The organism is Streptomyces sp. MMG1533 (assembly GCF_001279775.1).
Classification (GTDB): Bacteria; Actinomycetota; Actinomycetes; order Streptomycetales; family Streptomycetaceae; genus Streptomyces.
Genome location: NZ_LGDG01000015.1, coordinates 55,936 through 113,606, shown reverse-complemented (window position 1 = coordinate 113,606; position 57,671 = coordinate 55,936). Strand labels below are relative to the sequence as shown.

Sequence of the window (57,671 nt, the reverse complement as noted above, 5' to 3'; positions counted from 1 at the left end):
CCGCCCTCCACTCCGGCCACCCGGAGGGCGCGCGCCCGGCGTGTCATCCCCGCGCCAGTTTGTCGACGGCCGCCGCCAGCCGGGCCTCGCGGTTCTCCGGCGTACGGGCGCGCAGAACCGGGAGCATGGCGAGGTACCGGTCCGTCCTGCCGAGGCTCTCGAAGGCCGCCCTGGCGCGGGGGTTCCGGGCCAGGGCTGCGGCGAGGTCGTCGGGGACGGCGGCCTCGCGTTGCGACTCGTACGCCGCGGCCCATCTGCCGTCGGCCTTCGCCAAGTCCACCTCCGCGAGCCCGGCGGGGCGCATGCGGCCGGCCGCCGTCAACTGCTCCACGCGCCGTACGTTGGCCATCGACCAGAGGCTGCCGGGGCGGCGCGGGGTGATCCGTTGCAGGTAGTGCGTGGCGTCGAGGCCCTTGCGCCGACCGGTGATCCAGCCGTGGCAGAGCGCTACGTCGTTGACTTCGGCGGCCGTGACGGAGAGCAGGCCCGAGGACTTCTTGGCGACCTCGACCCAGAGGCCGGGGTGCGGAGCGGCGTGGGCGGTGAGCCAGGTGTCCAGGTGGGACGCGGTTTCGAAGGGGCGGGACTCCGGCTCGTCGGAAGAGGGCATGGGGACACCCTAGACAGGGTCACTCGCGTACCTCGGACAGCGAACGGAAGCTGCGGACCCGGTCCGGTCGCGAGGTCCCGGCGACCGCGCGCAGGTGCCAACGGGCCGCGGGCATCCGGGCGTTCCGGTCCGGGGAGTCGTCGGGCACGGCGACGATGTCGTCCTCGTAGACCTCCGTGAAGACGTATCCCGCACCCGGGTCTCCGAGCACCGGGCAGTACCGGACCGCGATCCGCAGGCACTCGGGATGGATAGCGGCGGAGGACACCACCGGCGATCCGTCCTTCGGCTCCTGAAGCGCCACCCAGGCCGTGACGTCCAGGTCGTTTCCGCACACCTGGCAGCCCCAGAGACGGCGGCACAGCTCGGCCTTCGCCCGCTCGATCTCGCGGAAGAGCGGTACACCGTCGCCCATGGGCGTGACCCAGGGGAAGGGCAGCCCGGCCACCACGGGGCGCGGCAGGCCGGCCGGGTTCTGGAAGTCCTCGCCCTTGTAGCGCGGCGGATGGACGTAGACGACGTCCTTCATCCGCTGGCCGTCGTCGCGGTCCCGCAGGTAGACCACTCTCTGCATGTCCTCATCCCTCCGTGTCTCTCCGTGTCCCTCCGCTCGGCGTCCCTGCGTTCAGCGGGCGACGGTGCCTTCCTTCAGCCGCTCGATCATGCGCTCGGTCGTGGCGAGGGGAGCCTCGTCGGCCCGGGTGTCCGCCGGGGCGACTCCGGGCCGGTCGTTCCAGGTCCCGTGGCCGGCGAACGGGATGGTCTCGCCGGGCGAGTAGCGCGGCAGGGGGCGGTAGTTGTTCACGCCGTCGACGGGTTCGCCGCGGACCAGTACGGGGTCCAGGTAGAGCCCCTGGCTCTCGATCCGGGTGGAGGTGGCGATGTAGCCGATGTCGAGCCCGCAGCGCCGCTTCGGCGAGGTGTTGGCCTCGGAGCAGTGCAGCAGGTGCGGGTGGTGGACGGAGACGTCGCCGGGGTTGAGTTCGATGTCCACGACGCCCCGCTCCTCGGCCCACTCGCGCACCAGTCCCCCGTCGGCCTCCGAGAAGAGCATGTTGGGCCGGTCCGTGCGCAGGTTCGGCGGGTACAGCGGCAGTTTGTGGCTGCCGGGGATCATGCGCAGGCAGCCGTTCTCGGTGGTGCTCTCGTCGACGGCCAGCCACACCGTCAGCGCGTTCATCGGCGCCAGCTTCCAGTACGCACCGTCCTGGTGCCACAGCACGGGCTGGCCGTCGTAGGGCGGCTTGCAGATGTAGTGCGCCGTGAAGCAGGCGAGGTCCGGGCCGAGGAAGTACTCGCCGATGTCCACCAGCCGCGGATCCGATATGAGCCGCACCCAGAAGGCGTCGTTGCGGATGAGGGGGTGGTGGAAGTGCTCCGGCCGCAGCTGCGGGTACCTGGCGGTGAGCCACTCGACATGGGCGCGCGCCTCTTCGAGCAGGTCTTCGGGGATGACGTTGCGGATGATGGCGAAGCCGTGCTCCTCGTACTCGGCAGCGGCCTGCTCCAGTGCGGTCATGCGCGTCTGAGGTGCGGACATGTTCGTCTCCAGGTGAACTGTGCGGTGATTCGGCAGGTGACGTGGCTTCGGACGTGCGGTCAGACCTCCCACTCGGCGGGGAGCCTCCGGTAGCCGCGCAGCGGGGAGAGCAGCAGCAGGGCGAGCGGAACGCCCATGGCCAGCGCTCCCGCCCACAGGGCCGTACCGGTGGACCAGCGGTCGGCGACCACACCGCCGACGAGTGCGCCCAGGGGCGTGGCGCCCTGGACGACGACGCTGTAGGCGGCGGTGACCCTCCCCATGTACTCGTTCGGTGTCACCCGGGCGCGCAGTCCCGCCGTGGACACCGACCGGCCGACGATGGCGAAGCCGATGAGGACCTGCGCCAGGGCGACGAGCGGCACCGCGGCGCCCCGGAAGACTCCGGCGAGCGGTGCCGCCAGTACGGCGAACGGGGCCAGCGCGGAGAAGACGAGGGTCATCCGGATCTCCCCGTACCGGCGCCGCAGCCTGGGGGCCAGCAGGGAGGCCGTGAGTCCGGCGAGGGCACCGAGGGTGGACAGCAGACCGAACATCCAGGGGGTGATGCCGATCTCCCTGAGCAGGAAGACCGGCAGCATCGCCAGGATGATGCCCGCGCCGATGTTGTTCAGGGCGGCCTGGTTGAGCAGCAGGCGCAGCAGCGGCTGCTTGAAGAGGATGCCGATGCCGTCGGCGATCTCGCGTCGGAACTTCCGTTCGGGCACGGCCTTGCCGCGGGCCACGTCCCCGTCCGGGCGGATGCGGCGCAGCAGCAGGACCGACGTGAGATGGCAGAGGGTGGCGAAACAGTAGAGGACGGGGGCGGCGACGCCCTGGGTCAGGACGCCGGCGACGCCGGGGGAGATCGCCTGGATGGTGGTCTCGGACGTCTGCAGCCGGGCGTTGCCGTCCGCCACGCGCCGTCTGGGCAGCAGGTACGGCAGCACACTGCTGTGGGCCACGTCGAAGAAGACGCCCGCCAGGCTCACCAGCAGGGCCACGACGACCAGTTGGGCCACGGTGAGGACGCCCAGGAAGTAGGCGACGGGAATGCTGCCGAAGGCGACGGCGTAGACGACGTCCGCCCAGACCAGCACGGGCTTCTTGCGCCAGCGGTCGATCCAGACGCCGGCCGGGAGACCCACGGTCAGGAATCCGGCGCGGCTGCAGACGAAGATCAGGCTCATCACCAGGGGCGGTGCGTGCAGCAGCAGGAGGGCGGTGACGGGCAGGGCGAACCCGGCTACCTCGGAGGCCGCGTACCGGAACCCGTTGGCGGCCCACAGCCGCCGGAAGTCGGGGACCTTGAGGACCTCGGTGGTGTCGTCGTCGACGGCGTGGACGGAGGGGAGTGTCACGGTGGTGCCTTCCGTCAGCGGATGACCGTCAGGCCGGGGGTCTCACCGAGCGAGGGCCGGGCCGCCAGCTCCGCGAGGGCCTTCCGGTCGACCTTGCCGTTCGAGTTGCGGGGCAGCCCGTCCGCGACCAGCACGAGGTGCTGCGGGACCATGTAGTGCGGCAGCCGGGTGCGCAACAGCTCGGGCAGCGGCTTGACGTCGTCGGGACTGTCCGCGGTCACGAAGGCCGTGATCAGGTTGGAGAAGACGGCGTCCGGTGTCGCCACGGCGACACACTCGTGGACCGCGTCGAGGGCGCGCAGGTGCCGCTCGATCTCGCCGAGTTCGACCCGGAAACCGCGCGACTTGATCTGGGCGTCCTCGCGACCGACGAACTCCAGGTCGCCGGCCGGGTTCTCCCGGACCAGGTCGCCGCTGGCGTACCACGACCGCCCGTCGGGGGTGCGGACGAAGGCGCGGGCCGTCTGCTCGGGGTCGAGGTAGCCCTCCATCAGCATGGTGCCGCGCACCAGGAGTTGGCCGGTGCGGCCGGGCTCCGCCGGCTCCAGCTTCTCGTCCACCACGGTGATCTCGGCGCCGGGCAGCACGCGGCCGATGGGGATGACGGCGTCCGCGGGCTGCGGGCCGCGGATCTCGTGGAACGTGCAGACGTTGCTCTCGGTCGGTCCGTACACGTTGAGCAGGCGCACTGCGGGCAGGGCCGCGAACAGGGTGTTCACGTCGCCCGGTTGCAGCACCTCGCCGCCGACGACGGCCGCGCGCAGCGCCCGCAGTTCCGGCAGCAGGTCCTTGCCCCGGCGGGTGAGCCATACCAGGGTCGAGGTCACGGCGTACCAGACGGTGCCGCCGACCCGGCGGCAGAAGTCGACGTAGGCGGCGGGGAAGGGCGCCGCCGACGCCGGCATCAGGGCGACGGCGGCGCCCACCCGGGCGGCGCCGAAGAGGTGCAGCGTCGTGGGGTCGAAGTGCAGCGGCGCGGAGTTGATGACGACGTCGTACTCCGTGAGCCCGAGCTCCCGGACCGACCAGTCGACGAAGGCCGAGGCGCTCGCGTGGGTGTGCACCACGCCCTTGGGCAGGCCGGTACTGCCGGAGGTGTGGAGGACGTACGCGAGGTCCGCCAGGGGCTCGCGGGGCGCGGCGTCGGGGATCGCGCACCACAACGGGCCGGCCGCCTCGAATCCCGTGGGCACGGGCTGCCACCCGAGCCCGGGGGCGACGGTGCGCCACTGCTCGCGGGCGGCGGTGTCGGCCACCAGGGCCCGCGGGCGGCAGCGGCCGGCGATGAGCTCGGCGCGGGCGATGGGCCCGTCCGGGTCGACCGGGACATAGCCGGCACCCGACCGGAGGATTCCGTGGACGGCCGCCACCGCGAGGGACGACTTCGCCCCGTGCCAGACGACACCGTCTCCGGGCCCGACGCCCAGTCCGCACAGGGCCTCGGCGACGTGCTCGGCGATGCCGTCCAGTTCGGCGTACGTGAACGTGACGGTGCCGTCTATGACGGCGGGGCGGTCGCCGTGGCGGGCGGCGGTGGCCCTCAGGTCGTCCGCGAGCAGGTGTCCGGCAGCCATCAGCATCCCTTGGTCTTCAGGAACGCGCGGATGGCGAGCGGGCTCTCGAAGTTGGCCGGGAGGATCTCCGCGTCCCGGATGGTGACCGGGAACTCCTTCTCCAGCAACGAGACCAGGCTCAGCAGCGACAGGGAGTCGACGATCCGGTGGGCGATGAGCGGGGTGTCGTCAAAGACCTCGGCGCCCGGCGCCACCTCCCGGACCGCGGCGACCACGGCCCTGAGCACGGAGTCCTCTGCCATCACAAACCCAGCCCTTCAGCGATGATCTTCATCTGCATGTCGGATGTGCCGGAGTAGTACCGGCTGGCCACCGCGTCGGCCAGCAACGCCGTCGCGCCCGTCTCCGGCAGCAGCGCGTATCCGCCGTAGAGATCGGGCAGTTCCTGGCAGAACCGGTTGAACTCCGTGCTGACGTGCAGTTTCGTCAGGGACGACCGGCCGTGGTCGAGGGAGTTCCGGTCGGCCGCGCGCGCGGTGGCGTACAGCAGTTCCCGGGCGCTGGTCAGGCTCAGATGCATCCGCACCAGGCGCCGGCGGATCGTGTCGTACGAGCTGAGGGGCTGCCCGAACTGGCTGCGTGACCGGGTGTGGTCGAGCGCCCGGCCGAGTGCCCTGGCCATCAGCCCCAGCGTGGGCGCCAGGATGAAGGCCCGCTCGTGGCGCATCGCGTGCATGAGGACGGCGAATCCGCCGCCGGTGCCGCCGAGCCGGTCCGCGTCGTCGACCACGCAGTCGTCCAGGAGCAGTGAGCCGAGCTGCGCGCCCTCCAGGCCGGTCTTCTCGATCACCTTGCCGGGCCGCAGTCCCGGGGTGCCCCGGGGGACCAGAAAGGCGGTGAGGCCGGAGAGGGCGCTGCCCTCGGCGGTGCGGGCGAGGATCAGGAAGACGTCGGCGGACGGGCCGTTGGTGACGAAGGTCTTGGAGCCGTCCAGACGCCACCGGCCCTCGCCGTCCCGCTCCGCGCGGGTGCGCAGGGACAGCAGGTCCGAGCCCGAGTCGTACTCGGTTGCGGCGAAGGCGCCGACGGCCGTCCCCGAGGTGAGCGGCGTCAGGTACCTGGCGTGCTGGGCCTCGCTGCCGAACTCGAGGATCGGTTCCTGGCACGCCCACATCTGGGCGGCCATGGAGAAGGGCAGACCGCTCAGCCCGCTCTCCTCGGCGAACGCCTCCAGGGCCAGGCAGGCGGCCTCGTAGCCGGCGCCGGCGCCGCCCGCGGTCTCCGGAACGGCCAGGGACAACAGTCCCTGGGCGCCCGCCTCGCGCCAGGCGGTCGACTCGTCCGGGCACTTGCCGGCCCAGGCCCGCAGCCCGGCCAGCCAGTCCGCGAACTCCGCGCCATGTGCGGCTGCTTGATGAGTCGTCATGTCCGTACGCCGCCCTCCTGGACGGGCCACTTGAAGGCCCGGTGGGATTCGGAGAGACCGAACTCCACGAAGCTGGAGGGCCGTTGGCCCAGTGGGGCCAGGGCCAGCAGCTCCGCCTCGGTGCCGACGGCGCGGCTCGCGGCCAGCCAGTCGAAGATGTCCTCGGCGATTCCCGCGCCCCGCAGGCTCGGCCGGAGCTTGATCTCGTGGAGCATCAGCCGGCCCCGGCCTCCGGGCCGCAGCCGGCCGAGGGCGGTGACCGCGAAGGCGGCGACGACCCGGCCGTCCCACTCGGCGACGTAGTGCGTGGTGCCGGGTGCGGTACGCCGGTCCGCCAGCCGGGCGGCGAACTCCTGGACGTCGCCGAATCCGTAGAGCTCCCGGATGCCCGCGGCGTCGTCGACCGCGGCCGGGCGGATCGTCCGCCGTGGTCGCGAACTAGCCACCGGCCACCGCCGACATGATCATCACGGTGCTGCGCGGCGCCACCGCGACGTCCGGCGAGCCCAGGTCGCGGATGTTGTCCTCGCCGACGTAGACGCTGACGAAGGGAAGAAGCGCCCCGGAGCTGTCCGCCACGCGCAGACGCAGCGCCGGATGACGCTCGTACACCTCGTCGATGACCTCCTGGAAGGTGCCGGCGGGCACATGGAACCTGGTCTCGCCGTCGGCGAACCGGGCGAGCGGTGTCGAGAGGATGACCTCTACGTCGGACACTGCGTACTCCTCACGCTGATCCGGTGCTGTCGTCATTCGGAGGTGCTCACAGCCGTGGCGGATTGCCGGTCCCGATAGGTCTCCCAGCGGTGGATCGCTGCCTGGAGCTGGGAGTCGTAGTCGGCGTCCTTGATGAACCCGTGGCCCCGGCCGTCCCGGAGCATGGCGGCCCGGGCGCTCTCGTGGCCCCCCAGGCCCCGCATGATCGGGCGCAGGTGCTCCAGCGCGAAGTAGGAGTCCTTCTCCGACATCAGCGCGTGCAGACAGCGGCCGCTGCCGGGTGCCGCCCAGTCCTCGATGATGTCGGTCATGGTCTCGGGTGCGGCCATGCCGGGCAGCCCGGTGAACGGCGCGGCCTCGCGTTCCCACTGCGGCAGGACGGTGGGGTCGTTGTGCGGCGAGACGACGAAGGCGAGGTCGTCCCCGCCGGCCCGCATGCAGTGCTTGAGCGCGGCGTAACCGCCGGAAGACAGGCCGTGCCAGACGGTGCCCCTGAGCCCGTGCCGCTCCAGCAGGGCGGCGCGCAGCTCGTACATCCTCGGTACGAACTCCTCCTCGCCCAGCAGGAACCAGCCGCAGCACGAGTCGGGGGTGAAGCGGTGGATGGGGTCGGAGAAGGACAGGCACACGGACTCGGCCGCCTGTTTCCACTGCTTGCGCGCGAAGACCGGCGGCACGTGCTTCTCGATGCGGCTGAAGCCGTGGAAGAGGATGTGCAGATAGGGGCTGGTGACGGCCTCGGGCTCGGTCACCTCGTACTCGAGGACATAGCCTTCCGAGTGCGGGAAACTGCCCCGTCGGATCTTCACTGGTGAACCTCGCATCACTGGTCGGGCGCGGCAAGGGCGGTGGCGTTCAAGGGGAGAGCGTGCGTCCCTCCGCGTAGCGGAGCCCGGGGCAGACCACCCGCACGACGCTGAACGGCTCGGACGGTTCGGACAGCCGGACCACGAGCGGGGCATGGCCGGTGGCGTCCGCCACCCTCCGTACGACAGCGGCCAGTTCCTGCTCCATGTCCTCGTGGTCGCCACCGTGGCCACGCAGGGCGTCGGCGATGTCCGCCCCGTCGGCGTGCGGGTGGAAGCCGGGATCCGTACTGGCGTCCCTGGCGGTGTCCTGGTCCGAAGGGATGTCGTCCCGGGTCGCGCTGATCTCGGTCAGCCGGCTCTGCACGGCTTCGGCCAGCGCACGGGACAGGGCGACGTCCGGGTCCGTGTGGGTGCCCGAACCGGCGCACACGATGGGGAAGAGCGGGGACCAGACGAACGCGGCGAACGTCGGTGTCCGGAACCGGTTCGGAATGCAGGTGATCTCGAACTGGACGCCCGCGTCCGCGAGTTGGCGGACCAGGGCGCGCAGGTGTCCGTCCCGGAGCGTCGCCGGGTTCACCCGGATGCGCCCCGGGCCGGTGCGGGACGGGTGGGCCGCCAGCACATCGCGTTCGACCGCCTCGTAGATCCCGTGGAGGCATGCCTCGGTGAAGGTGTTGCCGGAGGCGAGCCCGGTGCTGCTGGTCCGGAAGAGTCGGGGACGCCAGAAGTGCTCTCCGCTGTAGGAGAGCCGGACGAGGTCGAGCGGAACCGGCACGGGCCGGTCGTCGACGAGTGACCGTGCCCCCACCCACGGCAGCTGGAGCTCCTTGATCCAGTCGTCCGTCGTACGGAGGTTCAGATCGGTCAGGGCGTACGGCAGGTCGAGGTCGCCGGCCGCCGCGACGAAGCCCTCGGCCGGCGGCCGTTCGGCGTGCCACAGCTCGACGGACTCCATCACCGCGGAGAGCTTCGCGAGGATCGGCGAGGCGCCCTTGCCCTGCGAGACGGCGAGGGTCTCGGAGTCGGGCCGTACGGCCAGGAACACCGGGATGCCGATGTTGTCCAGCCGGGTGACCTCGGCGACCCGGGTGATGCCGTAGCGGCGCAGCCGGGGCTCCAGCCGTGCCCAGGTGGTCTCCGGGGGCACCGCGCGGTGCGTGCCCGGCAGCCGGACCTTAGACATGGCCGCGCCCCCCGCTCGTGTGCGCCTCCTGGAGGCCGGACAGGTAACCGATGGCGAAGGGGCGCAGCGCCCGGGCTGCCTGGTGCAGCGAGGGGAGCCCCCGCCTGCCGCACTCCGCGGTCAGTTCCTCGCCGGCCCCGACGCCCCAGATCCGCGCGAGCAGCCGGGTGCAGACGGCTTCCCCGATCTGACCGAGGCTGCGGCCCGGGTGGGCGTCCAGGTGCCGCCGGGTCCGTGCCAGCCAGTCGGCGACCCGGTCGCGGTCCTGTGCGGACTCGCGCCGCAGCAGCAGTCCGGCCGCGCGCGGATCGGCCAGGTCGGGAAGCGGGCACAGCACGGCGGTGACCCGGCTCCGCAGCCGGGGGTCGTCGAGCCACTGGGCGGCCGCGGGGCCGAGGTGCCGCAGTACGTGCCCGCGGAACCCGTCCGGGGCCGCCGGACGGACCGGGTCCGACGAGCCGTGCAGGTAGTCCCACCAGACGTCGGGGAATCCCGGGTCGAAGATCTGCTGGTAGGCGAGCCGGTGGTGCAGGTCGGGAGCCGCGGTCGCGAACCTGTTGCGCCAGCGGCGGTGGTACTCGGTGCGCCAGTCCCGGTCGCCGGGAGCCGCCGGGGACTGCGCGGCGGGCGCGGCGGTGCCTGGTCGCCCGGCCCGTGCACCGTCGCGTCGCCCGGTCCGTGCACCTTCGTGCCGCTCTTCCCGTGAACCGTCGTGTCGCTTTTCCCGTGCCCCGGTGTCGAGTTGCCCGGCGAGGGCGAGGGCTTCGAGGGCGTCGGTCTGCTTCTGGTCGAGGGCGCCGGGGTCGGCGGCGACCTGCTCGCCGTACCAGTCGGCGAAGGCGGACTCGCCGCACTCCCTGGCGACGGCGAGAACACGTTCCGAGGTGCGCAGCGGGTAGTACTCGCGCTCCAGCCGGGCCATCAGGGTCCGGCTCGCCTCCTGCCGCAGGACTCCCGCGTCGCAGGCGGCCAGGACGGCCCCGTAGGCGTTGACCAGAGGGACGTTGATGCCGGCCGGTGAGCCGGTCTCGCTGTGCGCGACGCTCACCGCGTCGTCCCCGTCGAAGACGCCCGTGCGGTACCAGTGGTAGACGCGGCCGACGCCGATCATGCCGAACCGGTCGAGTTCGGCGGCGCGCAGGGCGCCGATGCTGGCCGCTCCGAGGACCGTGATCCCCCGCTCCAGGGCGTCGAGGATCTCCTTGTGCCGCAGGGCCAGGCGATGGTGGTAGATCCCGTCCACGATGACGGCGACGTCCCCTGCGCGGAGCGCGCCCGGGAAGAGGTCGCCGTGCCGGACAGGGCTGTGCAGAACGAATTCCGGGTGTTTCTTTCTTACGAGAGGTTCAGGGCACGACGGCCCGACATACACATGAACCGCCATGCCCTTCCCCCTGTTCAACGGCGTGCCGGTCGAACCAATTCAGCCGGTTCAATCAACACGAACCGGGTGATGCGATGCGTCAGTCGCGGACTTCGCTGTCGGTGATGATCAGCGGGCTGTCCGCGAACAGACCCTCGAAGTCCTCACCGGTGAGCTCCTCGACGTCACTGGCCGTCTCGACAATGACCTCAGCCATGGATTTCTCCCAATCGCTATTTGAGGGAAGTGCCAGCACCTCTTGGCGCCGACTGCACGCTACATCCGCTCCCGCTCGCCCCAGGGAGGGGCATTAACCAACGTTGAAAGTCCTTTACCTGGGAAGAGAATATCGACCAGCTTCCCTTGGGTCGGAATTTGCCATTCCGCGGTCAACCAAGAGCGTCAACCATCCGGCAGTTCCAACAAAACTGCAGGTCAGAGACGTTACCGGCGGGTTCCTTCGGGCCTTCCGACACATATGCCGAAGATGCCTGCCCACCACTGGCGAGGCGCTCTTGACGCCTTGCAAAGCCGTGTGCAGGATCCCGAAGGAGGGCATCGAAGTCATGACACGTAATCCACGGGGGAACCGGAATGACTTTCCAGACCACGCCCATGACCCTGGTCGTGGCCGGTCTTCTCTTTCACCAGGTCAACAGACACTGGGAGTACGGCTTCTCGGGCATCGGGCACCATTTCGCCCCGGTATTCGGTATACGACTGCCCCGCCCAGCGGTGATTTTCGGCCAAGTGGCGGCTCTTCCCCTGGCCCTGCTGACGTCCGTCACCGTCACCTCCCTCGCCGGACGCGCCACAGCCGTCGCCCTTGCGTTTTACTGGATGCTTTCGACACACCGGCGGCTTTCGGACCATTCCTGGCTCGGCGCGGTGGTGGCGGCGGTAATGGCGTTCACCCCGGTGGGCCTCCACCCTTTTGTCGCACGGGATTTCCTCGCCGGCGTCTATCTGACCGCGGCGGCACTGAAGGTCAATGACGAGTACCTGTTCACCGAGCGGAGTGCGGGACGGCTCGTCACCGCGCACTACTTCCGCCTGCTCAAGGTGCCGATCCACCCCGGGCTGCTGCGGACCGTGCCGGCGGCGGTGATCGTCGCCGAGTTCACCGCCGGCGTCCTGCTCATCGTGCCCGGCGGGGAGCGTTGGAGCCTGTGGCTCGCGATCCTGATGCATCTGGCCTTCGGAGTCTCGGGAAACTTCCCCTTCTCGGTGGTGGCCATGACGCTGTGGGTCACGGCGTTCTCCCCCGCCGGCCGGATCGAGCTCTCCGGCAACCCGTCGGCCGTCTGGCTCGCGGCACTGCTCACCGGGCTGCCGGCCCTGGCCACCGGACGGACGGCCACCGGCCGCCGGTCCCGCAGCTGGCTGGTCAAGGACGCCTACCAGGGCGCGGTCTACGGTGCCCTGTGCGCGGTCGCCGTGCTGTCCCGGAGCCACGGCCCGGCCCCTGCCGACGGGCAGGTCACACTCGTCCACGCCATGGTCGCCCTGGCGTTCACGGTGAACTTCCTCCTGGTCGTGACCGGGATGAAGCTCGAATGGGCCTTCGCCATGTTCACCAGCCTCCGTCCCTTCGGCCGCTCCTGGCTGGAACGTCACCGACTGCGGGACTGGCCGCGCTACTACGCGCTGACCCTCCCCGCGCGGATCCCGAAGTCACTGCTGCGCGAGATCGATCCCGGGTTCGTCTACCTGGCGACCCGGGCGGAGAACGTCGTCCACGAGGGCGTGGTCTACCACTTGGAGGCCGCGGCGAGGAAACACGGCGTCTCCTTCGCTCCGAAGGCGATGACGGTCGACCCTCTCGTCCGCGAACTGGTCCCCGCCCCCGCGGACCCGCCCGCGCCCGCACCACGACGCCGCCTCCTCTCCTATCCGGCCATCGCACCGAGGAGCCTGGACCGGCACTATCTCGTCTGAGGACGATCTCGTCCGAGGACGGCGATCGCTGCGTCGGCGCCCTCACCCTCTCCCCCGCCGCCTGGACCTCATTTATCGGTCGCGTCGTCGGCTGACGCCGCGTAGCCTGCCTCCGTGTCCAGCCCCGAAGCCTCCAGACTCCGGCCACCGGCTCTCCGGTGGCTGTTCGTGATGTCGGGCTGATGTCGGGCTGACGCCGCCACCGGACCGCCGGGTCGTCGTGTCGTGTACGACTTCTTCGACTTCGGGGTGCGGAGTTCCTTCATGCCGTTTGCTCTTTTTCTGCTGGGCGTTGCCGTGTTCGCCCAGGGGACGTCCGAGTTCATGCTGTCCGGGCTGGTGCCGGACATCGCCCGGGATCTGGGCGTGTCCGTTCCTGCCGCGGGGGCGCTGACCTCTGCCTTTGCCGTGGGGATGGTGGTCGGGGCGCCCCTGCTGCCCGGGCTCGCCCGGCGCTGGTCACGGCGGGGTGCGCTGCTCGGGTTTCTCGTCGTCTTTCTCGGCGTGCATGTCGTCGGTGCGGTGACCGACAGTTTCGGGGTGCTGCTCGCCACGCGGGTCGTGGGCGCGCTGGCCAACGCCGGGTTTCTGGCGGTGGCCCTGGTGACCGCCGTCGGGATGGTCGCGCCGGACGCCAAGGGGCGGGCCGCTTCCATGCTGTTGGGCGGGGTCACGCTCGCCTGCGTGGTCGGGGTGCCCGCGGGGGCGCTGCTCGGTCAACTCTGGGGCTGGCGTTCGGCGTTCTGGGCGGTGGCCGTGGTGTCCCTGACAGCCGTGCCGGCCGTGGCTCGCTCGGTACCGGCCGGGGCCGACAACTCCGCCCGCCCTGCGCTGCGGTGCGAGGTGCGGGCCCTGCGCAGCCCCCGTCTGCTGGTTGTCCTGCTGCTCGGCGCGCTGGTGAACGGGGCCACCTTCTGCACCTTCACCTATCTCGCCCCCCTCACCACCGACGTCACCGGGCTGGGCGGCGGTTGGGTGCCGGTCGTGCTCGCCCTGTTCGGGCTCGGCGCGTTCGTCGGGGTCCGGCTCGGGGGGCGGTTCGCCGACCGGCGGCCCGGGTTGCCGGTGGGGGCCGGTGGTCTCGCGCTGTGCGCCGGGTGGATCGGATTCGCGTTCTGGGCCGGCGAGCCGGCCGTCGCGCTCGGGCTCGTCCTCGTGCAGGGCGCGCTGTCCTTCGGCGTCGGATCCACACTGATCTCCCAGGTGCTCTACGCGGCGCCCGGCGCCCCCACCCTGGCCGGCGGCTTCGCGACGGCGGCCTTCAACGTGGGTGCCGCGTGCGGCCCTTGGCTCGGCGGTACGGCGATCGATGCCGGGTTCGGCTACCGGTCGCCCCTGTGGGTCAGCGCCGCCCTCGTCGCCCTGGCCCTGGTCATGGCGGGCGGTGCCCGAGTGGGGTCCCGGACGAAACGGGGTGCGCAGGAGGGTCGTACCTCCGCATCATGGTCCGCATGACTGTCGCTCCCCGATCGCGCCCCGAGTGGGTCACCGTCGCCTCGTACGAGAACGCCGCGGGGCGTCCGCACCCCGCTGCCGCGCTCCGCGCCTGACTGCGGGACCGCGGGATCGACTGGATGCCGTTCGTGGTGGACGAGCTGCGGTTCGATCTGAAGTGCGGGCGGGGTGCCGACGGGCGGTGGTGGGGGTGGATCAGCGTCGACGTGGAGGCCGAGGCGCTTCGACGGCTCGGCCTCCATCCGAGTCAGGCGTCCTCGGTCGTCGACGGACCCTCGCCGCCCGGGTGGTGGCACGCGGCCGGTGAGCGCTACGCGCGTGGCCGAATCGCACCCCTTGTGCCGGCGCTCACAGCGTTCTCATAATCCAGCAACAGATTTGACCTGCCCATGCCAGCAAATGGGCGATTCTTTGTTGCCGATGATGACATGCGCACGTCAATTCTGCGTTTCGTTGCGTGTCGCACGGTCCCCAGGTCCACCCCCCACGGAAGGCATCACGTTGAAGAGACTTCTCACGGCACTCAAGAGATGCGCGGCCGTCGGTGCCGCCGCCCTCGCGATCGCCAGCCTTCAGCCCGTCTCGGCGGCCAACGCCGCCCCCGCCCCCGTCGTCGGCGGAACCCGCGCCGCGCAGGGCGAGTTCCCGTTCATGGTCCGGCTCTCGATGGGCTGCGGCGGTGCGCTCTACACCCAGCAGATCGTGCTCACCGCCGCGCACTGCGTGGGCGCGACCGGCAACAACACCAGCATCACCGCCACCGCCGGCGTCGTGGACCTCCAGTCCACCACCGGCCGGGTCCAGGTCAAGTCCACCAAGGTGTACCGGGCCCCCGGCTACAACGGCACCGGCAAGGACTGGGCGCTCATCAAGCTCGCCACGCCCATCAACCTGCCGACGCTGAAGATCGCCACGACGACCGCGTACAACACCGGCACCTTCACGGTCGCCGGCTGGGGCTCCGCCAGCGAGGGCGGCGCCCAGCAGCGCTACATGCTGAAGGCCAACGTGCCGTTCGTCAGTGACGCCACGTGTCGTTCCTACAGCGGCTACAGCGGCCTCGTCGCCGCCGAGGAGATCTGCGCCGGCTACGCCTCCGGCGGCGTCGACACCTGCCAGGGCGACTCCGGCGGCCCGATGTTCCGCCGCGACAGCGCCAACGCGTGGATCCAGGTCGGCATCGTCAGCTGGGGCATAGGCTGCGCCCGGCCCAACGCGCCGGGCGTCTACAGCGAGGTCTCCACCTTCGCCTCCGCGATCGCCTCGGCCGCGTCCACACTGTGACGCGCATCTGACCCCGTAAGACCTTCACGGGCCCGGCGCTGTCCCGCGCCGGGCCCGTGCCCGTGCCCGCTGTCCCGCGCCGTGCCCGTGCCCGTGCCCGTGACCACAAGCGCGGGGCGTACGTCAGAACCCGCCGCCGAAGTCCCCGCCGCCCCCGCCGAAGTCGCCTCCGCCGTAGTCCCCACCGCCGAAGCCGCCGCTGAAGTCGTCGCTGTTGAAGTCCGCGCCGGAGGTGTCGCCGCCCTCGTAGCCGCCGCCGAAGTCGCCGTAACCGGAGCCGTAGTCGGACGCGTAGGCCGGGCCCGCCATCATGCTGCCGAGCATCGTGCCGATGAGGAGGCCGGGCAGGATGCCGCCGCCGAAGTAGCCGCCGGCCCAGGGACCGTAGGCGGGGCCCGCGTCCCAGTACGGGCGGCGGCCCCGTTCGGTGTCGACCTCGCGGATCACCGGGTCGCGGCCGTCGGCCAGGCGGGTGCGGTCCGCCGCGCAGACCGGGACCTCGCGCGGGGCGCCGTCCACCGGCGTCCAGGTCTCGTCGGCGACCGACGGGCCGTGGCGCGGGTCGAAGAAGCAGGGTGCACGGCGTTCGGGAAGCGGACTGCCCGCGCGGCGGGCGGCAAGTACGGCGAGCGAGAAGCGGCCGTCCTCGATGGACTGGGTGACGGCCCGGACGTCCTCGGGCTTCCCCGCCTGAGCCATGTACGTCTTCGCCTTCTCGTAGGCGTCCAGCGCGTGCTCGTAGTCCTCGCGCATGGCGTCGTCCGCGCCCGGCTCCCCGGGGTGGAAGTCGAGACGGTCCAGTTCCTCGCCGAAGGCGGTGATGTCCTCGTCGACCACGACCCGCAGCTTCTCCAGCGCGGCCCGCTGCTCCTGCTCGTGCCGGCGCCGGTTGCGCCGCACGAGCGCGTACGCCCCACCGCCACCGGCCACCAGGACCGCGCCGGCGGTGATCAGCCCGGCGGTGGACACACCGCCGCCGCTGTCGGAGGAGCCCCAGGAGGAGGGGGCCGAGCCGCCCATGTTGGCCAGGGCCCGGTCCGTGAAGTCGTCCAGCTGGGTCTTGGCGTCCTTCTCGGCCTCGACGCTGCTGACGAGGTTCTGCACGGCGGCGGGCGACAGGACCGAGGAGTCGGCCCGGGCGTCGAAGCGGTCGCCGAGGCGGATCGCGTACAGGCCCGTGATCCCGGTCGCCGTGCGCAGGTCGGTGAAGAGCTTGTCCGTCGGCTGATCGGCCGGCAGCACCGCCACGAACAGGGCCTTGTCCGCGTCCTTGATCTGCTCGGCCAGCGCGTCGGCGTCGGCGGACGACAGCAGGTCGGAGGCGGCCGGGTCGACGTAGACCGGGTCCTCGCGCAGGGCCTCGGCGATCGTCGAGACGCCGGTGGCCGCGGAGGCGCTCGGGACGCCCGCCGTCAGGACGGTCAGAGCCGTCAGGACGGCGAGCGCCAGTGCGGTCAGCAGTCCGGCGAAGCTTCGGGTCGTTAGTGCGACCTTCATACTTCGAAGCTACCCGAAAGCCAACAAAAAAGGGTCATTCAGACGATCGGGAACGCGGCCGCTCAGGCCGCCGCCCGATACGCCGCCGTCAGCTTCTCCACCGCCTCTGCGTACCGCCCGGTCAGCAACAGATGGTCCGCGTCGGCGAAGGGCTTCGCGACCGCCGCCGTGATGCCCTGGCCCGCCTTCTGCTGGACGATCAGCCGCGCCTTGCCGACGAGCACGCGGCCCGCCTCGTCGGCACCGGACCCCTCGGCGGCCCTGGCCGCGATGCCGAGTGCCTTCAGGGCGCTCGCGCCGCCCTCCGGCACCCTGCTCAGCGTCGTCAGGCCCCAGCCGTACGGGTACTGCGGGTCGTACGCCGTGTCGCCGACGTTGATCGGCAGCTGCGCCTGAGACTTCGGCCAGGTCACCGGCAGCTGTCCGGTGAAGGGCCGCCTGCCGTACAGGACGTCGGCCACGCCGTCGCCCTCCGTGCCCGGCAGCCAGGAGGCGACCAGTGCGTCGATGTCACCGAGCCGGTCGCCGATGATCTGGGGGCGCCCGGAGACGATCAGCACCGCGCACCTCATCGCGGCGCACACCTTGTCGACGGCCGCCCGGTCGGCGGCGGACAGCCGGAGATCATGGCCGTTGCCGACGTCGCCCATGCCCTCGGCGTACGGCGTCTCGCCGACGACGACCACACCGACGTCGTGGCCGCCCGTCGGTGCCGAGGCGTCCTTGGAGTAGGTGACGTCACCGCCCGCCTTCCGCATCCCTTCCAGGATGGTCGTGCCGGGGGTGATGTCACCGGAGGCGCCCTGCCAGGTGACGGTCCAGCCGCCGGTCTGGTTGCCGATGTCGTCGGCGTTGGAGCCGGCGACGTACACCTTCTGGCTCTTCCTCAGCGGCAGTACGCCCCCGGAGTTCTTCAGCAGCACCTGCGACTCGGCGACCGCCTTGCGGGCGACGGCCCGGTGCCCGGCGGAGCCGATCCCGGACGCGCCGCTCGTGTCGGCGTACGGCTTCTCGAAGAGCCCGAGCTCGAACTTCTGCGTGAGGATGCGCGACACGGCGTCGTCGATCCGCCGCTCGCCGATGCGGCCCGCCTCGACCTCGTCGAGGAGCGTGGCGTGGAAGTCCTGGTACGCGTACGGGACCATGATCATGTCGAGGCCGGCGTTGATCGACGTCCGGACGTCGGAGGCGTAGTCGCCCGGGAGTTGGTCGATGGCCGCCCAGTCGCTGATGACGAAGCCGTCGAAGCCCATACGGCCCTTCAGGACGCCGTTCAGCATGTCGGCTCTGGCGTGCATCTTCACCGGACCCTGGCCGTCGCCCGCGATGTCGAGCGAGGAGTAGGACGGCATGACCGTGCCGACTCCTCGGTCGACGGCCGTCTCGTACGGCGCCAGGTGGACTGCTTCCAGCTGCTGCCGGGTGACCTTGGTGATGCCCTGGTCGATGGTGTACGTGCCGGTCGTGGACGAGCCGTACTCGGTGCCGCCGTCGCCGACGAAGTGCTTGGCGGTGGCGAGGACCTTGTCGTCGTCCTTGAGGTCCGTGCCGTCACGGGCTCCCTGGAGGCCCTGGATGACGGTCTCCATCTGCTCGACCAGCGCCGGGTCCTCGCCGAACGCCTCGTAGGAACGGCCCCAGCGCTCGTCGCGGGTGACGCACAGGCAGGGGGCGAAGTCCCAGGGGATGCCGGTGGCGCGGACCTCGGCGGCTGTGACGGAGCCGGTCTGCTGGGCGAGTCGGGGATTCCGGGTGGCCCCGACGCCGATGTTGTGCGGCATGATCGTCGCACCGACCAGGTTGTTGTGGCCGTGTACCGCGTCGACACCGTAGATCAGCGGGATCTGGAAGCGGGTCGCCTGTGCGCGGAGCTGGAACGCGTCGATCATCTTCGCCCACGCCTCGGCGGTGTTGGGCGTCGGTGTCGAGCCGCCGCCGGAGAGGAGCGAGCCGAGGTGGTACGCGGCGATGTCACCTGGGGCGGTGATCGCTCCGCGCTCCGCCTGGGTCATCTGGCCGGCCTTCTCCTGCGGGGACATGCGGGAGAGGAGGTCCGCGACGCGCTTCTTCACCGGCAACTTGGCGTTCAGGTACGGCAGTCCGTGGGCGTCGACCACGATCTGCGGGGTCTCGGCCGGGGGCTTGGCGCCGGTGACAGTCAGTTTGAGCGGGATCGTCTCGGCGGACTCGGCCGACCTGTCCTTGAGGGTGCGGACCTGGAGGGTGCGGGAGGTGCCGGAGGCGGTGCCCGCGGGGAAGGTGAACTCGCCCTTCAGGGGTGCGAAGTCGCTGCCCGAGGCGGTGCCGGTCGTGGTCGTCTCGTAGGCGACGGTGACGGGCTCGTCGATCGGAGCGGAACCGGTGGTGCCGACGGTGAGCCGGACGTCGGCCGTGCCCCCCTCCTTCACCGGATGAACGGCGGCATCGGTCGTCACGCTCGCGCGCAGGGACTGGTCGGCCTTGCCGTACAGCTCGACGCCGTCCATGGCGAAGTCGCCCTTGACGCCAACGGGGAGGGTGACGGCGTACCCCCAGGTCTCGGTCAGGCCGAGGATCTGGTCGATGCCGCCGACGGGCTGGTAGTCCGTGCGGTACGCGAAGTCGGCGAAGGGGATCTCGATCTGTTTCCAGCCGCTGAAGTCGTCCGTGAAGGACGTCGTCCAGAGTTCGGAGGCCTCGCCGTTGGCGCCGCCGTCCTTGAGTTCGAAGGCGATCTTCTTGCCGCTGTCGTCGCCCTCCCACCAGAAGCGGACGCCCTTGTGGGCGGACCAGTCGTGGGCGGGCTCGGCGAAGGCGAAGTCGTGGGTGAAGCCGCCGTAGCCGCTGATGTCGTAGGTGCCGGCGAGCACCTTGTCGCCCTCGGGGGCGTCGGCACGTGCGGTCAGCCGGAGGGCGGGCGGGTCGTCGGTGTCGCTTCCCCAGGTGAAGATGCCTTCGGCGGGCGGACTCGCGAAGGGGACTTCGCCTTCGAAGCGGTCGATGGGGACGGGGGCGGGGTCGTCGGCGGCGGACGCTTGCGCCGATGCGAGCGGCAGCAGTCCGGTCAGCAGGGTGGCGGAGGCGAGCAGGGCGGTTCTTCGCATGGAGCTTCCCCTTGGCTCTCGTGGTCCACTCATGACTTACTTCACGCCGTGAGTGAACTGGTGGCCCAGAGAGCCGTCAAGGCACCCGGCAACCCTGAACTCGCACCAGACGACTTTGCCCTGATCCCGTTCCCCCACACCCCACTTGTCCGCCAACGCGGCCACGAGGAGCAGACCTCGGCCGTGTTCCGATTCCGGGTCGGCGTCCGGGGCGCGGACCTCACCCGGGCCGCTGTCGTGGACCTCCACACGGAGGACTTCGTCGGTGGTGAGGAACAGGCCGAGACGAAAGCGGCGGTTCGGCGGTACGCCGTGCAGGAGCGCGTTGGTGGCGAGTTCGCTCACACAGAGCAGCACGTCCTCGCTCCGCCGGGTCACACCCCAGTCGGCGAGGGTGAGGCGGGTGAAGTCCCGGGCCACGCCCACCGATCTGCGGTCTCGGGGGTAGAGGGCGGTGCGGGCGAGGAGGAGTTGAGGTGGGGCGTTCATGGGGCGACTGTCACAGGGAGTCACTACTATGGGGCAGTGGGTGAGGTCGTAGTTCTGATTGCTACGGCATCGCTACGAGGAGTTCGTGTGGCGACGGGGGAAAGGGACAGCCATGCACACGGCCAAGAAGCCCAGGAAGGTCAGTTCATGGCGTGCGGTCGGGGCGCTGCTGGCGCACTGCCGGAGGAAGGCCCGCCTCACCCAGGAGAGACTCGCGGAGCTGGCGAACATCAGCGTGGACACGGTGGGGTCGATCGAGCAGGGACGGCTGGCACTCCAGCCGGACCGCGCGGATCAGTTCGACGAACTGCTGGGCACCGGTGGGGTGTTGGCCGTGCTCGTGGAGCAGATGCCGGTGCGGGAGAAGGTGGTGCAGTTCGCGCAGTCGCTGGTGGATCACGAGCAGGAGGCGGTGAGCTTCCTGTCGTACGAGACTCAGGTGGTTCCGGGGTTGCTTCAGACGCGGGAGTACTGTCGCGCCGTCGTCGACTATAGGTATCCCGCGCTGGGCAGTGAGACCGTCGACCAGTGGGTGGAATCCCGCATGGAACGGCAGTTGGTCTGGCAGCGGGCCCGACCACCCGTGGGCCACTTCGTCGTCGAGGAGAGCATCCTGCGACGAGAGGTCGGCGCACCGGATGTGATGCGGAACCAGATCAGGCAGATCCTGGACTACACCAAGCCCATCCACATGAGCTTCCAGATCATGCCGATGAACCGGACACCGCATGCGTGCCTCGACGGTCCCATGGTGTTGCTGGAAACGCCGGACTACGAACGCCTCGTGTACCTCGAAGTACAGCGCGCCAGCTTCCTCGTCGACGATCCCGACGAGGTCAGCGACTATCACCACAAGTATGGAATGCTGCGGTCACAGGCCCTCTCACCCGACGAGAGCGTGCGCCTCTTGCAGGGATTGCTAGGAGACCGATGAGCACCGCACTTCAGTGGATCAAGTCCAGCTACAGCGGCAGCGAAGGCGGCAACTGCATCGAGGTCGCCACCCAGCCTTCCGCCATCCACGTCCGCGACTCCAAGCACACCGGCCCCGTCGTCACCATGGCCCCCGCCGCGTGGTCCGCCTTCCTCGGTCTCGCGCGGCGGGACGTGCGCGAGTAGGGCCGCGCAGGGCCGACGGGGGGTACGCGTGGGCGAGTGAGCCCGAGAAGGAGTTCTACCAACGAGCCGTTCGTGCCTGTCTCGCTGAGGGACGGCCGAGCCCGGCCGCGCATCTGGGAGTCGCCCGCGACCATCCGCAAGCGGCGGACCAACTACGCGACGCGCTGGTCCTCTTCGTCACGTACGAGGCCACCGGTATCTCGGACGAGTCACGTCGGCTCGTCGACGAGGCCACCGCCTACGTGTATCTCTGCCTCACCCTGCTGGACGTCTTCGGCAGACTCGACGACAACGGTCGCCTGGCGGCGGCGACACGGACCCCCGACGGACACCTCGAACTGCTCGCCGAGGCCCGTCAGGAGCTGGCCGTGTCGCCCTACAGCGCTCGTGTCGTCATCGACGACGTCCGCCGGGCCTGGCAGTTGGAGCGGTTGTCCACCCCTGGGCCGAGTCCGGTCGTGGTGATCCCTCCGCCGCGCGGCACGTCGTCCACGGCGGCCCCGTGACCTACTCGGCCGGTGCCACGCCCGCCCGCAGCAGCCCATACGTGTAAGCGTCCTCCAGGGCCTGCCACGACGCCGCGATGACGTTCTTGGCGACGCCCACCGTCGACCACTCCCCCGCCCCGTCGGACGTGGAGATCAGGACGCGGGTCGTGGACTGGGTGCCGTGGACGCCTTCGAGGATGCGGACCTTGTAGTCGACGAGGTCGAGCTTGGCGAGCTGGGGGTAGATCTTCTCCAACGCCACCCTGAGCGCGCGGTCGAGGGCGTTGACCGGGCCGTTGCCCTCCGCCGTGGCGACGATGCGCTCGCCCTTGGCGTAGAGCTTGACCGTGGCCTCGTTGGCGTGGGTGCCGTCGGGGCGGTCCTCGACGATCGCTCGCCAGGACTCGACCTCGAAGTACTTGAGGGGCTTGCCCTCGACCTCGGTGCGGAGCAGCAGCTCGAAGGACGCGTCGGCCGCCTCGTACGTGTAGCCCTTGAGCTCACGCTCCTTCACCCGCTCGACCACCCGGCCGACCAGCTCGCGGTCGCCGCCGAGGTCGATGCCGAGTTCCTTGCCCTTGAGCTCGATGGACGCGCGGCCCGCCATGTCGGAGACCAGCATCCGCATGGTGTTGCCGACCTGCTCGGGGTCGATGTGCTGGTAGAGGTCGGGGTCGACCTTGATGGCGGAGGCGTGCAGGCCGGCCTTGTGAGCGAAGGCCGAGACACCGACGTAGGGCTGGTGGGTGGAGGGGGTGAGGTTCACGACCTCGGCGATCGCGTGCGAGATGCGTGTCATCTCGCGCAGCTTGCCGTCGGGCAGGACCTTCTTGCCGTACTTGAGCTCCAGGGCCGCCACGACCGGGAACAGGTTGGCGTTGCCGACCCGCTCGCCGTAGCCGTTCGCCGTGCACTGCACGTGGGTCGCGCCCGCGTCCACCGCGGCCAGCGTGTTCGCCACCGCGCAACCCGTGTCGTCCTGGGTGTGGATGCCGAGGCGGGCGCCGGTGTCCGCGAGAACCGTGGAGACGACCGCCTGGATCTGCGCGGGGAGCATGCCGCCGTTGGTGTCGCAGAGGATGACCACGTCGGCGCCGGCCTCGGACGCCGCCCGTACGACCGCCTTCGCGTACTCCGGGTTTCCGCGGTAGCCGTCGAAGAAGTGCTCGCAGTCGACGAAGACGCGGCGGCCCTGCCCCTTCAGGTGGGACACCGTGTCGCGGACCATCTCCAGGTTCTCGTCCAGCGTGGTACGCAGGGCGAGCTCGACATGCCGGTCGTGCGACTTGGCGACCAGGGTGATCACCTCGGCGCCCGAGTCCAGGAGCGCCTTGACCTGGGGGTCCTCGGCGGCCTTGGCGCCGGCCCGGCGGGTGGCGCCGAAGGCGACCAGCTGGGCGTGCTTGAAGTCGATCTCCTGGCGCGCGCGGGCGAAGAACTCGGTGTCCCTCGGGTTGGCGCCGGGCCAGCCGCCCTCGATGAAGCCCACGCCGAAGTCGTCCAGGTGCCGTGCGATGGCCAGCTTGTCCGCGACGGTCAGGTTGATGCCCTCGCGCTGCGCGCCGTCGCGCAGGGTGGTGTCGAAGACGTGGAACGAATCGTCGAGTTCGCTGGGTTCGGTCATGATGTCAAGGCTCCTGTGTCGGATCTCGGTCTGTACCGGAATGACCGGCTCCACCGTCCCCACATGGTCCCTCGCGCTCTCGCCTCCGGCTGCGGGTGGGCCAGAAATGCGAAAAACCTCTCGCGGGTGCGAGAGGTCTGCGCGCGGGTCGAGGACGACGGTGTCCGCCCGTACCTGGTCGTACGTGGCGGTCACTGCGGACCGGCGCGCCTGCTGCCAATAATCATGGCGAACGAGAGCACGGAGGCAGTCTGGCACAGACCGCCCCCGCGCTCACCGTCCGTCTCAGGATGCGAGCACTCGGTTGATCACCGCAGGTGGCGGACGAAGACGTGCGTGGTGTCGTAGGTGTCACCGGGCACCAGGTCGGCGGCACTGCTGCTGAAGGCGACCTGGCGGCCGTGCCGGTCGATCACCGGGAAGGACACCCCGTAGGAGCCGCTCGGCCCGCCCTGCACCGAGGGGCTGGCGAGCACCGTGCGTCCGGTCCGCAGATCGCGCACGTACGCCTGGCGTGCGCGGTTCGGGTCGGCAGGGTCGGACGAACCGAACACGAGGTACCGGCTGTCGGCGCTGAGCCGGGGATAGGCGGTGGAGGCGGCCGGGTCGGCGGCGTCGATCCGCCGCAGCTTCCCCGTCTTCAGGTCACGGAGGAAGGCGTTGTGCCCGTTGTTGGTGTCGCCCGGGGTCAGCTGGGAGTCGAGCGAGTTGAAGACCGCGTACCGGCCGTCGGCACTGACCTGCGGGAACTCGGTCTGCCCGTCGGAGACCTTGCCGTCCGGTGCCTTGTCGGCCTGGAACAGCTCGCCGCTCGGCACATCACGGACGTAGGCGTCGCTCCAGTCGCCCCGGGTGGGGTACGGGACGAAGAACTGGTAGCCGACCCGGCTGCCGTCGGCGCTGATGGACGGGCGGGTGGCGGCGGACTTCCAGGCGCCCTCGCCTGGCACCTGGCTGATGCGGACGGTCTCGCCGGTGACGCGGTCGACGCGGTAGACCCGGCTCGACCTGTCCCCCGGCGGCCCTTCGAAGCTCGTGTGCAGGGCGACGAGGGCGACATAGCGGCCGTCGGCGCTGAGAGCAGGGCCGGCGGCGGCCTCGTAGCCCGTGTCGAAGGAGTCGTCGATCCGCTGGACGGCGCCGTTCTTCAGGTCCTTGACCCAGATGTGGTTGTCGGCGGTGTTGTAGGTGGGGTTGGAGGTGAACGCCAGATACCGGCCATCGGCGCTCAGGGAGACGTCCAGGACGTGACCGTCCCACGGGCCGCCGTCCTCCGCGGTGCTCGCCAGGCGGGTGGTGCCGGTCTTCAGGTCGCGTACGAAGGCGTCGGCGGTGCCGTTGGTGTCGCCCGCGACAAGGTTGTCGGCGTCGGAGACGAAGGCCAGGTAACGGCCGTTCGCGCTCAGACTCGGTCCGCCGGAGGCGCCGTTGCCGTCCGTGCCGTCCGGGGCCACGCTCGCCTTCTCCGTGTGCGGGGCCCTGGGTGCGGCGCTCGCCGCGGATCCGGTGAGCGCCATGGCGGCCGTGGCCGCGGCGACGGTGGCCGCCAAGGCGGCGCGGTGCTTCTTCGTGCGCATGGTTGTTCCCCCGTTGTTGCCGTGCATGGTCATTCCCCCGTGTTGCCGTGCATGGTCATTCCCGTGGTCGTTCGTTGTCATTGCACTGTCCGCAGGAAGACGTCCGCCACCCCGTTGGTGTCTCCCTCCACCAGATCGGGTGACGCCGACTCGAACGCGACGGTCGTGCCGTCGGTGTTCACGGAGGGGTGCCGGGCCGGGAGGTCGTTGCGGCCGCCCCAGCGGTCGACGCTGATCAACTGCCGCTTTCCGGTGGCGAGTTCGAGCAGGTACACGGAACGGCCCGAGGTGTACGCGACATGCGTGCCGTCCCCGGAGAGCGAGGGCTGCGCGCCCTTGACCCGGGTCGTGGTCCCGGTGTCGAGGTCGCGGACGTGGACGTCCCGGCCCTGCTGGAAGGCGACCTTGCGGCCGTCCGCGCTGAGAGAGGGGGCCGTGCAGCCGCTGCCGGCCTTCTCCAGGGCGCCGGTGTCCAGGTCGCGGACGTAGATGTCGCCGTCCTGTTCGAAGGCGATGTACCGGCCGCCGTAGTTGATCGACGGGTTGCCCGCCGACTTGCCCGAGGGCTCGCTGACCACGTCGGTCGTGCCGCCGTTGAACTTGAAGCGGTAGACGCGGGCTTGAGGGTGCGGGTCGGCGTCGGTGGCGGGCAGGGTGGCGGCGTAGGTGATCCACTGGCAGGTGGGGTCCACGCTGGGCTGTCCCATCCAGGTGAAGCGGACGCCCTGATAGGAGCGAAGGCCGGTCAGCTTGCCGACCGCGCGGTTGCGGATGTTGACCTCCGGGCCTCCGTCGGATGCGAGCGGGGCCACGTAGCCGACCTCGCGTCCGCTGTAGCAGGGAGTGCCCTCGTGCGAGGGGCCCTGTGCAGGGGAGTTGACCTGGGAGAGGCCGCCGGCCGCGTTGACGAACACGTTCGTGTCGTTCGGGTCGTCGGTCCCCTGCGAGGTGAAGGCGACGACCTTGTCCTCCCCCATCACCGGGTCGTAGGACGCCCCGGGACGTTGCTGCCCGTCCGACGTCATGCTGATCCGTTCGGTGACGGACGGCATCGGGTCCGGGTTCTCCCGGAGCTCGCCCGAGAAGACGAACACGTCCGGCTCCCCGTTGGTGTCGCCCGCCACCAGGTGGGACGCCCTCGAACCGAACGCCACCGCACGCCCCTTGGCAGCCAGCATCTCCGATCCCAACTGGGCGTCCGCCGGGAGAACCGCCCCGCGCCGGCCCGTCCGCAGGTCGCGCACCCGCACGCCGTCCTCGCCCGCGACGACGGAGTACCGGCCGTCCGCCGTGGCGGAGAAAGGCCGCCCCTCGGCCACGCGCCGCGACTCGCCCGTGCGGAGGTCGTGGACGTACACGCCGCTCTCGGCATCGAGGAGGACGCGGCGGCCGTCCGCCGTGATGCGGATCAGTGTGGCCTGGCCGAGGCCCGTGTCGGCCTGGATCCGCTCGCCCGTCGTCCGGTCCTTGACGAAGACGTCGTCCGGGTCCTCCTCGGTGGGCCCCGGGACCTGGTAGGCGACCCGCTCGCCGTCGCCACTCACCGAGGCCCCGCGCTTCGAGCCCTCCTCGGCCGGTGAGATCAGTTCGTCGGTGCCGGTGGCCGTGTCGCGGACGTACAGGAGCCGAGAGCCCTGTGGGCCGTTGCGGTTGCCGATGGTGTACGCGACGTGCGTGCCGTCCGGGCTGATCGACTGCACGCCGCCCAACTCGTTGGAACCGGGCGGGTTCTCGGGCCACAGCCGCTCCGAGCGGCCGGTGGCTCTGTCGTACAGGTACGGGGCCGGGAACCGGATGCCCGCGGAATAGGCGATACGGCTCCCGTCGGCGCTCGGCATCGGCGAGCCGTACGTGTAGCCGCTGCCGAGGTCGATCCTGGCGATCCCGCCGGTGGCCAGGTCCTTCACCAGCAGGCACGGGAAGAAGTTCGCGCAGCCGAAGCTCGGCGCGGTGGACGTGAACGCGATATGCCGGCCGTCGGCGCTGATCGCGGCGCCGTCGGACGGCCCGTCGGCCTGGGTGCCGTCGGCGGCGGTGCTGACCCGTTCGACGCTCGGTGTGTGCGGTGCGTGCGGTGCCGCGGCGGCACTCGGAACGGCGGCTCCGGCGAGCGCGAGCAACAGCACCGCACCTAAAGAGCCTCTGGACACATGTACGACTCTGGACATGTTCCCCCCTGTGGTCCCCATGGACGCTTCACCCCGCCCCCGCGCCCGCCTGCCTGCCTGCCGGCCCGCCTGCCTGCCGGCCCGCCGGCCCGCCGGCAGGGCCAAGGGCTCCCTTCGAGGCAAACGCACCATCGACTACCGGGTCAATCGGCCTTATTGCGTACAACCCGGGCGGGAGGTCACACGTCCGCGAGGAGGCTCTCGTCCGGGAACTCCCGTACGTGGCCGAGAATCATCCATGCCGACGGGCCGCGAGCGCCCGAGGGCCGCCGCGGACGCGGAGTCCGGGGCGGCCCTGAGCGAAGCGGTGGAGAAAGAACTGGACGCGGTGGAGAACCAGCCGCGTACTGCCGAGAACTAGCCGAGCTTGTGCATCCAGCCGTGCTTGTCCTCCGTGGCGCCCCGCTGGATGCCGAGCAGGGCCTCGCGCAGGCGCAGGGTGACCGGGCCGGGGTTGCCGTCGCCGTGGGTCCAGGCGGCGTCCTTGGTCTTGGCGTGGCCGATGGGGGTGACCACGGCGGCGGTGCCGCAGGCGAAGACCTCGGTCAGGGCGCCGGAGGCGGCGTCCTCGCGCCACTGCCGGAGGGTGACGACACCTTCCTCCGCGGTGTAACCGAGGTCGCGGGCGACCTGGAGGAGGGAGTCACGGGTGATGCCCTCGAGGATCGAGCCGGTCAGCTCGGGGGTGACGATCCGGTCGCCGTAGACGAAGGCGATGTTCATGCTGCCGGACTCCTCGACCTTGGTGCGGGTCACCGCGTCGAGGTAGACGACCTGGTCGCAGCCGTTCTTGGCGGCCTCGGCCTGCGGGAGCAGGGAGGCCGCGTAGTTGCCGCCCGTCTTGGCGTCGCCGGTGCCGCCGGGGACGGCACGGACGTAGTCCTCGGAGACCCAGATGGTGACCGGCTTGACGCCGCCGGCGAAGTAGGCGCCGGACGGGGAGGCGATCAGCATGAACAGGTACTCGTTCGCCGGGTGCACGCCGAGCGCGGCCTCCGTCGCGAACATGAACGGACGCAGATAGAGGGACTCCTCGCCGCCGTGCGGCGGAACCCAGTCGCCGTCCTGGGCGAGCAGCGCGTCGAGTGCCTCGATGAACAGCTCCTCCGGCAGCTCGGCCATGGCCATGCGGCGGGCGGAGTTGCGGAAGCGCCGCGCGTTGGCCTCCGGGCGGAAGACCGCGACCGAGCCGTCGGCCTGGCGGTACGCCTTCAGGCCCTCGAAGATCTCCTGGCCGTAGTGGAGCACGTGGGTGGAGGGGTCGAGGGAGATCGGCCCGTACGGGACGAGCTGCGCGTCGTGCCAGCCGCGGCCCTCGGTCCACTTGATCGTCACCATGTGGTCGGTGAAGTGGCGGCCGAACCCGGGGTTGGCCAGGATCGCGTCGCGTTCGGCGGCGGAGAGCGGGCTGGCGGAGGGCTTGAGCTCGATCGTGGGCGTCGTCATGAGTGGTTGTCCTTCACCGGTCGGATAGTGACGGGCCGCGCTCACGCCCGTACTGCCAGTGGCCAGTGCTAGGACGTCCGAGCATTCCCTCATTCCGCGGCTCCGCGTTCGATTATCGCGCGACGGAGGCCGTGGACGAAAACAGCGTGAATGCGACCCAGGGGATGATGGTGGCACCCGGCGGGGACATACGAAAGCCGCCGGGTACGGAGTGACCCGGCGGCTTCGAAAGAGATCGAGGAGCGCGGCAGGTCAGCCGGCTACTCGTACGGCGAGCGCGTCGCCGATCTCGGAGGTGCTGCGGGCCGGCTTGCCGGTGCGCTCCGCGAGATCGGCGGAGACGGCGTCCTCGATGCGCGCGGCCTCGGCCTCGTAGCCGAGGTGACGCAGCAGGAGGGCGACGGACAGGACCGTGGCGGTGGGGTCGGCCTTGCCCTGACCGGCGATGTCCGGGGCCGAGCCGTGGACGGGCTCGAACATGGACGGGAACTCGCCGGAGGGGTTGATGTTCCCGCTCGCGGCGACGCCGATGCCGCCGGAGACGGCCGCGGCGAGGTCGGTGATGATGTCACCGAAGAGGTTGTCGGTGACGATCACGTCGAAGCGCTCGGGCTGCGTGACCAGGTAGATGGTCGCCGCGTCCACGTGCATGTACTCGGTGGTGACGTCGGGGAACTCCGCGGCGACCTTGTTGAAGATGTCGGTCCACAGGTGACCCGCGAAGGTCAGCACGTTGTTCTTGTGGATCAGCGCGAGCTTCTTGCGCGGGCGGGCCTGGGCACGGGCGAAGGCGTCACGCACCACGCGCTCGACACCGAAGGCCGTGTTGACGGAGACCTCGGTGGCGACCTCGTGCGGCGTGCCCTTGCGGATGGTGCCGCCGTTGCCGGTGTACGGACCCTCGGTGCCCTCGCGGACCACGACGAAGTCGATCTCGGGCTCGCCGGCGAGCGGGGTGGCGACACCCGGCAGGAGCTTCGACGGACGCAGGTTGACGTGGTGGTCGAAAAGGAACCGGAGCTTCAGCAGGAAGCCGCGCTCAAGGACACCGGACGGGACCGACGGGTCACCGATCGCGCCGAGCAGGATGGCGTCGTGCTGCTTGAGGGCCTCGGCGTCCGCGTCGGTGAGGGTCTCACCGGTGGCGTGGTAGCGCTTGGCGCCGAAGTCGAACTCCTTGGTCTCCAGCTTCACATCCTGCGGGAGGACGGCGGAGAGGACCTTCAGGCCTTCGGCCACGACTTCCTGGCCGATGCCGTCACCGGGGATCACTGCGAGATTGAGGCTGCGAGACATGTCGGCACCGTACTCCTGGTCCCACGGGATGACACGGGCCGTCCGCGATTCGGACACCCGCATGGGGGACGGCGTCAGCCCTTCGGTTGCCGTTCACCCGTATGTGGGGCGGGTGTTGGGCTTTGCTGGGAAGTTCACCTTCATGGAGACACCGGACTTCGGCATTCCCCCTCGGCTCGCGCGCCGGATGAGCATGGCGGAACAGCACGAGTACCTGCGGACGAAGCTGTCCCGGCGCCGCACGCTGGTGACCGCGGGCGCGGTGGCGGGCGGGCTGCTGACCGGATGTTCGGGCAGCGGATCGCCGAGTACGACGGCCGCGTCGCCGACGGCGCGTGTCCACGGCTCGGTCGTCACCCCCTTCGGCCGCCACCTCGCCTTCGGCGCCGACCCGAAGACGCAGATGCGGATCTCCTGGCAGGTGCCGCTCACGGTGAAGAGGCCGTACATCCGGATCGGGACCCGTCCCGAGGATCTGGGCCGGAAGATCGAGGCCGAGGTGCGCGACCTGCACACGCCCGGGGTGACGGGCGTGCGGCCGGCGCTCGACCAGTACTACCTGCACGCGGCCCTGGACGGTCTGCGCCCCGGCACGACGTACTACTACGGCGTCGGCCACGAGGGCTTCGACCCGGCAGCCCCCGAGCGCAGGAAGACCATCGGCACCTTCCGCACGGCCCCGGCGAGCCCGGAACGGTTCGTGTTCACCGCGTTCGGCGACCAGGGCGTCAGCAAGGCCGCCGAGGCCAACGACCACGTACTGCTGCGCCAGGACCCCGCCTTCCACCTCCACGCCGGCGACATCTGCTACGCGAACGTCAACGGCCGGGGCGAGAAGTCGGACGGGTACGACCCCGCCTTCTGGGACCTGTTCCTCAAGCAGAACGAGCCGGTCACCAGGTCCGTGCCGTGGATGGTGACGACCGGCAACCACGACATGGAGGCCTGGTACTCGCCGGACGGCTACGGCGGCCAGCTGGCCCGCTGGTCCCTCCCGGCCAGCGGCTTCGACCCGGACAGGGCACCGGGCGTGTACGCGTTCACGTACGGCAACGTTGGCTTCGTGGCGCTGGACGCGAACGACGTGTCGTACGAGATCCCCGCCAACTTCGGCTACACGGACGGGAAGCAGACCGCATGGCTGGACCGGCGGCTGGGTGAGCTGCGGGCGGACGCCTCGGTGGACTTCATCGTCGTCTTCTTCCACCACTGCGCGTACTCGACCTCCTCGCACGCCTCCGACGGCGGGGTCCGCGACGAGTGGCTGCCGCTGTTCGCCGAGCACCAGGTGGACCTGGTGATCAACGGACACAACCATGTCTACGAGCGCACCGATGCCATCAGAAAGGGCGAGGTCGGCAGGCCGGTCCCGATCGGCGGGTCCACGGACCCGACCCGGGACGGGACGGTGTATGTCACCGCGGGCGGTGGCGGCAAGGACCTGTACGGCTTCCCGTCGGGCGTGAAGGAGAGCTACGAGGGGCACGTCACGGACCGCGAGTGGGTCGAGACCTTCCACTGGACCAAGGCGAAGCAGTCCGCGCAGGAGACCGTGGAGTGGTCGCGGGTGCGCTACCGGGGCTTCTCCCTCCTCTCGGTGGAGGCGGAGAGCGGGGCGCGGCCGCGACTGAAGGTGTCCGCGCTGGCGCAGAGCGGGGAGCGCATCGACCATTTCGAGGTGCGGCGCGGCGCTTGAGACCGCGCCGCACCTCGTGCGGGTGCGGCTCCCGGCTTGAATGGGCCCAGCTTGGGGGTACGGCTCAGTGGCCGGTCGAGCCGCCGTTGTCGCGGCGGTCGAGGGCGCGCTGGAGGGCGGCTGCGGCGTTCTTGCGGTCGGACTCGCTCGTACGGGAGATACGACGGACTCGGCGGCGGGCGGTCGTCTCGGCCATGGGAAATCGACTCCTTCGAGTTCCTGGGATGCACAACCTGAGTGCACGAGGGGGGTTGCGAGACGCCGGAAGGGGCGGGGAGCGGTGCCGCAGGGGTTGCCTGCACGGGGCCCGGCTCACGACCGCCATTCGCTTGGTCGAGCGAGACGTTCGGCTCCTACAAAGCTAAGGCAGGAGCGCGCGCCTGTCTCCACAATTACTCGGACTTCCTACTATCTGAGACAGTGCAGTGGCCCACACCGCGCTGAGCTGCGGTTTCGCATGTGCGCGCAGTTCCCTGACGAGTGCCCGTACGGCCGCCGTGGCTCAGAGCACCGCGGCCACCGCCTCCCGGAACCCCTTCGGGTCCTCCACCCACGGCAGGTGCCCGGCCTCCGGCAGCACCACCCGCCGTACCCGCGGCAACGCCCGTTCCAGGGAGTCCACCGCCGAGCGCGGCCGGAGGTCCCGCTCGCCGTCGACGATCAGCACGGGGAGGTCCAGGGCCTGGCAGGCGGCGTACAGCCCGGGGGTGCCCAGGGCCTGTTTCGTCTCGGCGTTCAGGACCCTGTTGCACTCGAAGTCGATGTCGAACCAGGGGTCGGCCATCCGCCCGGCGTGCTCCAGCGCCCGCGCACGGTCCTCGAACTCGATCGACCACTGCAGCACCGCGCGCTCACGGTCCCCGTCCGCCAACTCCCGCCAACGGGCGAGCCGTTCGGGCACCTCCCCCAGCCTGGCGAGGAAGTTCTCCTCGAACGGCCCGCGCCAGGACGACCAGGAGTCGATGCCCGTACCGCTGACGTACACGAGCGCACCGACCCGCTCCGGATGGGCCAGCGCGTAGCTCAGCGCCAGCTGGGCGCCCCAGGAGTGGCCGAGCAGCGCCATCCGGTCGAGCCCGAAGTGCCGTCGTACGGCGTCCAGATCGGCCACGAACCGCGCGGTGGTCCACGGCCCGGCGCACCGCTCCGACCGCCCGCACCCACGCTGGTCCCAGCGGACGACCGTGGCCAGGTCGTCCAGCATGGCGGCCACGTCCTCGAACATGTCCCACAGTCCGGGACCGCCGTGACACAGCACCAGGGGCGTGCCCCGCCCCTGCCGCGCGGCCCACAGCCGTACGCCGTCGTCGGTCGTCACGGTCTGAGTCATGGTGGAGAGTCTGCCCGTTCGGGCAGACGTGAGGGGCCGGGCGACCGCCCGGCCCCTCAAGCGCACCGCCCGAACGTCAGCCCATGTGCGGGTACGTGTAGTCGGTCGGCGGGACGAGCGTCTCCTTGATGGCGCGGGTCAGCGTCCAGCGCATCAGGTTCTGCGGGGCGCCTGCCTTGTCGTTGGTGCCGGAGGCACGGCCGCCGCCGAAGGGCTGCTGGCCGACGACGGCGCCGGTCGACTTGTCGTTGATGTAGAAGTTGCCGGCCGCGTAGCGGAGCTTGTCCATCGTGTACGCCGCCGCCGCACGGTCGGCCGAGACGACCGAGCCGGTCAGCGCGTAGTCGGAGACCGACTCCATCTGGGTCAGCATCTCGTCGTACCTGTCGTCCTCGTAGACGTGCACGGCGAGGATCGGGCCGAAGTACTCGGTGGTGAAGACCTCGTTCTCCGGGTCGGCGCACTCGATGACGGTCGGACGGACGAACCAGCCGGTCGAGTCGTCGTACGAACCGCCCGCGACGATCGCGCAGTCGGAGTCCGACTTCGCCCGGTCGATGGCCGCCTTGTTCTTGGCGAAGGCGCGCTCGTCGATGACAGCGCCGATGAAGTTGGACAGGTCGGTGACGTCACCCATGGTGATGTGGTCGACCTCGGCGGCGAACTCCTCGCGGAAGCCGTTGTTCCAGATCGACGCCGGGATGTACGCCCGGGAGGTCGCGGAACACTTCTGGCCCTGGTACTCGAAGGCACCGCGGGTCAGGGCGGTCTTGAGGATCGCGGGGTCGGCGCTCGGGTGGGCGACGACGAAGTCCTTGCCGCCGGTCTCGCCGACCAGGCGCGGGTAGGAACGGTACTTCTCGATGTTGGCGCCGACCGTCTTCCACAGGTACTGGAAGGTCTTGGTCGAGCCGGTGAAGTGGATGCCGGCGAGGTCGCGGTGGGTCAGGGCTACCTCGGAGACCTCGATGCCGTCACCGGTGACGAGGTTGATGACGCCCTTGGGCAGACCGGCCTCCTCAAGGATCTGCATGAGCAGCACGGCGGCGTGGGTCTGGGTCGGGCTCGGCTTCCAGACGACGACGTTGCCCATGAGAGCCGGGGCCGTCGGCAGGTTGCCCGCGATCGCCGTGAAGTTGAACGGTGTGATCGCGTAGACGAAGCCCTCGAGGGGGCGGTGGTCGAGGCGGTTCCAGACGCCCGGGGAGTTGGCCGGGGGCTGCTCGGCGAGCAGGTCACGGGCGTACTTGACGTTGAAGCGCCAGAAGTCGACCAGCTCGCAGGGGGTGTCGATCTCGGCCTGCTGGGCGGTCTTCGACTGGCCCAGCATGGTCGAGGCGGCGAGCGTCTCGCGCCAGGGGCCGGCCAGCAGCTCGGCGGCGCGCAGGATGATCGCCGCGCGGTCGTCGAAGGACATCGCACGCCAGGCGGGCGCGGCGGCGAGGGCCGCGTCGACGGCGTCCTGGGCGTCCTGCCGGGTGGCGTTGCCGTACGTGCCGAGGACGGCCTTGTGGTTGTGCGGCTGCACGACGTCGAAACGCTCGCCGCCGCCGAGCCGCTTCTCACCGCCGATCGTGCAGGGCAGGTCGACGGGGTTCTCGGCCAGCTCCTTCAGCTTGACCTCCAACCGGGCGCGCTCGGGCGAGCCGGGGGCGTAGCCGTGCACCGGCTCGTTGACGGGGGTGGGGACCTGGGTCACAGCGTCCATGTTTTCCGTAACTCCTTAGTGAGCGGTGTTTCGGGCTCAGCCCTTGGTGAGGATCGAGCGGGCGAAGAAGCGCAGATTGGCCGGCTTCTCCGCCAGGCGCCGCATGAAGTAGCCGTACCAGTCGGTGCCGTAGGCCGTGTAGACACGCATCCGGTGGCCCTCGGCGGCGAGCCGCAGGTGCTCGTCGTTCCTGATGCCGTACAGCATCTGGAACTCGTACTCGTCGAGCTTGCGGCCGGCCTGCCGGGCGAGTTCCTGGGCGATGGAGATGAGGCGCGGGTCGTGGGACCCGATCATCGGGTACCCCTCGCCGTCCATCAGGACCTTCAGGATCCGGACGTACGCCTTGTCGATCTCGTGTTTCTGCTGGTGGGCGACCTCGGCGGGCTCCTTGTACGCCCCCTTCACCAGCCGTACCCGGCTGCCGTTCCCGGCGAGGCGGCGGGCGTCGGCCTCGGTGCGGAAGAGGTAGGCCTGGATGACGCAGCCGGTCTGCGGGAAGTCCACCCGCAGCTCCTCGTGGATGGCGAACATCGAGTCGAGGGTGGTGTGGTCCTCCGCGTCGAGCGTGACGGTCGTCCCGATGGCGGCGGCGGCCTCGACGACGGGCCGGACGTTGGCGAGGGCCAGCTCGTGGCCGCCGGGAAGGGCCTGGCCGAACATCGACAGCTTCACGGACATCTCCGCGCGGGTGCCCAGCTCCAGCTGCTTCAGCCGGTCGACGAGCTCAAGGTAGGCGTCCCGCGCGGCGGTGGCCTGCCCGGGCGTGGTGATGTCCTCGCCGACGACGTCCATCGTCAGCTCCAGCCCCTTGTCGGTGAGCTCCCGGATGATCGGGACGATCTCGCCCACCGTCTCGCCCGGGATGAAGCGGTCGACGACCTGCTTGGTCACCGGGGCCGCCGAGATCAGGCGTCGCATCCGGTCGCTGCGCGACGCGGCGAGAATCACGGGACCCAGCACGGGGCACCTCCACATACCAACCCAGATGAGGCCGTACCCGAATCTTCGGGTACGGCACGGAGAACCACCGTGAAACCTAAGGATCCCTCCGATCGTCTGCCATCGACAGCTGTCACGCATCCGTGCCGCAGATCTCAGACAGATGTATGAAGGGATCGGGGAAATGCGGGAGAATGCCCGGGTGACGGCCGAATACAAGGACCACAACGGCGACTACCAGGAGCTGGTCGACGAGCTCTCGGAGCTCCTCGGCGCCCCGGCGACCCTGGAGAACCGGGACTTCGAGCTGATCGCCTTCGGGGCGTACGACAGCGAGGGCGAGCTGGACGCCTCCGCGCTCGACCCGGTGCGCACCCGCTCGATCCTGACCCGCCGCTCGACGTCCGCGGTCCGGACGTGGTTCGAGGGTTTCGGCATCACCCGGGCGACCGGCCCGGTCCGCATCCCGCCGACCCCGGAGGCGGGCGTCCACCGCGGGCGGGTCTGTCTCCCCGTACGCCATCGGGGCGTCGTCCTCGGTTACGTCTGGCTCCTGGACGACGACCCCGGCCCGACCGAACGACAGCTGACGGCCGCCATGGAGGTGACGACCCGCATCGGCGCGCTGCTCGCGGACGAGGCGCAGCACGGGGCGGACCTCTCGCGGGAGCTCCGGGCGGTCCTCACCGCCGAGCGCGACTGGCAGCACGACATGGCAGTCGCCGAACTCCGCACCGCCCTCGGCCCCCGCGCCGACACCCTCCACACGGTGGTCTGCGTGACCCCATGGCCCTCCGCCGACCCCGACGAGGCCCCTTCGGTCCGTACGGTCCCGGGGGCGACGGCCCTGTGCACGGTGCCCTGGGGGACGACGGCCACAGCTCTCGCCCTCCTCGTACGGCTGAGGTCGGCGGGCGTGCTGACACCGGCGACGTCGGCGGCGGGGCGGTTGCTGGAGCGGGCGCGCGGCGGGCTCGCGGCCGGGGACACGGGGGTGGCCGCCGGCATCGCCGCCGCCCGTGCCGGGCTCGCCGAACTGGGCACCGCCTGGCGGGAGGCCTCGGCCGCCGCCCGCGCGGCCCTCGCGGAACCCCACCTCGGCCCGGTCGCCGAGTGGTCGTCCATCGGCCCGTACCGCCTGCTGACCTCCCTCCCCCCGGAGGCCACCCACGACCCCGCCGTACGTGCCCTGCTCTCCCCCGCCCACCGCGAACTGGCCCGCACCGCCGAGATCTACCTCGACTGCGCGGGCCAGGCCGGCCGCACGGCCGCCGAACTGGGCATCCACCGCCAGACGCTCTACTACCGGCTGTCGCGGGTCGAGCAGCTCACGGGCCTCGACCTGGACGACGGCGAGGACCGGCTGCTGCTCCACATGGCGTTGAAGGGGGCACGGCTGTAGCACCGCGTCAGCATCGTCCTCGGCGAGCGGGTCGGCCGGGCCCGCTGCGCGCTCGCCATCCGCGGCCGCCACGTCCAAAGCGCCACCGCCACCGGCACCTTCGGCCGCGCCACCTGCTCCGGCACCGTGCCCCGCACGGACGCGACCGAGGGCTGACGGCGCGCCCCGAAGCCGGCACCACGACCTGCGCCCGCAGCGGGGGCGGCGGGGCGAGGCAAGGGGCGACCAAGTCCCGGGGCCATGCCCGCACCCGCACCCGCACCCGCACCCGCACCCGCACCCGCACCCGCCACAGGATCGCCTGGGCCGCAATTATTGAAAACGATTGTCATCATGCTACGGTCGGCGCACTCACCTTGACCACCCCTTTACCCGGAGGGTCCCGTGCGCCTGCCCGCTCGCCGCCTGCTCCCCGCCACCGCCCTCACCGCCGCCTCCGCCCTGCTCACCGGCTGCTTCACCGGTGCGGAGTCGGGCGCGGGGAGCGAGGGGGGCGGCAAGCGAATACGTGTCGCGATGATGCAGCCCCCGCGCTCCGGGCTGTCCCCGTTGTCCGACGACGCGTTCAAGCTGTCGCGCTGGTCGACGGCCGAGACACTGGTGAAGCTCGACGAGGACGGCGACGCCGAGCCCGCGCTGTCGACCGGGTGGACACAGTCGGGGAAGAGCTGGAGCTTCACCGTCAGAGACGGGGTCACCTTCCACGACGGTACGGAGCTGACCCCCGAGGATGTCGTCCGCTCGCTCACCGAGGCCGCCGGTGCCTCCCCCAAGCCCCGCATCCTCGACGGCGTCGAGCTGACGGCGAAGGCCGAGGGCGACGACACGGTCGTCGTCACCACCGGCGACGAGGACCCCCTCGTCCCACAGCGGCTCAGCTCCCCCCAGCTGTCGATCCTCTCGGCGAAGGCGTATGCGGGGAAGACCGTCGACCCCGTCGGCGCCGGCACCGGCCCCTTCGAGCTGACCAAGGTCAACGGCACCTCCTCCGCCGCCCTCGACCGCTTCGACGACTACTGGGGCGGCAAGGCCGAGTCCCCGGGAATCGACGTCACGTTCGTGCCGGACGGCACCGCCCGCGCCGCTGCCCTGCGCAGCGGCGAGGCCGACATCGTCGAGGCGGTGCCCGTGTCGCAGGCCGCGCTGCTCGACGAGGACCTGATCACCGAGGTCCCGATGCCGCGCACCAACACGCTGTACCTGAACACCGAGAAGGGCGTCTTCAAGGACGCCTCGCTGCGTGCCGCCGCCCGCGGGGCGATCGACGCCGAGTCGATCGTGAAGGGCGTGTACGAGGGGCGCGCCGACGTCGCCGAGGGGCTGCTGGGGCCCGCGCTGCCATGGGCGGCGGAACTGCGCACGCCGGTGTCCCGCACCGGGGCGGGCGATCCCTCCGGCAAGACCGGCGATCCGTCCGGCAAGACCATCACCATCGGCACCTTCACCGACCGCGCCGAACTCCCCGAGGTCGCGGCCGTCCTCCAGCAGCAGCTCCAGAAGGCCGGCTTCAAGGTGAAGCTGGACGTCCGCGAGTACGCCAACATCGAATCCGACGCGCTGGCGGGCGAGTTCGACGCGTTCATCCTCTCTCGGGCCACGGTCCTCGACTCCGGCGACCCTGCCGCCTACCTCTACAGCGACTTCGCCTCCGACGGCTCCTTCAACATCTCCCGGCTCGCGGACTCCGGGGTGGACAAGGCACTCAGGAAGGCGGGCGGCACCGAGGCCGGCGAAGCCCGCCGCAAGGCCGTCATCGCGGCCGAGGCCGCCGTGCTCGCCACCGACGCGGCCGTGCCGATGCTGCACGAGCGGGTGATCCAGGGCGACGCCGCGGGGGTCACAGGCGCCGCCCACGACCCCCGCGAGCGGGAGCTCGTCACGGCGGACACCCGCGTCAAGTGACCTCACCTGCGAAGGGGTTGGTGAGCCCGGCGGCGCTCACCCGGCTCCTGTGTCTCCTCGCCGTCCTGACAACCGTCGGCCTGTTGCCCTGGCTCTCCGGCAGGGACCCCGCCCTCACGGTCCTGCGGGCCCGCTCCGCCGAGCAGGAGCCCACGAAGGAGGCCCTGGACGCCGTACGACAGGATCTCGGCCTCGACGCGGGTCCCCTTTCCCTGCTGGGGAACTGGGCGTCGGACCTGCTGCGCGGGGACCTCGGCACGTCCTGGGTCTCCGGCACCGACGTCCTGCCGTCCGTCACCTCCGGGCTTCAGGTGTCGCTCGGGCTGATGGGCGCGGCCTTCGCGGTCGCGGTGCTGCTGGCGTGCGCGCTGGCCGGGCCCGTGCTGGTGCGGGGGCGCGGGTCGGCGGGGGCGTGGGCCGCGATGGCGGCGGCGCTGCCTGAGTTCCTGCTGGCCACCGTCGCGTTGCTGGTGTGCGGGGTGTGGCTGGGGTGGCTGCCGACGTCCGGCTGGCAGGGCCCGCAGTACATGGTGCTGCCCGCGCTCGCCCTCGGCGTCCCGGCGGGCGGTCTGCTGGGCCGGCTGGTCGCGGACGCGCTGCCCGCCGTGCTGGACGAGCGGTGGGTGGAGCTGTGGCGGGGCGCCGGAGTCGGTCGGCGCGGCATCTCGGCGGCCGCGCTCAAGCGCGTACTGCCGCCGCTGGTACCGCAGTTCGGGATGGTGGCCGTGGGGCTGACCGGTGGCGCGGTCGCCGTCGAGACCGTGTTCGCGGTGCCCGGCATCGGCCGTACGGCGCTCGGCGCGGCCAAGTCCCAGGACCTGCCGCTGCTCCAGGGCGCGGTTCTCTCGCTGCTACTGCTCGGACTGGTGGCGGGCGCGGCAGCGGCTCTCGTACGGCGTCGGCTGCTGGGCCCGGCCCTGCGCGACGCCGGGTTGTCACTGCCGCCGGTGCGGCCGGTCCGTACCCACCCGGCGATCCCGTTGACGCTGCTCACCGTGCTGACCGTGACCATCGGCCAGGGACTGCTGCGCGACCCGTACAGCGTGGACACGACCGCCCGCCTGGCCGCGCCCTCCTGGGCGCACCCGCTCGGCACCGACGGCCTCGGCCGGGACGTGCTCGCCCGGCTCGGGCACGGCGCGGCCCCGACGGTCGGCACGGCAGCGGCCGTATGCCTGCTGAGCCTGCTGGTCGCACTGGCGCTCGGCTTCCTGCCCGGTGTCGCGGCCGGCGCGGCGGACATCGCGAACGCCCTGCCCCCGGTGATCGTCGGCATCCTCGTCGCCGCGGCGGCCGGACCCGGCACCGGCGGGGCGGCCCTCGCGGTCGCGCTGATCTCCTGGCCGCCACTGGCCTCGCACGCGGCGGCGCTGGTCCAGGAGGTCCGGGCGTCCTCCTTCCTCGTCGCCCAACGGGCCATCGGGGCAACCCCGTTGTGGATCCTCACCCGGCACGTCCTCCCGTCGGTGGCCGCGCCCGTCGCCCGGCACGCCCTCCTCCGGCTGCCCGGCATCGCCCTCGCCCTGGCCTCCCTCGGCTTCCTGGGCCTCGGCGCGCAGCCGCCCGCCCCCGAGTGGGGTCTGCTCCTGGACGAGTCCCGCGCCTACGTGGAACGCGCCCCGTGGGCGGCCCTCGCCCCGGCGGTGGCACTGGCCCTGCTCGCCGGTCTGGCGGTGTCGGGAGCGGCGTACGCACAGGGCCGTCGTCGGACAGCACCGCGTGTCACCAAGAAGGAGGCCCCCGTTGGAGTCTGAGGCGCTGCTCTCGGTACGCGATCTCCGTATCGCCTTCGACGGCATCGAGGCGGTCCGCGGCCTGTCGTTCGACGTCCGCCCGCGCGAAGTCCTCGCCGTGGTGGGCGAGTCCGGCGCGGGCAAGTCCCTCACCGCTCGCGCTCTGCTGGGCATGCTGCCGCCGGGTGCGACAACGAGCGGGAGCATACGACTGCTCGGCGAGAGCGGGACCGACCTCGCCGCCCAGCGCGGCCGCCGCATCGCCCTCGTCCCGCAGGACGCCCTCTCCGCACTCTCCCCCGTGCACCGGGTGGGCGACCAACTCGCCGCCGCCGTACGGTCGGTGGCCCGCGTCTCCCGCACAAAGGCCCGGGCCCGTGCGGTCGCGGCGCTCGACCGCGTCGGCATCCCGGACGCCGTGCGCAAGGCCCGCGCCTACCCGCACGAGTTCTCCGGCGGCATGCGGCAACGGGCGGTCATCGCGATGGCGACGATCAACGAACCCGACGTCCTCGTCGCCGACGAACCGACCACCGCGCTGGACGAGGAACGCCGGGACCGGGTCCTGCGCGTCCTCGGCGAACAGCGCGAGGCGGTCGGGGCGGCGCTCGTCCTGGTCACCCACGATCTGGACGTCGTACGACAGCACGCGGACCGCGCGTTGGTGATGTACGCCGGGCGCCTGACCGAACTCGGCCCGGCGCAGGAGGTGTTGACCCGCCCGTCGGCCCCCTATACGGCAGGCCTGCTGGCGTCCCTCCCCCAGTCGGTCCCCGCCGGCTCCCGCCTGCCCGCCCTTCCCGGCACACCACCCGCCCCGGGCACGCTCTTGCCGGGCTGCGCCTTCGCCCCGCGTTGCCCGCTCGCGGCGGACATCTGCCGCCACGAGGAGCCGGAGCCCCGCCCGGTGGACGAACGGCTGGTCGCCTGCCACCGGTGGGCCGACGTCCCGCACCCCGCCGTCGAGTTGTTCTCGGAGAAGCCGCATGTCTCTTCTTGACGTCCGCGACCTGGTCGTCCGCCACGGCTCGGTGACGGCGGTGGACCACGTCTCCTTCGCGCTGCGCGCGGGAGAGACCCTCGCCCTCAACGGCCCCTCCGGCTGCGGCAAGACCTCCACCGCCCTGGCCGTGCTCCGGCTGCGCCGCCCGGACGGCGGCGAAGTCCGCTTCGAAGGCCGGGAGTTGACCATCCTCACCGAACGCGAACTGCGCCCCCTGCGCCCGCGCATGCAGCCCGTCTTCCAGGATCCGTACGGCTCCCTCAGCCCCCGCCACCGCATCCGCGACGCGGTCGCGGAACCGCTGAAGGTGCAGGGCCGCTGGAGCGCGGAAGGCGGCCCCGCCCGCGTGGCCGAACTCCTCGACCGGGTCGGCCTCGACCCCTCGTACGGCGACCGCCGCCCGCACGAGCTGTCCGGCGGCCAGTGCCAGCGCGCCGGCATCGCCCGCGCGCTCGCCTCCGAGCCGCGCCTGCTGGTCCTCGACGAACCGGTGTCGGCCCTGGACCCGTCCGTGCGGGCGGGCGTCCTGAACCTGCTCGCCGATCTCCAGGACGAGCTGGGGCTCGGGTATCTGTTCATCTGTCACGACCGGGCGGTCGTACGGCACTTCGCGGACCGGGTGCTTCAGATGCGGGACGGGCGGGTCAGCGGTTCTTGATGCCCGCGGCCAGCCGCCGTAGGCCCTCCGTGAGCTGCTCGGCGGAGGTCGCCGTGTCCGGGTCGAAGACCCACTGCACCATGAGCCCCTGGAGGAGGGTCTGGTAGAGGCGGCCCTCGGTGTCGATGGTGTCCCTGCTCTGCTCCTCCTCCGGAATGCCGTTGAACAGGGGCAGCAGCCCCGACATGCCCTGGTCCTGCGCCGCGGCGAGCATCCGGCGCACCTCCGGCAGCCGGTCGCCCTGGAGGATCAGCTCGAAGCTCAGCAGCCAGATCGCCGGTGACTCGGCCACCGCGTTGATGATGTTCGCCCACACCTCCTGGAAGCGCTCGAGCGAGCCGGGGGGCGTCGACATCGCGGCCTCCCCCTCCCCGCCGGGCTCGAAGCGGTGTCCCGTGGCCTCGACCAGGGAGACATACGCCTGCACCAGCAGCGCGTCCTTCGAGCCGTAGTGGTAGCCGATGGACGCCAGGTTCGTCCCCGACTCCTTCACGATGTCGCGTGCCGTCGTGCGCGCGAAGCCCTTCTGCAGGAGGCAGCGCTTGGCGCCTTCGAGCAGATCCTCACGATGTCCCATGCGCGCAAGCCTACCCGGATTCATACGGCCGTCTTAGACAACCGATCTATACATGCGTACTAGACAAGCGTTTTATACGCTCGTACAGTCCTCGGCATGACGACTTCGACGAGCCCTACCGCGGGCCCCAGGGCCGGGCGGCGCGAGTGGACCGCCCTCGCCGTGCTGATGCTTCCGCTGCTCCTGGTCTCCATGGACGTCTCGGTGCTCTACTTCGCCATCCCGGCGATCAGCGCGGACCTGGAGCCGAGCGGCACCCAGCAGCTGTGGATCCTCGACATCTACGCGTTCGTCCTGGCCGGCCTGCTGATGACGATGGGCTCGCTGGGCGACCGCATCGGCCGCCGCAAGCTGCTGCTCGGCGGCGCGGCCGCCTTCGGCGCCGCCTCACTGGTCGCCGCGTACGCGAACAGCGCCGAGACCCTCATCGCGGCCCGCGCGATCCTCGGCATCGGCGGCGCGACCCTGATGCCCTCGACGATGGCCCTGATCCGCACCATGTTCACCGACCCCGCCCAGCGTGCGAAGGCGATCGGCATGTGGTCCGGCGTGATGACCGCCGGCATCGCACTCGGCTCGGTCATGAGCGGTGTCCTGGTCGAGTACTTCTGGTGGGGCTCGGTCTTCCTGGTCAACCTGCCCGCGATGGCGCTGCTGCTCGTCCTCGGCCCGATCCTGCTCCCCGAGTCCAGGGACCCCGACCCCGGCCGCTTCGACTGGCCGAGCGTCCCCCTGTCCATGGCCGCCGTACTGCCCGTGATCTACGGCCTGAAGGAGCTGCCCTCCGAGGGCTGGAACGTCCGGTACGTCCTCTCGATCACCGTCGGCCTGCTCTTCGCCGCCCTCTTCGTCCACCGCCAGCGCACGACGGCCTCACCGATGATCTCCCCCGCCCTGTTCCGCGGGCACGGCTTCGCCCCCGCCGTCGTCCTCAACCTGATCTCCGCGTTCGGCATGATGGGGTCGGCGTTCTTCACCACGCAGTACCTGCAGTCGGTGCTGGGCAAGAGCGCCCTGGAGGCCGCCCTGTGGGCGCTGCTCCCCTCGGTGCCGATCGGCATGATGGCCCCGCTGGCCACCGCCCTGGTCCACAAGGGCGTCCACCGCGCCCACGTGGTGACGGCCGGCTTCGTCATCGGCGCGAGCGGCTACGTCGTGCTCGCCTTCGCCGGTACCGACTCGATGTGGCTGGTGCTGGTCGCCTGCGGCGTCCTCGCCTCCGGAATCGTCATGGTCATCTCCCAGATGACGGACCTGGCGATCGGCACCGCCCCGGCCGAGCGTGCGGGCTCCGCGTCCTCCCTCCTGGAGACGGGCACCGAGTTCGGCGGCGCCCTCGGCATGGCCGTCCTCGGCTCCGTCGGTACGGCGATCTACCGCCACGAGATGCCGGGATCGGCACCGGATGCGGCCCGCGAGACGCTGGGCGGGGCGCTGGCGGTCGCCGAGCACGTGCCGGGGCTGGCGACCACCGCCCGGGAGGCGTTCACCAGTGGGATGCAGGCGGCGGCGATCGCGGGGGCGGTCGTACTCCTGGCAGCGGCCGGGCTGGCGGCTGTGACGCTGCGGCGGGTCCGGGTACGGGAGGAGACTCCGGAGCCGGACAAGGAGCCGGACAAGGTGACGGCATGACAGAAGCCGGGTGGGCCGAGGAATCTCGGCCCACCCGGCTTCTTGCCGTGAAGCGTCAGACCAGGTTCACCGCGCGAGCGGACGTCGCGCCGATCTCCTCCGCGACCTCCGCCAGCACCCCGGCGGGCACCGTGTCGTCCACGGTCAGGACGGCCAGCGCCTCGCCGCCGGCCACCGCACGCGACACCTGCATGCCGGCGATGTTGATGCCGGCCTCGCCGAAGACACGACCCACCGTGCCGACGACGCCCGGACGGTCCTCGTACCGCAGGACGACCATGTGGTCGGCGAGCGCGAGGTCGACGTCGTACTCGCCGACGGCGACGAGCTTCTGCAGGTGCTTCGGGCCGGCCAGCGTGCCGGAGACCGCCACCTCCTCGCCGCTGCCGAGCGTGCCGCGCACGGTCACCACGTTGCGGTGGTCGGCGGACTCCGAGCTGGTCGTCAGGCGCACCTCGACACCGCGCTCCTGGGCGAACAGCGGGGCGTTGACGTACGACACCGTCTCGTCGACGACGTCCTCGAAGACACCCTTGAGGGCGCTGAGCTCCAGCACCTTCACGTCGTGCTGGGTGATCTCGCCGTACACCTCGACGTCGAGACGGACCGCGACCTCACCGGCGAGCGCCGTGAAGATACGGCCGAGGCGCTCGGCGAGCGGCAGACCCGGCTTGACGTCCTCGGCGATGACGCCGCCCTGGACGTTCACCGCGTCCGGGACCAGCTCACCGGCGAGAGCCAGCCGCACCGACTTGGCGACGGCGATACCGGCCTTCTCCTGCGCCTCGTCGGTCGAAGCGCCGAGGTGCGGGGTGCACACGACCTGGTCCAGCTCGAACAGCGGGGAGTCCGTGCACGGCTCCTTCGCGTACACGTCCAGGCCGGCGCCGGCGACGCGGCCCTCCTTGAGCGCCGAGTACAGCGCCTCCTCGTCGACGATCCCGCCGCGCGCGGCGTTGACGATGCGCACCGACGGCTTGACCTTGTGCAGCGCCTCGTGGCCGATGAGACCGAGGGTCTCGGGGGTCTTCGGCAGGTGCACGGTGATGAAGTCGGCGACCTCGAGCAGCTCGTCCAGCGACAGCACCTTGACGCCCATCTGCGCGGCCCGGGCGGGCTGCACGTAGGGGTCGTAGGCGACGACCTTCATGCCGAAGGCCGACATCCGCTGGGCGACGAGCGCGCCGATACGGCCCAGACCCACGACACCGAGGGTCTTCTCCGCGAGCTCGACGCCCGTGTACTTGCTGCGCTTCCACTCGCCGTTCTTCAGCGCGGTGTTGGCCTGCGGAATGTGGCGCGCGGTGGCCAGCAGCAGACCGCAGGCCAGCTCGGCGGCGGTCACGATGTTCGAGGTGGGGGCGTTGACGACCATGACGCCGGCCTTGGTGGCGGCGGAGACGTCGACGTTGTCCAGGCCGACGCCGGCTCGTGCGACGACCTTCAGCTTGCCGGCGGCGGCGACGGCCTCGGCGTCGACCTTGGTGGCCGAACGGATCAGGATCGCGTCGACGTCGGCGATGGCGGGCAGCAGCTCGGCCCGGTCCGCGCCGTTGGCGTGCCGGATCTCGAAGTCCGGGCCCAGGGCGTCGACGGTCGCGGGCGACAGCTCTTCAGCGATGAGTACGACAGGTTTCGAGCTCACGTGAGTCCTCACAGGTCCAATGCGGACGGCCGTCCCGACGGCCGCAGGCGGTGGAGGGTAGCCGCGTGGAAGACGCACGACGCTGTGGGCCCGACGCGTTTGTCATGCAGCAGTCTAGTGCCGCGACGGAGGTCGTCTTGCGCCTCCACGGAAGGATCACTCGTCCGTGGCTGGACGCCGTGGACAAGCGGTTACCGATGGTTCGGCGACGGGGCCGCAGCGAATCGCTGCGGCCCCGTACCTGCGGCTTACGCCTCGTCGTCGTTCACCCACGACATGAGCTTGCGCAGCTCCTTGCCGGTGGTCTCCAGCAGGGACTCGGCGTCCTGCTGCTTGTACTCGTTGTACTTCTTCAGACCGCCGTGGTACTCGGCCATCCACTCACGGGCGAAGGTGCCGTCCTGGATCTCGGCGAGGACCTTCTTCATCTCGGCCTTGGTGGCGTCGGTGATGATCCGCGGGCCGGTGACGTAGTCGCCCCACTCGGCGGTCTCGGAGACCGACCAGCGCATCTTCTCCAGGCCGCCCTCGTACATGAGGTCGACGATCAGCTTCAGCTCGTGCAGGCACTCGAAGTACGCGATCTCCGGCTGGTAGCCCGCCTCGGTCAGCGTCTCGAAACCGGCCTTGACCAGCGCGGCCGTACCACCACAGAGGACGGCCTGCTCACCGAACAGGTCGGTCTCGGTCTCCTCGGTGAAGGTCGTCTTGATGACGCCGGCGCGGGTGCCGCCGATGCCCTTCGCGTACGAGAGGGCCAGCGCGAAGGCGTTGCCGGTCGCGTCCTGCTCGACGGCCGCGATGCACGGAACGCCGCGACCCTCCTCGTACTGGCGGCGCACCAGGTGGCCCGGGCCCTTGGGGGCGACCATGCAGACGTCGATGCCGGCCGGGGGCTTGATGAAGTCGAAGCGGATGTTCAGGCCGTGGCCGAAGAAGAGGGCGTCGCCGTCCTTGAGGTTGTCCTTGATGGACTCCTCGTAGACCTGGGCCTGGATCGGGTCCGGGACCAGGATCATGATGACGTCGGCCTCGGTGGCGGCCTCGGCCGGGGTCACCACGCGCAGGCCCTGCTCCTCGGCCTTCGCCTTGGACTTGGAGCCCTCGTGCAGACCGACACGCACGTCGACACCCGAGTCACGGAGCGACAGCGCGTGGGCGTGGCCCTGGCTGCCGTAACCGATGACCGCGACCTTGCGGCCCTGGATGATGGACAGGTCGGCGTCGGCGTCGTAGAACAGCTCGGCCACTTTGGGTTCTCTCCTTGTGTGCAGGTGTTGCGTCCCACCGTATGACGGCGAGGGGAAGGGAAGTCTCGGGGTCTCGGCATACGGGCGGTCGGTGTCCCCCGGCCGCCCGTATACATCGTCAGGCCGACCGGTCGAGGGCGCGCAGCGACCGGTCCGTGATCGACCGCGAACCGCGGCCGATCGCGATCGTGCCGGACTGGACGAGCTCCTTGATGCCGAACGGCTCCAGCATCTTGAGCATCGCCGACAGCTTGTCGTTGCTGCCGGTGGCCTCGATGGTGACGGCCTCCGGGGAGACGTCGACCGTCTTGGCGCGGAACAGCTGGACGATCTCGACGATCTGGGAGCGCGTCTCGTTGTCGGCGCGCACCTTCACCAGAACGAGTTCGCGCTGAACGGCCGATCCGGCCTCCAGCTCGACGATCTTCAGCACGTTGACGAGCTTGTTCAGCTGCTTGGTGACCTGTTCGAGCGGCAGTTCCTCGATCACGTTCACCACGATGGTGATACGGGAGATCTCGGGGTGCTCGGTGACGCCGACCGCGAGCGAGTCGATGTTGAAGCCGCGGCGGGAGAACAGGGCGGCGATCCGGGCGAGGATGCCGGGCGTGTTCTCCACCAGGACGGAGAGCGTGTGCTTGGACATGTCTCTTGGGTCTCTCTCGCTCAGTCGTCTTCGTTGTCGCCGAAGTCGGGGCGGACGTCCCGGGCGGCCATGATCTCGTCGTTGGAGGTGCCGGCGGCGACCATCGGCCACACCATGGCGTCCTCGTGGACGATGAAGTCGACCACGACGGGGCGGTCGTTGATGGAGTTCGCCTCTTCGATGACCTTGTCGAGGTCCTCCGGGGACTCGCAGCGGATCGCGTAGCAGCCCATGGCCTCCGACAGCTTCACGAAGTCGGGGACGCGGGTGCCGGCGCTCGGCTCCTTGCCGGTGGCCTCAGGACCACTGTGCAGCACGGTGTTGGAGTACCGCTGGTTGTAGAAGAGGGTCTGCCACTGGCGGACCATCCCGAGGGCGCCGTTGTTGATGATGGCGACCTTGATCGGGATGTTGTTCAGGGCGCAGGTGGTGAGCTCCTGATTGGTCATCTGGAAGCAGCCGTCACCGTCGACCGCCCACACGGTCTGCGCGGGCGCGCCGGCCTTGGCACCCATCGCGGCCGGGACCGCGTAGCCCATCGTTCCGGCGCCGCCGGAGTTCAGCCAGGTCGCGGGCTTCTCGTACTGGATGTAGTGCGCGGCCCACATCTGGTGCTGGCCCACGCCCGCCGCGAAGATCGTGCCCTCGGGGGCGAGCTGCCCGATGCGCTCGATGACCTGCTGCGGGGACAGCGAGCCGTTGTCGGGCTGGTCGTAGCCCAGCGGGTACGTCTCGCGCCAGCGGTTGAGGTCCTTCCACCAGGCGCTGTAGTCGCCCCGGTGGCCCTCGCTGTGCTCCTTCTGCACGGCCTGGACCAGGTCGGCGATGACCTCGCGGGCGTCACCGACGATCGGCACGTCGGCGGCGCGGTTCTTGCCGATCTCCGCCGGGTCGATGTCGGCGTGGACGATCTTGGCGTACGGGGCGAAGCTGTCCAGCTTGCCGGTGACGCGGTCGTCGAAGCGGGCTCCGAGGGCGACGATCAGGTCGGCCTTCTGCAGCGCGGTGACGGCGGTGACCGCACCGTGCATGCCCGGCATTCCCACGTGCAGCGGGTGGCTGTCGGGGAATGCGCCGAGCGCCATCAGTGTGGTGGTGACGGGCGCTCCGGTGAGTTCTGCGAGGACCTTCAGTTCGGCGGTGGCATTGGCCTTCAGGACGCCGCCGCCGACGTACAGGACGGGCCGCTTGGCGGCGGTGATCAGCTTCGCCGCCTCACGGATCTGCTTGGCGTGCGGCTTGGTCACCGGGCGGTAGCCGGGCAGGTCCATGACCGGCGGCCAGGAGAAGGTCGTCCGCGCCTGGAGGGCGTCCTTGGCGATGTCGACCAGGACCGGGCCGGGGCGGCCGGTGGAGGCGATGTGGAACGCCTGCGCGATCACCCGCGGGATGTCCTCGGCCTTGGTGACCAGGAAGTTGTGCTTGGTGATCGGCATGGTGATGCCGACGATGTCCGCCTCCTGGAAGGCGTCGGTGCCGATCGCCTTGGAGGCCACCTGGCCGGTGATCGCCACGAGCGGCACCGAGTCCATGTGGGCGTCCGCGATCGGCGTCACCAGGTTCGTCGCACCCGGGCCGGAGGTCGCCATGCAGACACCGACCTTGCCGGTGGCCTGCGCGTAACCGGTGGCCGCGTGGCCGGCGCCCTGCTCGTGCCGGACCAGGACGTGGCGCACCCGGGTGGAGTCCATGAGCGGGTCGTACGCCGGAAGGATCGCACCGCCGGGAATGCCGAATACCGTCTCGGCTCCGACCTCCTCGAGAGAGCGGATGAGGGACTGCGCACCCGTGACGTGCTCGGGGGCGGGCTGCTGTCCTCCGGATCGGGGCCGCGGCTGCGGGTGATTGGCCCCGGTGGCCTGCTCGGTCATCGTCATTCTCTTCTCGATGCTGAGGGTTTTTGCGAGTTTTGTGCGGTGTACGGCTCTTGTACAACATGTGCCTGTGCAACAAAAAACCCCTCGTGCCGTGAGGCAAGCGAGGGGAGCGCGCCGGGTGCGGTCGCTGGGAGTTCCGGGTCCGTCCGGAGGTCACCAGCGTCAGCCGACGCGCTTTCCAAGTACGAGAATTCGGGTGCGCATAGGTCTGACCCTCCCCCCGGCGCACACCCACTGTCAAGTGGGTGGGACGGGAGTCTCATTATGTGAGCGGAGGGCTGTTCCGCCACCCAAAACCGCCGTCACACCACCGGTGTACACCCCCGTGCCACCACCCGCGAACGCGGGCTCCGCCGGTCCGTGCGGCACCGGATAGTGGCCGGATCCGAGCGCTCTGCGCAGCCGGTACTCGTCCAGCGGGCCGGAGAACGCCATGCCCTGCCCGTGCGTGCACCCCATCGCGCGCAGCGCCACGACCTGTTCGGGCAGGTCCACGCCGTCGGCCACGGACTGCAGGCCGAGATCGACGGCGATACGCAGCAGCCCACTGGTGATCTTGTGCAGCCGGGCGGACTCGACCACTCCCTCGACGAGACCGCGGTCGAGCTTCACTACGTCGACAGGGAGCCTGCGCAGGACCGTGATGGCCGCGTACCCGCTCCCGAAGCCGTCCAGGGCGATCCGGACGCCGAGCCTGCGCAGGGCACTCAGGCGGCGCTCCAGCTCGTCCAGCGGGACCCGGGGGTCGGCGTCGGACAGCTCGATCACCAGCGACCCGGACGGCAGCCCGTGTCGGGTCAGCAGGGCCTCGATCGAGCCGAGCGGCATCGAGCGGTCCAGTAGCCGGCGCGCACCCATCCGGACCGCCACCGGCACGGCCAGCCCGTTCGCGGCCCGCTCGGCGGCCTGTTCCACGGCCTCCTCCAGCACCCACCGCCCCAGCTCGGCGGTCTTGTCGCTGTCCTCGGCCACCCGCAGGAACTCGGCGGGCGTGAACAGCACGCCCTGCGAGGAGCGCCAGCGGGCCTGGGCGGCGACCGACGCGATCCGGCCGTCCTCCAGGCACACCACGGGTTGGTGCAGCAGGGTGAACTCGCCGTCGTTCAGGGCGGCACGCAGGCGCGTGGCCAGCTCCGCCTTCCGTACGACGTCCTGCTGCATCTGTGGGGCGTACAGCTCGACGCGGCCCTTGCCGCCCGCCTTGGCGCGGTACATGGCCAGGTCGGCATTGCGCAGGATCTCGCCCGCGCCGAGGCCCGGCTCGGCGAAGGCGACGCCGATGGAGGCGTTGACCCGGACGTCATTGCCGTCGATGAGGTAGGGCTGGGAGAGCGTGCCCCTGAGGCGGTCGGCGAGCTCCATGATGTGGCGCTCCCGGGCGGAGCGGTCACGGGCGCCGTCCCCGACGATCAGGGCCGCGAACTCGTCGCCGCCCAGCCGGGACGCGGTGTCCCCCTGCCGGACCGCGTCCTGGAGTCTGCGGGCGGCCTGGACGAGCAGCTCGTCCCCAGCCTGGTGCCCGATCGTGTCGTTGACGGCCTTGAAGCCGTCGAGGTCGATGAAGAGGACCGCCGTGCCGCGAAGGGCGGCGCCACGGTCGGTGGAGCGGCGGCCGGAGAGGGCCTGCTGGACCCGCTGGGTGAACAGGGCCCGGTTGGGCAGGTCGGTCAGCGGGTCGTGCTCGGCGTTGTGCTGGAGCTGCGCCTGCAGGCGCACCCTTTCGGTGACGTCCCGGCTGTTGAAGATGAGGCCGCCGTGGTGCCGGTTGACGGTGGACTCGACGTTGAGCCAACCGCCGTCGCCGGAGCGGAACCGGCACTCGATGCGCGTGGTGGGTTCCTCGAGGGGGCTGGCGGCGAGGAAGCGGCGCACCTCGTGCACCACGCAGCCCAGGTCTTCCGGGTGGATGAGGCCGGCCAGTTCGGTCCCCACCAGCTCCTCCGCGGAACGTCCGTAGACCCCGGCGGCGGCCGGGGAGACGTACCGGAGGATGCCGTTCGGTGCGGCGATCATGATGACGTCGCTGGAGCCCTGCACCAGGGAGCGGAAGTGGTTCTCCTTCTGCGCCAGCTCCTGGGTGAGGGTGATGTTGTCGAGCAGCATGATGCCCTGGCGCACCACGAGGGCGAGCACCACGGTGCCGCCGGTGAGGAGCACCACGCGGTCGACGCTGCGGCCGCTCAGGACGTTGTAGAGGATCCCGAGCGTGCAGACGGCGGCGGCGAGATAGGGCGTGAGGGCGGCCAGGGAACCGGCGATGGGCCGGGCGGTCGGATACCGGCTGTGATCACCTCCCTGCGCCGGGCCCGCGTGCGGGTGGTGGTGCGGGCCGGTGCGCTGTCCCGGCAGGTGTTCGTGCACCACGCGCGTGTGCCCGTCCGTCCGGCGCCGGGCCGGGTGCCGCCGTACGGCGTCCGCCTCCCCGTGTCGCGGGACGGCCCACGGCGCGTACGCGAGCAGCAGCGAGCCGGCGAACCAGCCCGCGTCGAGCAGCTGCCCGGAGCGGTAGGTGTGGTGCAGCAGCGGTGAGGTGAACAGGGCGTCGCACATCACGGTCAGGGCGAGCGCGCCGATCGCGGTGTTGACCGCCGTACGGTTCACCGCCGAGCGCCGGAAGTGCAGCGCGAGCACCATGCTGACGAGAGCGATGTCGAGCAGCGGGTACGCGAGCGACAGCGCGGTGTGCGCCACGCTCGACCCCTCGGACTTGGCCGCCTGGGCGAGGGCGAGGCTCCAGGACAGTGTGAGCAGCGAGCCCCCGATCAGCCATGCGTCCAGGCCGAGGCAGATCCAACCCGCCTTCGTCACCGGCCGCTTGGCGAGCACCAGCAGCCCCACGATCGCGGGCGGCGCGAAGCACAGGAAGAACAGGTCGGCGTAGCTGGGGCTGGGCACGGGTCGCTCCAGGACCACCTCGTACCACCCCCAGATCAGGTTGCCGACGGCCGCCATCGCCGAGGAGAGGGCGAAGAGCATCCAGGCGGGTCGAAAGCGGATACGGCGGTTGCGGGCGTAGAGGAAGCAGGACACGGCTGCGGCGCCGGCCGCGGCGCTCAGCCCGAAGTCGCCCATGACCAGCGCGACTTGCGGTGAGCCCCAGCCGAACGCGGAACCGACGGCGTATCCCGCGCACACCAGGGCCAGGACGAGTTGGCGGACCGTGCTCGACGAGCCGCCGAGGACCGGGGGGCGGGTCGGCGTCGCCCCCGGCGCGGGCTTGGCCCGCAGCGCTCCGTCAAGGGTGGCCGTGGAAGGCGGGGGCGAACTCACCGGGCCCTCCCGGTCCGCGCCGCTCCAGGATCCCTGGGATCCCGGTGCGCTGGGTGCGCATGCCTCCTGCGGCTGTTGTGCCGGCGATGGTGACGGCTGTGGTGGTGATGGCCCTGATGACTGTCGTGCTGTCCGTGGTGACTGCCGTGGCCGGCGTGGTGGCCGCATCTGCGCGCGGCCGTGTGCCAGGGTCGCCGGCGGCGGCCCCGCCGCGTCGGATCGCTCGTCCATAGGCCGTGCATCGCCCGTCGCCCCCCTCACAGTCTGAAATGTCCATCCCCGGCGCCGAACGGTCGCGGCGCAGCCCCTGTCGGGACGATACACCAGTCTCGTCACTCAGGGACATAGTTCCTCTACGCTCCGTGACGACCAGCTGAGATGTGAGCACGGAGCGCGTCCGGAGGATTGCGGAGGGTACCGGAAACGGATGACGCGCCTGTTGCGCCCGGCGTGCGGGTCGGGCGCGCGCTGCTCATCTCGGGGCGTCACACACCTGTTGGGCCTGTCGTAAGGATCACGTTGCGCAGGGGCTCCCGGTTCACGAAACGGTTCAACTGGTCCACCAGCAGTCGCTTGGCACGAGGCAGGAACGCGGAGGTCGGTCCGCCGACGTGCGGGCTGACGAGCACGCCCGGCGCATGCCACAGGGGGTGGCCCGGGGGCAGCGGCTCGGGGTCGGTGACGTCGAGGGCGGCGGTGATACGGCCGCCCTCCAGCTCGGCGAGCAGCGCCTTGGTGTCGACGACGGGGCCACGGGCCACGTTGACCAGCAGCGCACCGTCCTTCATACGAGCCAGGAAGTCTGCGTTCACCAGGTGCCGGGTGGCCTCGGTGAGCGGCGTGGCAAGGACGACGACGTCCGCCTCGGGGAGCAGAGCGGGCAGTTCGGTGAGCGGATGCACCGGGCCGCGCGCTGTGGTGCGCTCAGAGCGCGCGACGCGCGCCACCCGCGCGACCTCGAACGGAACGAGCCGGTCCTCGATCGCCGATCCGATCGAGCCGTACCCGACGATGAGGACGTTCTTGTCGGCGAGCGCGGGCCGGAACCCGCCGCCCCACTCCCCCTTGTCCTGGGCCCGTACGAAGTCGGGGACGCCGCGCAGCGAGGCGAGGATCAGGGTGAGCGTGAGCTCGGCGGTGCTGGCCTCGTGCACCCCGCGCGCGTTGCACAACTGCACACCCGCAGGCAGGTACTTGATACCCGGCTCGATCGCGTCGGTGCCGGCCGACAGCGTCTGCACGACCTGCACGGAGCTCAGGCTGGGCACCGGCCGCAGGCCGACCTCGACGGGCTTCATGTAGGGGACGACGTAGTACGCGCAGTCGGCCGGATCCGCGGGAAAGTCCTCACCACCGTCCCAGAAGCGGTAGTTCAGGCCCTTCGGGAGCCCTTCGATGTCTTCCGGCGGGATGGGCAGCCACACGTCAGCAGTCATGGTCAGGAGGCTATGTCAGGCGCTGCCGACCGCAGAGGTTAGGTTGGGGGGCCAGGACAGGGAGGGTCACGAGCAGGTGGAGCGCAGGACGATCGGCGCGGCGGCGCTCACAGTGGGTGCCGTCGGACTCGGCTGCATGCCGATGAGCTGGGCGTACAGCGGATCGCGGCAGCGCGGCGACGAGTCGGTCAGGGCCGTGCACCGGGCGCTGGACCTGGGCTCGACTCTCCTGGACACCGCCGACATGTACGGCCCGTTCACCAACGAGCTGCTGCTGGGGCGGGTGCTGAAGGAGCGGCGTCAGGACGCCTTCGTGTCGACCAAGGTCGGCCTGCTGGTGGGCGAGCAGCACATCGTGGCCAACGGCCGCCCCGGCTATGTGAAGCGCGCCTGCGACGCGTCGCTGCGGCGCCTGCAGACGGACGTCATCGACCTCTACCAGCTCCACCGGGCCGACCCCGAGGTGCCCGTCGAGGAGACCTGGGGCGCGATGGCGGAGCTCGTCAGGGCCGGTAAGGTCCGGTCGTTGGGGCTGTGCGCGATGGGCGCCCGCGGCGGCCGCCGGTCCGGGGCCCGGCTGCACGACGCGACGATCCGGCAGTTGCAGCGGGTGCAGCAGGTCTTCCCGGTGAGCGCCGTACAGGCCGAGCTGTCGGTGTGGTCGCCGGAGGCCACGGAGGCGCTGCTGCCGTGGTGCGAGGCGCGCGGCATCGGCTTCCTGGCGGCGATGCCGCTCGGCAACGGCTTCCTGACCGGCACGCTCACCCCCGGCGAGGGCTTCGAACCGGACGACGTACGCGCCCGCCACCCCCGCTTCACCGCGGAGATGATGGCCGCCAACCAGCCGATAGTGGTCGGCCTGCGCCGCGTGGCCCGCCGCCACGGCGAGGACGTCACGCCCGCCCAGGTGGCCCTGGCATGGGTGCTGGCGCAGGGGCGTCACACGGTCCCGGTGCCCGGGACCAAGCAGGAGCGCTGGGTGACGGACAACGCACGGGCGGCGACCCTGCGCCTGACGGCACAGGACCTGGCCGAGGTGGCGGAGCTGCCGCGGGCGCAGGGATCCTGGGAGTAGGGATCCGGGGCCGAGACTCGGGGAGCAGAGATCCGGGGAGGGGATCCGGGGAGCAGGAATTCGGGTCACGGCAGGCGGGTCCGCGGATCGGGTTGCGGTGATCGGGAACCTGTGAGGCGCGAGCGGTGTATGAAAAGTAGAACCTGCCGCGAGACCGCCCCGTCGAAGGGACCATGATCGTGCAACGTCGAGCTGTGTCGGCCGTATTGGCCGCAACCGCGCTCGTGCTGACGGCCGGCTGCTCCTCCGACGGCGGAGGTGAATCGTCGAACGGCAGTGACAGCGCCCCACCGAGCAGTAGGGCATCGGGATCGTCGCCCACCGGACAAGCCGCCGACCCGGCACCCCCCGCCAAAGGCTCGGTGAAGGTGGTCCGCACAGTTGCCGAGGACCTCAGCACGCCCTGGGGCCTCGCCCCGCTCCCCGAGGGCGACCTGCTGGTCTCCTCCCGCGACGAGGGCACGATCACCCGGGTCGACGAGGAGACGGGCAAGAAGACCGAGCTGGGCGAGGTGCCGGGGGTGTCGCCGGCCGGCGAGGGCGGCCTCATGGGCCTCGCGCTCTCCCCGGACTACGCCTCGGACCACATGGTCTACGCGTACTTCACCTCGGCCTCGGACAACCGCATCGTCCGCATGCTGTACGACGAGCAGAAGCCCTCCGGCGAACAGCTGGGCGCGCCCGACACGATCTTCAAGGGCATCCCCAAGGGCTACATCCACAACGGCGGCCGGATCGCCTTCGGCCCGGACAAGATGCTCTACGCGGGCACGGGCGAGAGCGGTGACACCGGCCTGTCCCAGGACACCAAGTCCCTGGGCGGCAAGATCCTGCGCATGACCCCGGAGGGCGAGCCGGCCCCGGGCAACCCGTTCCCGGACTCTGCGGTGTACTCGTACGGCCACCGCAATGTGCAGGGCCTGGCCTGGGACGACAAGCAGCGTCTGTTCGCCGCCGAGTTCGGCCAGGACACCTGGGACGAGCTGAACGCGATCAAGCCGGGCGACAACTACGGCTGGCCGGAGGCCGAGGGCAGGTCGAGCGATTCCAAGTACCACAACCCGATAGCCCAGTGGGGCACGGACGACGCCTCCCCCAGCGGTGTCGCCTACGCCGAGGGCTCCGTCTGGATGGCGGGACTCAAGGGCCGGCGCCTGTGGCGCATCCCCCTGCAGGGCACGGAGGCCTCCGCGGACCCGCAGGCCTTCCTCGAAGGCGAGTACGGCCGGCTGCGCACGGTGGTCTCGGCGGGCGGCGACAAGCTGTGGCTGGTCACCAGCAACACGGACGGCCGGGGTGATCCGAAGGAGGGCGACGACCGGATCCTGGAGATACAGGTCAGCTGAGCCTCAATCCTCCGGAGAGGAGTCTTCCTCGTCCGGCTGCGGCGGGCGTACGACGACCTTCCCGGAGGTGAGGTCTATGGGCCCGCGTCCGGGGTCGCCGTCGCCGACGTCCTCCCGGGTGAGCTCCAGCCGGTTCTGCTCGTCGCGGGTGTGCTTGCGGCCGGGGGCGAACAATTCCTCGAAGGCGTTGAACACGGGTTCTCCCTCGGCCGGTGTCTCTTACAGCGTAGGCCTCACGGCGCCTTCCGCATCGTGAGCGATTCGGACGGAAACAGCTCCAGCCGATGCGCCACCGCGGCCGCCTCGCCGCGGCCCGAGACTCCGAGCTTGGCCAGGATGTTCGAGACGTGGACGCTGGCCGTCTTCGGGGAGATGAAGAGTGCCTCGGCTATCTGGCGGTTGGTGCGGCCGGCGGAGACCAGGCGCAGCACGTCGCGTTCCCGGCCGGTCAGGCCGAGGGACTCGGCGGGCTCCGCGGGGGCGGGCGACTGCTCGGCGGGCCGGTTCACGGGGAGGCGGGCGCGTTGGGCCAGGAGCGTGACGGAGTCGGCGAGCGGGCGGGCATCGAGGTGGG

At 70.9% G+C, this 57,671-nt stretch carries 49 protein-coding genes (1 of these 49 running past the window's edge); 16 read left to right on the top strand and 33 right to left on the bottom strand.

Annotated elements, in window-relative coordinates; genetic code table 11:
- Positions 1-43: 43 nt before the first annotated feature.
- From ADK57_RS04020 to ADK57_RS03965, 12 genes are read right to left on the bottom strand one after another with little or no spacing between them, the layout of a single operon-like run.
- The gene (locus tag ADK57_RS04020) at positions 44-610 is read right to left on the bottom strand and encodes a YdeI/OmpD-associated family protein (protein ID WP_053747934.1); all 567 of its coding nucleotides are present in this window, start codon (positions 608-610) and stop codon (positions 44-46) included.
- A gap of 19 nt (positions 611-629) precedes the next feature.
- Positions 630-1,184 (bottom strand): hypothetical protein, encoded by a 555-nt coding sequence (locus tag ADK57_RS04015; RefSeq protein ID WP_053747933.1) that lies wholly within the window; start codon positions 1,182-1,184, stop codon positions 630-632.
- 51 nt (positions 1,185-1,235) lie between these two features.
- Entirely contained in the window at positions 1,236-2,150 is a 915-nt protein-coding gene (locus ADK57_RS04010) for a phytanoyl-CoA dioxygenase family protein (RefSeq protein WP_234389954.1), read from the bottom strand.
- Between the two features lie 59 nt (positions 2,151-2,209).
- Entirely contained in the window at positions 2,210-3,490 is a 1,281-nt protein-coding gene (locus tag ADK57_RS04005; protein ID WP_053747931.1) for an MFS transporter, read from the bottom strand.
- 14 nt (positions 3,491-3,504) lie between these two features.
- Positions 3,505-5,064, bottom strand: a complete 1,560-nt coding sequence (locus ADK57_RS04000) for an amino acid adenylation domain-containing protein (protein ID WP_063785921.1) — start codon at positions 5,062-5,064, stop codon at positions 3,505-3,507.
- A complete protein-coding gene (locus tag ADK57_RS03995) occupies positions 5,064-5,306 on the bottom strand; it encodes a phosphopantetheine-binding protein (RefSeq protein WP_053747929.1) in 243 nt (80 codons plus the stop codon). The genes ADK57_RS04000 and ADK57_RS03995 overlap by 1 nt, the downstream gene beginning before the upstream one ends.
- Positions 5,306-6,430, bottom strand: a complete 1,125-nt coding sequence (locus tag ADK57_RS03990) for an acyl-CoA dehydrogenase family protein (RefSeq protein WP_053747928.1) — start codon at positions 6,428-6,430, stop codon at positions 5,306-5,308. Before ADK57_RS03990 ends, ADK57_RS03995 begins: the two co-directional genes overlap by 1 nt.
- Positions 6,427-6,876 carry a GNAT family N-acetyltransferase gene (locus ADK57_RS03985; protein ID WP_053747927.1) on the bottom strand — a complete coding sequence of 150 codons (450 nt, stop codon included), beginning with the start codon at positions 6,874-6,876 and terminating at the stop codon, positions 6,427-6,429. Before ADK57_RS03985 ends, ADK57_RS03990 begins: the two co-directional genes overlap by 4 nt.
- On the bottom strand, positions 6,869-7,147 hold the full coding sequence (locus ADK57_RS03980; RefSeq protein ID WP_053747926.1) for a MoaD/ThiS family protein: 279 nt from the start codon (positions 7,145-7,147) through the stop codon (positions 6,869-6,871). Before ADK57_RS03980 ends, ADK57_RS03985 begins: the two co-directional genes overlap by 8 nt.
- Positions 7,148-7,179: 32 nt before the next feature.
- A complete protein-coding gene (locus ADK57_RS03975) occupies positions 7,180-7,956 on the bottom strand; it encodes a hypothetical protein (protein WP_053747925.1) in 777 nt (258 codons plus the stop codon).
- A gap of 46 nt (positions 7,957-8,002) precedes the next feature.
- On the bottom strand, positions 8,003-9,142 hold the full coding sequence (locus ADK57_RS03970; RefSeq protein WP_053747924.1) for a YcaO-like family protein: 1,140 nt from the start codon (positions 9,140-9,142) through the stop codon (positions 8,003-8,005).
- Positions 9,135-10,385, bottom strand: coding sequence for a TfuA-like protein (locus tag ADK57_RS03965; RefSeq protein ID WP_053747923.1), 1,251 nt, complete (start codon positions 10,383-10,385; stop codon positions 9,135-9,137). The genes ADK57_RS03970 and ADK57_RS03965 overlap by 8 nt, the downstream gene beginning before the upstream one ends.
- 714 nt (positions 10,386-11,099) lie before the next feature.
- Between ADK57_RS03965 and ADK57_RS03960 the strand changes: the two genes are divergently transcribed.
- From ADK57_RS03960 to ADK57_RS03945, 3 genes are all read left to right on the top strand, one after another.
- A complete protein-coding gene (locus ADK57_RS03960; protein ID WP_053747922.1) occupies positions 11,100-12,443 on the top strand; it encodes a MauE/DoxX family redox-associated membrane protein in 1,344 nt (447 codons plus the stop codon).
- Positions 12,444-12,707: 264 nt separating this feature from the next.
- Positions 12,708-13,898 carry a Cmx/CmrA family chloramphenicol efflux MFS transporter gene (locus ADK57_RS03955; protein WP_053747946.1) on the top strand — a complete coding sequence of 397 codons (1,191 nt, stop codon included), beginning with the start codon at positions 12,708-12,710 and terminating at the stop codon, positions 13,896-13,898.
- A 501-nt stretch (positions 13,899-14,399) separates the two neighbouring features.
- Positions 14,400-15,182, top strand: a complete 783-nt coding sequence (locus ADK57_RS03945; protein WP_053747920.1) for a serine protease — start codon at positions 14,400-14,402, stop codon at positions 15,180-15,182.
- A gap of 123 nt (positions 15,183-15,305) precedes the next feature.
- Here the strand turns inward: ADK57_RS03945 and ADK57_RS03940 are convergent, their stop codons facing one another.
- From ADK57_RS03940 to ADK57_RS03930, 3 genes are all read right to left on the bottom strand, one after another.
- Entirely contained in the window at positions 15,306-16,679 is a 1,374-nt protein-coding gene (locus tag ADK57_RS03940) for a hypothetical protein (RefSeq protein ID WP_053747919.1), read from the bottom strand.
- 62 nt (positions 16,680-16,741) lie between these two features.
- Positions 16,742-19,762 (bottom strand): glycoside hydrolase family 3 protein, encoded by a 3,021-nt coding sequence (locus ADK57_RS03935; protein ID WP_053747918.1) that lies wholly within the window; start codon positions 19,760-19,762, stop codon positions 16,742-16,744.
- Between the two features lie 36 nt (positions 19,763-19,798).
- Positions 19,799-20,251, bottom strand: a complete 453-nt coding sequence (locus tag ADK57_RS03930) for an ATP-binding protein (RefSeq protein WP_053747917.1) — start codon at positions 20,249-20,251, stop codon at positions 19,799-19,801.
- A 112-nt stretch (positions 20,252-20,363) separates the two neighbouring features.
- Between ADK57_RS03930 and ADK57_RS03925 the strand changes: the two genes are divergently transcribed.
- The 3 genes from ADK57_RS03925 to ADK57_RS49775 are packed head-to-tail and all read left to right on the top strand — an operon-like array spanning position 20,364 to position 21,876.
- The gene (locus tag ADK57_RS03925; RefSeq protein ID WP_053747916.1) at positions 20,364-21,185 is read left to right on the top strand and encodes a helix-turn-helix domain-containing protein; all 822 of its coding nucleotides are present in this window, start codon (positions 20,364-20,366) and stop codon (positions 21,183-21,185) included.
- Complete coding sequence (locus ADK57_RS03920) at positions 21,182-21,370, top strand: DUF397 domain-containing protein (RefSeq protein ID WP_053747915.1); 189 nt, start codon at positions 21,182-21,184, stop codon at positions 21,368-21,370. Before ADK57_RS03925 ends, ADK57_RS03920 begins: the two co-directional genes overlap by 4 nt.
- On the top strand, positions 21,325-21,876 hold the full coding sequence (locus tag ADK57_RS49775; RefSeq protein ID WP_159050007.1) for a hypothetical protein: 552 nt from the start codon (positions 21,325-21,327) through the stop codon (positions 21,874-21,876). Before ADK57_RS03920 ends, ADK57_RS49775 begins: the two co-directional genes overlap by 46 nt.
- A 1-nt stretch (position 21,877) precedes the next feature.
- Here ADK57_RS49775 and cimA read toward each other — a convergent pair whose 3' ends face one another.
- From cimA to ADK57_RS03900, 3 genes are all read right to left on the bottom strand, one after another.
- Entirely contained in the window at positions 21,878-23,482 is a 1,605-nt protein-coding gene (cimA, locus tag ADK57_RS03910) for a citramalate synthase (protein ID WP_053747913.1), read from the bottom strand.
- A gap of 308 nt (positions 23,483-23,790) precedes the next feature.
- Positions 23,791-25,059, bottom strand: a complete 1,269-nt coding sequence (locus tag ADK57_RS51935) for a TolB family protein (protein ID WP_078972936.1) — start codon at positions 25,057-25,059, stop codon at positions 23,791-23,793.
- 77 nt (positions 25,060-25,136) lie between these two features.
- A complete protein-coding gene (locus ADK57_RS03900; protein WP_107091474.1) occupies positions 25,137-27,227 on the bottom strand; it encodes a TolB family protein in 2,091 nt (696 codons plus the stop codon).
- A 238-nt stretch (positions 27,228-27,465) separates the two neighbouring features.
- On the opposite strand from ADK57_RS03900, the gene ADK57_RS51930 reads away from it, so the two are divergent.
- Entirely contained in the window at positions 27,466-27,588 is a 123-nt protein-coding gene (locus ADK57_RS51930; RefSeq protein WP_267890759.1) for a hypothetical protein, read from the top strand.
- On the opposite strand, the gene ADK57_RS03895 is transcribed toward ADK57_RS51930, so the two are convergent.
- Positions 27,585-28,673, bottom strand: coding sequence for a branched-chain amino acid aminotransferase (locus tag ADK57_RS03895; RefSeq protein WP_053747911.1), 1,089 nt, complete (start codon positions 28,671-28,673; stop codon positions 27,585-27,587). The genes ADK57_RS51930 and ADK57_RS03895 overlap by 4 nt on opposite strands.
- 252 nt (positions 28,674-28,925) lie before the next feature.
- The gene (locus ADK57_RS03890; RefSeq protein ID WP_053747944.1) at positions 28,926-29,969 is read right to left on the bottom strand and encodes a 3-isopropylmalate dehydrogenase; all 1,044 of its coding nucleotides are present in this window, start codon (positions 29,967-29,969) and stop codon (positions 28,926-28,928) included.
- A 142-nt stretch (positions 29,970-30,111) separates the two neighbouring features.
- On the opposite strand from ADK57_RS03890, the gene ADK57_RS03885 reads away from it, so the two are divergent.
- Positions 30,112-31,665 (top strand): purple acid phosphatase family protein, encoded by a 1,554-nt coding sequence (locus ADK57_RS03885; protein WP_053747910.1) that lies wholly within the window; start codon positions 30,112-30,114, stop codon positions 31,663-31,665.
- A 64-nt stretch (positions 31,666-31,729) separates the two neighbouring features.
- On the opposite strand, the gene ADK57_RS51925 is transcribed toward ADK57_RS03885, so the two are convergent.
- From ADK57_RS51925 to ADK57_RS03870, 4 genes are all read right to left on the bottom strand, one after another.
- Positions 31,730-31,861 (bottom strand): hypothetical protein, encoded by a 132-nt coding sequence (locus ADK57_RS51925; RefSeq protein ID WP_107091473.1) that lies wholly within the window; start codon positions 31,859-31,861, stop codon positions 31,730-31,732.
- Positions 31,862-32,167: 306 nt separating this feature from the next.
- Positions 32,168-32,995: an alpha/beta fold hydrolase gene (locus ADK57_RS03880; RefSeq protein ID WP_053747909.1), complete on the bottom strand. Its 828-nt coding sequence runs from the start codon at positions 32,993-32,995 to the stop codon at positions 32,168-32,170.
- 76 nt (positions 32,996-33,071) lie between these two features.
- Positions 33,072-34,703, bottom strand: a complete 1,632-nt coding sequence (gene pruA, locus ADK57_RS03875; RefSeq protein WP_053747908.1) for an L-glutamate gamma-semialdehyde dehydrogenase — start codon at positions 34,701-34,703, stop codon at positions 33,072-33,074.
- A gap of 36 nt (positions 34,704-34,739) precedes the next feature.
- Positions 34,740-35,666, bottom strand: a complete 927-nt coding sequence (locus tag ADK57_RS03870) for a proline dehydrogenase family protein (protein ID WP_053747907.1) — start codon at positions 35,664-35,666, stop codon at positions 34,740-34,742.
- Positions 35,667-35,829: 163 nt separating this feature from the next.
- Between ADK57_RS03870 and ADK57_RS03865 the strand changes: the two genes are divergently transcribed.
- From ADK57_RS03865 to ADK57_RS03845, 5 genes are all read left to right on the top strand, one after another.
- On the top strand, positions 35,830-37,047 hold the full coding sequence (locus ADK57_RS03865; RefSeq protein WP_053747906.1) for a helix-turn-helix domain-containing protein: 1,218 nt from the start codon (positions 35,830-35,832) through the stop codon (positions 37,045-37,047).
- Positions 37,048-37,431: 384 nt separating this feature from the next.
- Positions 37,432-38,949, top strand: a complete 1,518-nt coding sequence (locus ADK57_RS03860; RefSeq protein WP_053747905.1) for an ABC transporter substrate-binding protein — start codon at positions 37,432-37,434, stop codon at positions 38,947-38,949.
- A complete protein-coding gene (locus ADK57_RS03855; RefSeq protein ID WP_234389953.1) occupies positions 38,946-40,703 on the top strand; it encodes an ABC transporter permease subunit in 1,758 nt (585 codons plus the stop codon). The genes ADK57_RS03860 and ADK57_RS03855 overlap by 4 nt, the downstream gene beginning before the upstream one ends.
- The gene (locus tag ADK57_RS03850) at positions 40,693-41,682 is read left to right on the top strand and encodes an ABC transporter ATP-binding protein (protein WP_053747904.1); all 990 of its coding nucleotides are present in this window, start codon (positions 40,693-40,695) and stop codon (positions 41,680-41,682) included. The genes ADK57_RS03855 and ADK57_RS03850 overlap by 11 nt, the downstream gene beginning before the upstream one ends.
- Complete coding sequence (locus ADK57_RS03845; RefSeq protein ID WP_053747903.1) at positions 41,669-42,343, top strand: ATP-binding cassette domain-containing protein; 675 nt, start codon at positions 41,669-41,671, stop codon at positions 42,341-42,343. The genes ADK57_RS03850 and ADK57_RS03845 overlap by 14 nt, the downstream gene beginning before the upstream one ends.
- On the opposite strand, the gene ADK57_RS03840 is transcribed toward ADK57_RS03845, so the two are convergent.
- The gene (locus ADK57_RS03840; RefSeq protein WP_053747902.1) at positions 42,330-42,920 is read right to left on the bottom strand and encodes a TetR/AcrR family transcriptional regulator; all 591 of its coding nucleotides are present in this window, start codon (positions 42,918-42,920) and stop codon (positions 42,330-42,332) included. The genes ADK57_RS03845 and ADK57_RS03840 overlap by 14 nt on opposite strands.
- A 96-nt stretch (positions 42,921-43,016) precedes the next feature.
- Here ADK57_RS03840 and ADK57_RS03835 point away from each other — a divergent pair, with 96 nt between their 5' ends.
- Entirely contained in the window at positions 43,017-44,552 is a 1,536-nt protein-coding gene (locus tag ADK57_RS03835) for an MFS transporter (RefSeq protein ID WP_053747901.1), read from the top strand.
- Between the two features lie 55 nt (positions 44,553-44,607).
- On the opposite strand, the gene serA is transcribed toward ADK57_RS03835, so the two are convergent.
- The 6 genes from serA to ADK57_RS03805 all read right to left on the bottom strand — a co-directional run bounded on the left by serA (position 44,608) and on the right by ADK57_RS03805 (position 54,676).
- On the bottom strand, positions 44,608-46,197 hold the full coding sequence (gene serA, locus ADK57_RS03830) for a phosphoglycerate dehydrogenase (RefSeq protein ID WP_053747900.1): 1,590 nt from the start codon (positions 46,195-46,197) through the stop codon (positions 44,608-44,610).
- Between the two features lie 248 nt (positions 46,198-46,445).
- A complete protein-coding gene (ilvC, locus tag ADK57_RS03825) occupies positions 46,446-47,447 on the bottom strand; it encodes a ketol-acid reductoisomerase (RefSeq protein ID WP_053747899.1) in 1,002 nt (333 codons plus the stop codon).
- A 118-nt stretch (positions 47,448-47,565) separates the two neighbouring features.
- Positions 47,566-48,093 (bottom strand): acetolactate synthase small subunit, encoded by a 528-nt coding sequence (gene ilvN / locus ADK57_RS03820; RefSeq protein WP_053747898.1) that lies wholly within the window; start codon positions 48,091-48,093, stop codon positions 47,566-47,568.
- Between the two features lie 20 nt (positions 48,094-48,113).
- Positions 48,114-49,970, bottom strand: a complete 1,857-nt coding sequence (locus ADK57_RS03815; RefSeq protein WP_053747897.1) for an acetolactate synthase large subunit — start codon at positions 49,968-49,970, stop codon at positions 48,114-48,116.
- 237 nt (positions 49,971-50,207) lie between these two features.
- A complete protein-coding gene (locus ADK57_RS03810) occupies positions 50,208-53,240 on the bottom strand; it encodes a putative bifunctional diguanylate cyclase/phosphodiesterase (protein ID WP_053747896.1) in 3,033 nt (1,010 codons plus the stop codon).
- Positions 53,241-53,725: 485 nt separating this feature from the next.
- On the bottom strand, positions 53,726-54,676 hold the full coding sequence (locus tag ADK57_RS03805) for a 2-hydroxyacid dehydrogenase (protein ID WP_107091471.1): 951 nt from the start codon (positions 54,674-54,676) through the stop codon (positions 53,726-53,728).
- A 76-nt stretch (positions 54,677-54,752) separates the two neighbouring features.
- Between ADK57_RS03805 and ADK57_RS03800 the strand changes: the two genes are divergently transcribed.
- A complete protein-coding gene (locus ADK57_RS03800) occupies positions 54,753-55,751 on the top strand; it encodes an aldo/keto reductase (protein ID WP_053747942.1) in 999 nt (332 codons plus the stop codon).
- A 173-nt stretch (positions 55,752-55,924) separates the two neighbouring features.
- On the top strand, positions 55,925-57,097 hold the full coding sequence (locus tag ADK57_RS03795) for a PQQ-dependent sugar dehydrogenase (protein WP_078972932.1): 1,173 nt from the start codon (positions 55,925-55,927) through the stop codon (positions 57,095-57,097).
- Between the two features lie 3 nt (positions 57,098-57,100).
- Here ADK57_RS03795 and ADK57_RS03790 read toward each other — a convergent pair whose 3' ends face one another.
- Together ADK57_RS03790 and ADK57_RS03785 are read right to left on the bottom strand one after the other, a co-directional pair.
- Entirely contained in the window at positions 57,101-57,292 is a 192-nt protein-coding gene (locus ADK57_RS03790) for a DUF6191 domain-containing protein (RefSeq protein WP_053747893.1), read from the bottom strand.
- Positions 57,293-57,330: 38 nt separating this feature from the next.
- Positions 57,331-57,671, bottom strand: the end of a protein-coding gene (locus ADK57_RS03785; protein WP_053747892.1) for a helix-turn-helix transcriptional regulator. It continues 2,707 nt past the right edge of the window; 341 of the gene's 3,048 nt are visible here — the last part of the coding sequence; its start codon lies off the right edge, out of view; the stop codon is at positions 57,331-57,333.

Bases quoted from the DNA above. Each gene is read 5' to 3' on its own strand.
- ADK57_RS04020 (WP_053747934.1), bottom strand. From the start codon at position 610: ATGCCCTCTTCCGACGAGCCGGAGTCCCGCCCCTTCGAAACCGCGTCC.
- ADK57_RS04015 (WP_053747933.1), bottom strand. From the start codon at position 1,184: ATGCAGAGAGTGGTCTACCTGCGGGACCGCGACGACGGCCAGCGGATG.
- ADK57_RS04010 (WP_234389954.1), bottom strand. From the start codon at position 2,150: ATGTCCGCACCTCAGACGCGCATGACCGCACTGGAGCAGGCCGCTGCC.
- ADK57_RS04000 (WP_063785921.1), bottom strand. From the start codon at position 5,064: ATGGCTGCCGGACACCTGCTCGCGGACGACCTGAGGGCCACCGCCGCC.
- ADK57_RS03995 (WP_053747929.1), bottom strand. From the start codon at position 5,306: ATGGCAGAGGACTCCGTGCTCAGGGCCGTGGTCGCCGCGGTCCGGGAG.
- ADK57_RS03990 (WP_053747928.1), bottom strand. From the start codon at position 6,430: ATGACGACTCATCAAGCAGCCGCACATGGCGCGGAGTTCGCGGACTGG.
- ADK57_RS03970 (WP_053747924.1), bottom strand. From the start codon at position 9,142: ATGTCTAAGGTCCGGCTGCCGGGCACGCACCGCGCGGTGCCCCCGGAG.
- ADK57_RS03960 (WP_053747922.1), top strand. From the start codon at position 11,100: ATGACTTTCCAGACCACGCCCATGACCCTGGTCGTGGCCGGTCTTCTC.
- ADK57_RS03955 (WP_053747946.1), top strand. From the start codon at position 12,708: ATGCCGTTTGCTCTTTTTCTGCTGGGCGTTGCCGTGTTCGCCCAGGGG.
- ADK57_RS03940 (WP_053747919.1), bottom strand. From the start codon at position 16,679: ATGAAGGTCGCACTAACGACCCGAAGCTTCGCCGGACTGCTGACCGCA.
- ADK57_RS03935 (WP_053747918.1), bottom strand. From the start codon at position 19,762: ATGCGAAGAACCGCCCTGCTCGCCTCCGCCACCCTGCTGACCGGACTG.
- ADK57_RS03930 (WP_053747917.1), bottom strand. From the start codon at position 20,251: ATGAACGCCCCACCTCAACTCCTCCTCGCCCGCACCGCCCTCTACCCC.
- ADK57_RS03925 (WP_053747916.1), top strand. From the start codon at position 20,364: ATGCACACGGCCAAGAAGCCCAGGAAGGTCAGTTCATGGCGTGCGGTC.
- ADK57_RS03920 (WP_053747915.1), top strand. From the start codon at position 21,182: ATGAGCACCGCACTTCAGTGGATCAAGTCCAGCTACAGCGGCAGCGAA.
- cimA (WP_053747913.1), bottom strand. From the start codon at position 23,482: ATGACCGAACCCAGCGAACTCGACGATTCGTTCCACGTCTTCGACACC.
- ADK57_RS51935 (WP_078972936.1), bottom strand. From the start codon at position 25,059: ATGCGCACGAAGAAGCACCGCGCCGCCTTGGCGGCCACCGTCGCCGCG.
- ADK57_RS03900 (WP_107091474.1), bottom strand. From the start codon at position 27,227: ATGTCCAGAGTCGTACATGTGTCCAGAGGCTCTTTAGGTGCGGTGCTG.
- ADK57_RS51930 (WP_267890759.1), top strand. From the start codon at position 27,466: ATGCCGACGGGCCGCGAGCGCCCGAGGGCCGCCGCGGACGCGGAGTCC.
- ADK57_RS03895 (WP_053747911.1), bottom strand. From the start codon at position 28,673: ATGACGACGCCCACGATCGAGCTCAAGCCCTCCGCCAGCCCGCTCTCC.
- ADK57_RS03890 (WP_053747944.1), bottom strand. From the start codon at position 29,969: ATGTCTCGCAGCCTCAATCTCGCAGTGATCCCCGGTGACGGCATCGGC.
- ADK57_RS03885 (WP_053747910.1), top strand. From the start codon at position 30,112: ATGGAGACACCGGACTTCGGCATTCCCCCTCGGCTCGCGCGCCGGATG.
- ADK57_RS51925 (WP_107091473.1), bottom strand. From the start codon at position 31,861: ATGGCCGAGACGACCGCCCGCCGCCGAGTCCGTCGTATCTCCCGTACG.
- ADK57_RS03880 (WP_053747909.1), bottom strand. From the start codon at position 32,995: ATGACTCAGACCGTGACGACCGACGACGGCGTACGGCTGTGGGCCGCG.
- pruA (WP_053747908.1), bottom strand. From the start codon at position 34,703: ATGGACGCTGTGACCCAGGTCCCCACCCCCGTCAACGAGCCGGTGCAC.
- ADK57_RS03865 (WP_053747906.1), top strand. From the start codon at position 35,830: ATGCGGGAGAATGCCCGGGTGACGGCCGAATACAAGGACCACAACGGC.
- ADK57_RS03845 (WP_053747903.1), top strand. From the start codon at position 41,669: ATGTCTCTTCTTGACGTCCGCGACCTGGTCGTCCGCCACGGCTCGGTG.
- ADK57_RS03840 (WP_053747902.1), bottom strand. From the start codon at position 42,920: ATGGGACATCGTGAGGATCTGCTCGAAGGCGCCAAGCGCTGCCTCCTG.
- ADK57_RS03835 (WP_053747901.1), top strand. From the start codon at position 43,017: ATGACGACTTCGACGAGCCCTACCGCGGGCCCCAGGGCCGGGCGGCGC.
- ilvN (WP_053747898.1), bottom strand. From the start codon at position 48,093: ATGTCCAAGCACACGCTCTCCGTCCTGGTGGAGAACACGCCCGGCATC.
- ADK57_RS03815 (WP_053747897.1), bottom strand. From the start codon at position 49,970: ATGACGATGACCGAGCAGGCCACCGGGGCCAATCACCCGCAGCCGCGG.
- ADK57_RS03805 (WP_107091471.1), bottom strand. From the start codon at position 54,676: ATGACTGCTGACGTGTGGCTGCCCATCCCGCCGGAAGACATCGAAGGG.
- ADK57_RS03795 (WP_078972932.1), top strand. From the start codon at position 55,925: ATGATCGTGCAACGTCGAGCTGTGTCGGCCGTATTGGCCGCAACCGCG.